Source organism: Paenibacillus sp. FSL W8-0187 (assembly GCF_037969755.1).
Taxonomy (GTDB): domain Bacteria; phylum Bacillota; class Bacilli; order Paenibacillales; family Paenibacillaceae; genus Paenibacillus_AQ.
In genome coordinates, this window is record NZ_CP150206.1 from 6,525,515 (window position 1) to 6,583,185 (window position 57,671).

Sequence of the window (57,671 nt, forward strand, 5' to 3'; positions counted from 1 at the left end):
GAAATAGGTTACAGGAGTAAACATTTTACATTCCCTTTATATCTCTCTTTTCTTCCTCCAAAAATAAAGCCATACCCCCGCTGTCAGCAGCATTACTGCAACTCCCCCCAAGACGGGCTTCAGTAAGAATGGAGATTGCCCTGAATTCTGACCTTCACCTGAAGGCACGCCCTCGGCAAACGTATCGGGCCCTGATCCCCGAGCAGATGCATCTTCCGGAGGGTATCCATCTCCAAGCTTGGTTAACTCTTTGCCTGCGGTGGAGAGGAGCTTCGTACCATCACACATCCCTGTTCTCAGCTGACCCGATTCTACAGATGCGAACACCAGGAATTCGCTCCCTACGGCAAATTGATCATAACCGCAACTGGCTGATGACATAGCTGTTGTAAGCTCCGTCATTCCGGCCAATTCGCCCTTCCATACTTCCGTTACCTCTAACATAACATGAACCGGATCTGCGGATGACATCACCAGCTTCGGCTTCGGGCCAACCAGTTTGGTCACTTTGCCTGCAAATATCGCTGCACTCCGTTCCAAGCTCTCCTCAACCGTAGGCGGTCCTGCACAAGAACAGGCAAATACGTTGGCTGGTTTGACCGTGTACAGACTCACGAGCAACAGCAAGCAGCTAAGCAGGATCATAACCATGGATTTTCTCATCAATGAATCACCTCAAACCTTAGACGGCCCCCTCCCCCAAAATGTTCCAGATGTATCAATATATGCACCGATCTGAGATCCGACCTCCACAAAACGTGGTGAGGCGGCGCTAGACGGCGGTCGATTTAAAGGGGAGAGTCCATCCAGCAAGAGGCTTCATCGACATTCGCTATTTACTGGCGATGATCAGATAATGACGCTCTGTAGGATACTTGATGCCTTCCACATGCAGCCCAGCTTGCTCCAACAAAACCTTCATCACATGCGGATCAACCCGGTTCGGACGGGGAACCCGCTTCTCGGCTGGGTCCTCCTGCCACTCCAGACACAAGCATCGTCCTCCTGGTCGCAGCACTCTTGCCATCTGGCGGATGGACTCCTCCAGTTGATCGGTGATATGAAGGATCAGGGAAGCGATGACTCGATCCACAGCTTCATCCTGGAGGGGAAGCTTTTCCAACATGCCTTCCAACACCTTAAAATTCGTGAGTCCCTGTTCCTGTGCACGCCCCCGCATCATGTCCAGCATGGCTGGCTCGGTATCCAGCGCGTAAACCGTGCCTGTCGTTAACTCGGCTGCCGGTATGGAAAAATAGCCGGTACCTGCCCCGATGTCAAGGACATCCACACCCCCGCTCACTTGGAGCTTCTCTAGCAGCGAAGATGCCGGTAACTCCTTCTTCCTTTCAGGACTTTCCAATCGGTCTATGAGTGACGGATCAAAGCTCTCTTTCATGGTATCGCTCTCCTCCTCGCATGATTGCATTTTTGCTTATACGTACTAATGTGAACCCAGTGAGGGAGAACTCCCCTCATCGGTCTACCATACCTTTGATAGGAAACGATGTAAACCGGTTCGTTGCCTTATATCACTATATCGATCCTTATATCATAGTACTGATAAGATTAATGCAGGTTCGGAACCATTATATATACTAAATGGCCGCAACAGACACCCTGAATTATGATAATCAGGCTAAAAAGGGCATCCCCACGATCATAATGACCATGAAGTTGCCCCAATTTGTACAATTAGTCACGCTTATCCTCAATCAGCACCTGCTCAGCCAGAAAATCCACGAGATGAACGGCCTCTACGCCATTTTGTTTACCGGCACGCTCGATCCCCCACTTCATCTGCAGCAGGCATCCCGGGTTCGAAGTCACGATGACCTTGGCTCCGGTAGCCTCCACATGTTCCATCTTGTGATCCAGAAGCGTAGTCGACATTTCCGTCTGGGTCAAATTATAAATGCCGGCGGAACCGCAGCATACCTCGGCCCCCTGAAGCTCGCACATCTGTACAGCCGGAAGCAGCTCCATCAGCTGTCGCGGCTCGCCTTGCACCCTCATCACATTGCGCAAGTGGCAAGAGTCCTGATAGGTGACGGTTATGGCCTCGTTCTGCGGGTTTTCCGCCTGAATCGGCGTAAGCGGCCGACCGAGGCTGTGCAGCAGCTCGGAGATGTCCTTCACCTGATCTGCAAAACGAATCGCCGCTTGCTGAAGCCGCTCATCCGGTTCTGCATGCATCAGATGATCGTATTCCTTCAGTAGTGCGCCACAGCCTCCTGCATTGCTTGCAATGTAATCCACGTCCGCTTCCCCGAAAGCCCATATGTTCTGACCGGCCAACTGCTTGGCATCGCCCATCTCACCAGCATGCGCATGCAGCGCTCCGCAGCATACCTGCTCCTCCGGAATGACAATCTCGAACCCGGCCTGCCGCAGCAGCCGTACGGTGTTCATGTTCGTGGATGCAAACATGACATCCATAATGCAGCCACGGAACATCCCGACCCGGCCAACCTTAGCCCCAGCCGCAGGGATAACCATTAGCCTTGAACCGCTGTCTGTCGTCTCGCGGCGGTAGGGCAAGCCAGCCTTGCTCCACAGCTCTTCCAGGCCGTCGCCCGTTACGGGAGGCAGCGCCTTCTCCAGCTGTTGGAGATGGTCGGGAAACAGCTTCATGGCTCCGGAACTGCGCGCAAACTTTTGAAGGCCGGATTTCTGGTAGAACGAAAGCGTCTTGCCGATCAGCTTCAGTCTTCCGCGATGCGGGAATATCCCTTGCAGGAACGTCTTACGGACGACTCGTACCGGCAGCGAATAAGGCTTCTCGGCCGCAATCGCCGCCCGGGTCTGCTCGATCAGCTGGCCATATTTCACATCGGAAGGACAAGCAGGCTCACAGGCTCTGCAGCCCAGACATAGATCCATCTGGCTCCGAAAGCTCTCATCCGGCTCCATCAAACCATCCACAACCGCTTTCATAAGCGCGATCCGCCCGCGGGGGGAGGCAGCTTCGAGCCCTGTCTCGAGGAAGGTCGGACAGGCGGTCTGGCAAAACCCGCAGCGCATACAATTCGTCAATTGATCCTCATCCAGCGTCAGCTTTAGCGATTGTGCAAGCTTCTCATGGGTTGAACTCATGCGCGTTCGCCTCCTCTCACGATGTTTCGATCTTCTGATCCTGATCCGAAGCTGAGTCCCGCTCTGCCTGCTCTGTCCGCTCCTGGAAGACAATTCGCTTCCGGGTTTCCGCAAACAACTTGCCGGGATTCATGATCTGGTGCGGATCAATCGCATCCTTAATGGATTTCATCATCTTGATGCCGGCTTGGCCCACCTTCCATTCCAGGTAAGGAGCCTTCACGATACCTACTCCATGCTCACCGGTAATGGTGCCCCCCATGGCAATCGCCACCTCAAAGATTTCGGCGAATGCCTGCTCCACGCGGTGAATCTCTTCCGGGTCACGGGCATCCGTCATCGCGGTCGGATGCAGATTGCCATCCCCGGCATGGCCGAATGTGCAAATCTGCACGTCGTATTTCTGGGCGATACGCTGAACTTCAAGCACCATGTCCGCAATTTTCGAACGCGGAACCGTCGCGTCCTCCAAGATCGTGGTCGGCCGCAATCGGGATAGCGCGGCAAGCGCGCTCCGTCTCGCCTCCATTACCTTCGCTCCTTCCTCTGGTGTCTTGGCGATGTTGAGCTGAACCGCGCCGGAAGCGAGACATATCTCCTCCAGCTTCTTTAGATCCCGCTCCACATCATCGACATTGCCGTCCTGCTCGATCGCCAGCATCGCTTTGGCGTGAACCGGCAGTCCGATTTTGGCAAATTCCTCAACCACCTGGAGGGTCGGCTGATCCATGAATTCCAAGGTACACGGGAAAATATGATTCGCTATAATATTCGAAACCGTTCGGGCCGCCGCGTTAAGATCGTCGTAGACGGCAACCATCGCCTTCCTGTATGAAGGCTTAGGAATCAACTTAACCGTGGCCTCGGTCAGAATGGCTAGCGTACCGCCTGATCCTACCAACAGTCGGGTCAAATCATACCCTGCCGCATCCTTCACCAGCTTGCCGCCCGTGCGCAGGATGCTGCCATCCGGCAATACGGCTTCCAGGCCAAGGACATAATCCTTGGTCGTTCCATACTTCAAGCCGCGCAGCCCGCCAGCTCCCAGAGCGATATTACCGCCCATCGTGCAGATGATCATGCTGCTTGGATCCGGAGGATAGAACAGCCCTGTCTGTTCAACCGCCAGATGAAACTGCTTTGTATTCAAACCGGTCTGGAAGGTCGCGGTCAGGTTATCGGCATCGATCTCCAGCAGCTTATTCATTCGGGTCATGACCACAATCAGCCCGCCCTGAAGCGGAATGGTCCCTCCGCACAGATTGCTGCCAGCTCCCCGCGTAATAACGGGTATGCGGTGTTTTGAGCAAATTTTAACGATGTCGGATACTTCCTGCGTGCTTCCAGGAAAGATAACCCCGTCCGGCATCGCTTGATATAGCGGCGTAGCATCATAACTGTAAGAGACGAGACTTTCCGGATCGTCCTTGAACCACTTCCCGCCAACCACGGCGGCCAACTGCTCGCGAATAACAGATTCCAGCACGTTGTTTCCCCCTCCCCTATACGGGTTTGACTACAACAAAAAATAATCACTTTACTTATCTAATCGCTGTTTAACATTATCTATCCACCATCGCTTGGCATTACCGTCCCGCGGTCTTTAATGAACGGTTATGCTCGGGTTTATGTTCGGACTAAGCACAGGTTTATGAACGGTTTATGCTTCCTCCGCTATGGCAGGGCCAGCTTCCCCATAACGGTTGGGCGATCGGCTCCCGTCGCCGCAGGCAAATTGTTAGGAACACCGAGCATGAAGTCATTGCCTAAGAGTGCAAAAATGACGGCTTCTTTGGCATCGTCATCAAAGCCCAACGCCTTGGAGGTCATGACTTTCTGTTCCGGCAGCAGCTTGCTTAACATGGAGAGCAGCGTCTTGTTGTGGGCTCCTCCGCCAGTCACGATCACTTCATCGATCTTGTAACGAGGAAACACGTATCTCACATAGCTGTCCGCAATAGTATGGGCGGTAAACGCCGTAGCCGTTGCCATCACGTCCTCATCCGAAAGCTTCCTGAGCCTGGCTTGTTCCAGAAATGAAACCGCATAATTATGACCAAACCATTCTCTTCCCGTTGATTTGGGCGGCTCGGCGTGAAAATAAGGATGCTCCATCATCTCGCTTAACAAGGCCTGATCCGGGTTGCCTCGGGCAGCCCATGTTCCGCTGTCGTCATACGAAAGCTGCCCTCCGGACAGCATATGGACTACAGCATCCATGATCATATTGCCGGGCCCGGTATCAAAGGCCAGCACATCCGCAGGATCCGCCCCTGCGGGCAGCGCCGAGCAATTGCCGATCCCGCCGATGTTCTGCAGCAGCCTTCCCCGCTGCGGGTGCCGAAACAGGATCAAATCTCCGTAAGGAGCAAACGGAGCCCCTTGCCCCCCAACCGCCATATCTGCGGGACGGAAGTCTCCTACCGTAAGTTTGCCGGTGTGCTTGGCGATAACGGATATATCACCGATCTGTAGAGTCGAAGCGACAGCATAGAGATCACCTTGTTCAGGTACAGGCTGGTGCCAGATCGTCTGTCCATGTGAGCTTACCAAATCCACCTCATCGATTCGCATGCCGGCATCGGCGACCACTTCCAGGACTGCCGCCCCAAACTGATACCCCAGGTATGCATTCATGCTGCATACAGCAGCGCTATTGGAATTCTCTTCACTGCACAGATCGCGCAGCCGTTGACGGAGCTCCGGTTCGTAAGGCTTGCTATAGTAATGCAGCAGTTCAACCGATGCCTCAAGGCCGCTTCCGTGTATGCGGACGATGGCCGCATCGATGCCGTCAAGCGAAGTACCTGACATCAGGCCGACCACAACGGTCGGCCCTCCATCCTTCCATGGTGAGAACATCCTTTACGCCTCCCCATACAGGAGATAAGGAGCCCGCATCGTTCTCCACTGCTCCGCATCCTTGCCCCACTCGGCAGCAATGCGCCGAAGTCCGGCTTCTTCGTGGATGTGCCGGCGGACATCCTCGCTGCCCGTAAGCAAATCAATAAAATACCGGTTACGTCCCTCCGGTGGGGTAAGCCACTGGAACTGATCCGGGTACATCCGGCTGACCAGGTGCAGCAGCACAAGTCCTGTGCGCACAGCTTCCACTTCTGCCGGATTCGTTACAAACAGCATCACCCCGCCACAGCCTTCGCCCTGGTGCTTCGAGAAGGTAGGCGTCATGTACATGGCATGGGCAAACACACCCGGCAGTCCGTACGCGTTGAATGCCTTCGCCAGCTCTTCGCCATTGACCCATGGGGCCCCGATCCATTCGAACGGCCGGGTCGTACCCCTGCCTTCCGAAAGATTGGTCCCTTCGAAGAAACAGGTCCCGCTGTACAGCCGAACCGTATCCATCGTGGGAATGTTCGGCGAAGGCAGCACCCACGGAAGACCCGTGTCAGTATAAACCATGTCGCGCGTCCAGCCTTCGAGCTGAATCACATCCAGATCACAGCCCGTTCCCCGCAAGTCGTTGGCCATGCGCGCGAATTCGCCGATGGTCATGCCGGTGCAAATCGGAATGTGCCATCCGCCCACCATAGATTCAAATCCCGGCTGTAGCAAGCCGCCTGCGCAGCGCTCGCCTCCCAGCGGATTCGGCCGGTCCAGGACAAGCAGGCTCTTACCATGCTCGGCGCATGCCTCCATGACATACAGCAGCGTTGTCATATACGTGTAGAAACGGACACCGAGGTCTTGAATATCGAAGATGACCGTGTCCACGTTCTTCAGCATGTCGGCATCCGGTTTACGCCGCGAACCATACAGGCTGTACACCGGCACGCCGAATACCGGGTCCACTTCATCATCGACGTGCTTGCCTGCCTGCAGTTGACCGCGCAGCCCATGCTCGCAAGCAAACAAAGCCGTCAATTCGGACTCGGGTAAGCCTGCAATCACCTCGATAGATGAACGAAAATCCGACGTAAGCCCCGTCGGATTCGTGATGACGCCAAGGCGACGACCCGTGATTTTCTCATGCTTGATGTTCGGCAGCATATCAATTCCGCTCCACACGTTGCTTCTCATCATATGCTTACACCTCTCGCTTCCGAGGCTACCACACCGTCTTCCACCGGTTTGGCCTCTTCCGGATTCAGTACATTATACGTAACCTTGTGCTGGTATATAGCCCACATACCGTTAAACAAAAATCCAAAGCCAACGACCGTAACCATCAGCGGAACTGCAACGCAGAAGGCTTGAAAGCATGCGCCCAGTGTATAGGCCGGAAACTTCAGGAACAGCTTGACACTGTGGGCCATGGCCTTGAAGATGCCCATCCCTTCCTGAATGACAAGCTGAAAGGTGTAGAATTGGGAGATGAGCGCCATGACAACAAAATAAGTTTGGAACACGCCAATCGCAAGATAGCCGATCCCCTCTTTGCCTCCGTAATACCACCAGGTGGACCATAGAATCAATGTCATCACCACGAAGAAGAAGCCCATGACGACGGCGGGTCCAAGCCCTTTAAGCGCACCTTGAAACACGTCTTTCAGCCTGGACTTGCCCCGCTCCGTTTTGCGGTGATAGGCATAACAAACACCATAGAACAGCGGCATATACAGAACCGGCAGCAGCACCAGCGCTACCCACAGCGGCACAAACATAACCACCGTTACGAGCACCAGCGAGGTAATCATGCTGTATAAGGCCACCGCCGTAATCTCACGGTAAATCTCAACCCCGGTCTTCTTCAACACATCATTCAGCTTGCGCATAGCTTTCCTCTCCTCTTCGTCGTTGTTTACCAATCGATACGCTGTTCCGTCTCAGGATCGAAGAAATGCACCTTATCGAAATTGAAAATGAAGGTTTTGTCCATGCCCGGATAACCCGTCGTTTCCGGGTGAACCTTCGCGGTAACGGTCCGGTTTCCTATGCGGAAGTACACCAGGTTCTCAGAACCGAGGTGTTCAACGACCTGAACCTTGGTGGAATATTTGTAATCCAGATTGGTTGTGCCTGGCATATCCTCGCCGGTGATATGCTCGGGGCGAACCCCTAGAATAAGATGCTCATTGTCGTATTTACTCAGCGCACCCGCCATCGCGTCCGGAATGGTGAATACCCCGCCTTCCATCCGGAGGACATTTCCTTCCTTCTGCACATCGATAAAGTTCATCGGCGGGGAGCCGATAAAACCGGCTACGAACATGTTCTGCGGTTTCGCATACAGCTCAGTTGGTGATGCGATCTGCTGGATAATGCCGTTGTTCATCACGACGATCCGCTCACCGAGCGTCATCGCTTCAACCTGATCATGCGTTACATATACAATGGTGGCTTCCAGTCGCTTGTGCAGCTCGGACAGCTCTACCCGCATCTGCACGCGAAGCTTCGCATCCAGGTTCGACAGCGGCTCGTCAAAGAGGAACACCTGCGGGTCGCGCACGATGGCCCGCCCAACCGCCACACGTTGACGCTGTCCACCGGACAGCTCGCGCGGCTTCCTGTCAATCATCGACTCCAGGCCGAGAATGGATGCTGCCTGCGCTACCTTTTGCTCAATATAAGCCTTGGGCTTCTTCAAGTTCTTCAAGCCGAAGGAAAGATTCTCGCGAATCGTCATATGCGGATACAGCGCATAATCCTGAAACACCATGGCGATATCCCGGTCTTTCGGATGAAGGTTGTTCACCACCCGGTCGCCGATGACGATATCGCCGGACGTCTGACGCTCAAGGCCTGCAATCATGCGCAGCGAGGTGGTTTTGCCGCAGCCGGAAGGACCGACAAATACCACGAACTCTTTATCATTGATCACAAAGTCCGACCCCGCTACAGCGGTAAAGGTCCCTTTGTTGTCGTCTACAAATTCTTTTCGTATATTACGGAATTCTACGCGTGCCATAACTTTGCCTCCTTCTAGCCTTTAACGGCTCCAATGGTGATGCCTTGCAGGAAATAGCGCTGAAGCGAGAAGAACAGGATCATCATCGGCAGTGCCGCGACGGTTGCTCCAGCCATAAGTGCGCCGAAATCGGTCGTGTCCGCATAAACGAAGGAAGCCAGACCGACTTGAATGGTCCTCATTTCCGTCGAATTTGTCACGAGGAAGGGCCAGAAGAAATCGTTCCAGGATGCAACGAACGTGAAAATCGCCAGCACGGCAAGACCCGGTTTAGCCATCGGAAGAATGACTTTCCAGAAGATGCCGAATTCCCCGCAAGCGTCGATACGCGCTGCATGAATCAGAGAGGTAGGCAGCGATGACATGTACTGCTTCATCAAGAAAATATTGCCCACGCTTACAATGCCGGGAAGAAGTATAGCTGTGTATGTATTCCCGAGATCAAATACGTCAATCATCAAAATATAGAGCGGAATCAGTGTCACTTGCGCCGGGATCATCATCGTGCTGAGCAAAACCCAAAATACCGCTTTGTTCCCTGGGAACTTCAGCTTCGCAAAGGCATACCCTGCGAGTGAGGCCAAGAATACGTTGGTCACCGTCAGGATGGACGAGATCAATAAGGAGTTAAAGAGCCATCTCATGACGTTGGTTTTGCCAAAAAAACGCTCGTACGGGGCCACGGAAAATACGTCCGGAATCATTTTCGGGATAAACGAAGCCGCTGATTTGGTGTCCTGCACAGAGCCAATCAACATCCAGTACATCGGAATGATCGTCAGAACGCTCCATACCACCAAGATGACCGAAGCCACAATCAGCATGATCAATTTTGATCTTGATTTCATAGGTGCACCCCCTTTTAGCTTCAGAAATATGCATTAATACTCCACGTCGGACGAGAAGTATTTGAACTGAATGATGGAAATGACAATAATCAATGCGGCTAATACAAAAGATTGCGCTGCTGCGAGTCCAAATTCATAGAAGTTGAAGGCGGTGCTGTAAATCAGGTAGGCGATGGTTGTCGTCGCGAAGTTCGGACCGCCCTGCGTCATCAGATACACCGAGATAAACACCTGGAAGGACGTAATGACACCCGTCACCAGCAGATACAACGTGGTTGGTTTCATCAGCGGCCACGTAATGCGCCAGAATTTGGACCAACCGCTTGCATGGTCAATATCCGCAGCTTCATAGAGCGATTTGGGAATTCCGCCCATGGCAGCCAAATACAGAATAATGCCCGCACCATGAGAACCGAGCCAGTTCATCAAGATGAGCGAAAAGAGTGCGGTGTTCGATTTGCCGAGCCATATGACCGGGTCAAATCCGAACAATCCAATGAAGCGATTCAGCAGCCCCGCATGGGTCGGATCGTAAATCGCGAGCCATACGACCGAGATGGTGACGCCGGAAGCAACGGCCGGCAAATACATCGTAGCCTTGAAGAACGTCTGCCATTTATTCTTCATCTGAAAAATAAAAAAGGATAACGCATACGTGATGACAATGTTAACCGGAACGGTACCGATCGTGAATAAAACCGTATTCCTCATGGATTTCCAGAACACTTCATCCTGTACCATCCGTGTGTAATTGTCCGTTCCGATCCATTCGGAGCCCATCACGCTATATTCCTGAAAGCTCATCAGAAAGGCGGAGGCGACCGGGTAAAGCGTAAATATCAAGAACAACAGTACGGGAGCCAAAATGAATAAATACGCCCATCCATATTCGCGTAGATAACCCTTCATTGGGGGACGCGAGGGCCGGGTTTGCGCCGGGGCAGTCTGCATTTGATTTCCTCCTTTGCGCACAGGTGAAGTATTTTCATGAAGCCTTTTGAAGCCTGGAGTGGTTGGTTTAAAAAGGGAGTGACCCGTTTTGTTCCTGCTAAGGACAACGGGACACCCCCTTATAACTTCAATTACTGTCCTAAAATTTGTTTGCCTTTATCCTTGAAGTCCTGTGCGATCTGCTCCGGTGTCTTCTCTCCCGAAAACAGCGCCTGAATGTTCGGCTTCACCACTTGCTCCTTGAACTTCTTCTGGTTGCCTGAGGCATCTGCATCGAGGTTCAGGGTCACCGGAATTTCTTTGAAGTTTGCGAAAATTTCCGCTGCTTTGATTGTGGATTCCGTACCGAGTCCTTTGCCTTCATAAAACTCCGCTTGGGATTTGCGAACGAAAGGCAACACCAGTTCATTCGCGGAATTGCCGGCTTTCGCGCCGCTCAGTCCTTCCATAATCAGGAACGTGTTCTTCGCATGCTCTTCGCCTTTATCCTTCTTCTGTTTGAAAGCGACATAGCCTTCACCAAACATGGATGTCTTGCGCTCCGCCCCGTCATTATGCGGAACCGGCAGCAGGACGAACTCGATTTTCGCGCCTTGGACCGTACCGCTGTCAATATCCTTCGCGCGGTTCTGAAGCATCACATCGTAGTAAGGAATCGCTTTGGACACAACCGCGGCTTCCTCTGCATAGAACAGATCCATCCGTTTCGCCGGCGTAACCGCGGCAGTCTCGGCAGGCAAATGTCCGGCTTTCATCAGATCGGACACGAATGTCATCGTGTCCAGAATCCGCTCGTCGTTCCATTGGAACTCGCCTTTATCGTTCAGAACGTCCGGCATGCCGTTGCTGCGTGTCAGCATTTCCATGAAGTCCAGGGAAGTACCGTCCGTCACCAGCGCATACTGCGTATTTCCGTTCGGGAGCTTCTTGGTCAGCTTCTCGGCAGCTGCCTTAAATTCGGTCCAAGTCCAGCCGTTCTCTTGAATAGCCTTCCAGTCGATGCCTGCTTCTTCAAGAATCTTCTTGTTGCCGCCCCAAGCCCAGAGGGATTGGTACAGCGGAAGTCCATATTGTTTGCCCTGGATTTGGCCCAGCTCAAGCGTTCCCGGCAGGTAGTCGTTTTTGATCTCGTCTGTAATATAAGGGGAAAGCTCCAGTGCAAGGCCCGTATCCACATAAGCTCCATCCACCGCGTGGAAATAGAGGTCAGGCGGGTTACCAGCATTCAAGGCCACGTCGAACTTCTTCGGACCTTCAGCCCAGGAGAGCACTTCGGTTTGGACCGTAATGTGCGGATATTTTTCTTTCAGATCCGCCACATGCTCTTTCAACTCATCTTCGTATTTACCATGAACCGGATAAGTCCAGACGACAACCGTATCCTGCTTCGGTGCGGCCTCACCGTTTCCTTCCGATGTGGTCCCGGATCCGCCTTCCGGAGTCTTCGCCCCACCGGATCCGCCGCAAGCTGCGGTAAACACGAGCATCAAAGAAGCCAACAATGTAAGCCAACCTTTTTTCTTCATGTACTACTCCCCTTATCATTTATATATTTGTGGTTTTCGCTATCAACTACAACCGCTTGATCGCTTGCCGACTCTCATCCAGGTATTTCACTGAATTCTCGTAATTCCGGCTGGCGACGCCAAGATATAAAATATCGATAAGATTAAGCTGCGTAATACGAGAGGACATCGCGCCACTGCGAATCTCGTTCTCCGTGGAAGAGGTGTACAAGGGAATGTCTACCGATCGGCTCAAGGTAGAATCACCGTATTTGGTAATGCCAATCGTCTTGCACCCCTTCTCCCTCGCAATGGCTGCTGCGCGGATCACTTCATCCGTTTCACCGGAGTAGGAAATGCATACGGCCGTATCATCTGGCGTCAGCAGTACCGCCGAGGTGAGCTGAACATGTGGATCCGGAAAAGATATGCATACCTTATTAATCCGCAAAAATTTCTGTTGAGCATCCATCCCGATCAGATTGGAAGCCCCTACCCCGAACATGAAAATGCGCTTCGATTGATCGAGGGCCAGAACGGCCTCTTCTACCTTCCCTTCCTCCATAATCTTCATCGTATCCCGAATCGATTGAATGTTGTTGTTCGAGACGTTCTGTATAATTGCAGAAATGCTGTCATTGGGCCGGATATCCTGATACCCGGTGGCTAATGGCTCCTGCAAGTCTCCAGCTACCTTCAGCTTCAGATCCTGATAGCCTTTGAAACCCATCGTTTTGCACAGGCGTACTATGGCAGCCTGACTGGAACCGCTTCGGACTGCAAGATCCGCGACCGACATCTGTATCATCTCTGCCGGTTCCTGCAAAATGAAGGCTGCAACTTTGCGCTCGGACGGATTTAATGAATCATACACCTCACGCAATCGAACCAATCCGCCGTTCATTTCTTGCCCCCCCTTTACAAATAATCCTCTGATGATCACCCATATGTAACATTACTTTACACAACTTGAATGAAAGCATGACTGGTATCGCTTTCAATATCAGTGGATTGAGTTTATTATAAATTGTATGAAATTATATTTCAATACATAATTCATGATTTAAAATTTTATTTTACAACACTTCTGTTTTCTCCTATACTGGTTATAGAAAGCGAAGTGGTTCAATATGGAAATTTTTATCGGTGTGGATGGTGGCGGTACCAAGACCGAAGCAACCGCTATCAACAGCGCTGGAGAAGTGTTGTCCCGGTTTACCGGAGGTTCCACCAATCCCTACATTGTAACCTTTGATAAAGCGATGGAGGAACTCCGAACGGTGTTGGATGGGCTTCTGGCACCTCTTTTTAATAAGTCATTAATATTTACATCAATATGTCTTGGAATGTCAGGTATAAGCTCTGCAGAAGAACGACGTCGTGTTCAGTCCTTCCTTCATTCCTATTTCCAGCAGCGGCAGCTCTCGATGCGTATTTACATGCGCTCGGAAGCCGAAATTTCATTAATGGCCGTACTGGAACGTCAGTATGGAATACTTGCGATCTCGGGAACCGGATCCAATACCTATGCTATAACCAAATCGGGAGACATCCACCGCGTCGGTGGCTGGGGACATCTTCTCGGAGACGAAGGCAGCGGCTATCAGATCGGACTTCAGGCTCTAAAATCTGTCATTAAGAGCCACGAGGGCATTTTGCCACCCACCATCATGAGCAGCCTGATTGTTGCAGCCTATCCTCTCCAGCATATTACCGATCTCAAATCTTACATTTACCAGCCCGCTATAACGAAACAGGATATCGCTTCCTTCGCCCGCTGCTGCATAGAAGCAGCCGAAGCCGGTGATGAAGCGGCAAACCGTATCATCCGGCAGCAGGCAGAAGAACTGGCCGATACAACAAGCGCTCTCATCAGGCGGCAAGCTGAATTCGCAGAGAGTGAACTCGTGCGGATCGGCTCGATCTTCAAACATTCGCAATCGTTTCGGGAAACGTACACTAGCATTCTGCTAACGCGTTATCCCCGCCTCCGGTTCCCCGAAGGAAATCGTGAACGTACACCCGCCCATGGCGCGGCCCTGTTAGCCTGCAAGCTATTTACAGACGGCGTCTCTGACTTGCTGTAGCTTTACATCAGTGCCCGTCCATATTCCAAGGCAAAAAAGGAGACCTGTCTCATGACGAATATTCTAAGTCAATTGACAACCGAACAGCCTCATGAAAATACGCAGAACATTGATCAGTTGAGCTCAGAACAAATTATGATCCTCATCAATAGCGAGGATAGCCTGATCACCGATGCGATCCGCGAGCTTATTCCTCTTATAGCCAGAGCGGCAGATCTCGTAGTAGAAGCTTTCCAGAAGGGCGGCAGATTGTTCTATATAGGTGCCGGAACCAGCGGTCGAATCGGGATTCTGGATGCATCCGAGTGTCCGCCTACCTACGGGACAGACCCTTCTATGGTGCAGGGATTGATCGCCGGTGGTTTCAGAGCCGTTAAGGAAGCTATCGAAGGTGCCGAGGATAGCGAGGAGTTAGGTGAACAGGATATCCAAGAAAACGGGATCAACGAGAAGGATGTTGTCATCGGCATCGCTGCAAGCGGCCGCACGCCCTATGTTCTTGGTGCAATGAGACGCGCCAAGGAGTGTGGAGCCGTTGTCATCGGACTCTGTAATAACTACGAATCGCCGATGCATCAGTACGCGGATTTTGTGATCGAAGCTGTTGTCGGACCGGAAGTGATCATGGGCTCCACGCGGATGAAGGCCGGTACTTCGCAAAAGCTGATTCTGAACATGCTGACAACGACCGCCATGATTCGAATCGGCAAAGTGTACAAAAACCTAATGGTCGACCTCAACCCGTCCAATAACAAGCTTGTGCATCGCGCCAAACGCATCATCACCCTGGCAACGGGAGCATCTGAGGATGCTGTTGAGAAGGCATACCATGAATCCGGCGCCCATGTCAAAACCGCCATCGTGATGCTTCTGGCTAATGTCAATGCCGCAGAAGCGTCCAAACTCCTTGACGGTACCAGCGGATTTGTTCGCAGCGCGATCGATATGAAAACAACGAAGTAGCATATTTCGTGCTTCTATGGCCGATCATGAACATCGATCGTAAAATGAAACGGGATATCCCAAGATCATGTTGATCTGGAGATATCCCGTTTATTTGTTCGCCAGCATGGACCTTCATTTACTGTTAGTCGTCACCATACTAATGGGCCGATTGGTCTCGTCGTTCCTTGTAGTCCGATCATGCCCTTATCGGATCAATCAGACTTAGCCTCACTCATAGAACCGAGCCTTCTTGAAATGCATAAGTTCATCGACCCTTGTCCGACTTCCAACCTACCTGTTGTTCACTCCATGCCCACAGGCGAGCGGCAAGTTTCGGATCCCTTGCCTTCTCGGTGGTCTTGGCTGGTTTGCATTTAACGTAATATTCCCCTGTCACATGCTCTACTTCAGGGCTTGAAGCCAAGTAAATCGCTGTCCGCGCACCTTCCTGCGCGGTTAGAAAGAACGGACCAAGCAGCTTATGGACCGCTTTGCCAAAGCCTGTATCCCGGTTCACGCCAATGCTGGTACTCACTGCACCGGGATGGAGCGCATTGACCGTTACCTTTGTCGGCTGCAGCCGACGAGCCAGCTCTTTCGTAAATAAAATATTCGCCAATTTGGACTGCGCATAACCTTTGACCACATTGAATCCTTTACCGAGATTAGGGTCATCCAAGTGGATGCTGCCCACTTTGTGTGCGCCAGAGGATACGTTCACAACCCTCCCCTGGCGGGCACGCTGAAGAGGCTCCAGGAGCTCGTTCGTCAGTAAAAAATGCCCCAGATGATTGACCCCCATCATGGCTTCATATCCGTCCTGCGTCAATTCCCGCTTGAGGGTGACCACACCCGCGTTGTTTACCAATACATCGAGCCTATCGTATTTGGCCTTAAAGTCGGAAGCAAAAACTCTGATGCTATCAAAAGAGCCCAAATCCAATGTCATCAGCTCAATTTTCGAGCTGCCGCTCTCTTGTAACGCTTGCCGAAGAGCCGCTTCTCCTCTGGCTTGGCTCCGACAAGCCATGACGACATGCCCTCCCCCTTTAGCCAGCTCCACGGTTGTCGTCAGGCCCATTCCGGAGTTCGCTCCTGTCACGATGATGATTTTCCCTGTCATGTCATTCATCCACAGACCTCCTGCTTCGTATACCTTCTACCATTGTAATAAAAAAAACGTCTATCGACGCACTTTCTCAGAAGACAGACCGCATTTAGCGGAAGTTTGTCTTGCGAGATAAGGATGGTAAGCCTCTGAAGTTTATACTTTCTTATCTCTAAAAAAAAGTCCCGCCACCAACATCCATTTGGAGACGAGACTTTAATAACGCACTGGATAAAGCTTATGGCAGGCTTAAACGCCTCAAGCGCCGCCATTCATCGCAAGTATGATGGCAGCCAGACCGAAACAGAGATTCAGCAAGCACAGAAATACTAGTGTCTGCTTCTGATTGAGTCCCGTTGCCAGTAAACGATAATGCGCCTGGGATGCATCGGCCTGATAGATCGGCTTCGACTGAAGCATTCTGCGGATGACCACGATGATATTATCGAAGATCGGCACGCCCAGTGCGAAGATTGGAACGAATAAGGACGCCAGGGTTGCCCCTTTAAACGCACCATCCAGAGCAATAATCCCGAGTATGAACCCAAGGAAAGTGGCTCCGGCATCCCCCATAAACACTCTGGCCGGCGGCTTGTTGTACTTTAGATATCCTAGCGCGGCACCTACAAGAATGACAGCGAGGAGCGCGGACTCGCCTCTGCCCAGCGTAATCGCCACAACAAACAGCGTACCTCCGGATATGGCGGAGAGTCCTCCGGCAAGACCGTCGATGCCATCCGAGAAATTAATGACTGTCGTTACACCGAAAATCCACAGAATCGTTAAGATGAGCTGCAGCCATTCCGGCAGGTTAATATACTGACCCGTAAACGGATTGTTGAATCCTTCAAACGCGATGCCATAGCTGTATACAACGACGGCTGCGCTGACCTGTACAATGAGCTTCGGCAGCGATGCCAGCTCCTTTCCCTGGGACTTATACCAATCGTCCACGAGGCCAATCCCGAGAATCAAGGCGCTACCGATAAAGATACCTACCGCTTCCCTTGAAATGACGCCGGTAAGTGCAAAATAAGTGATGAAAAATCCGATAAATATGGCGATTCCCGCCGTCAGCGGTATCGGCTCGCGGTGTATTTTCCGCTCGCTGTCCGGCCTTGGCTTGTCCACAAAATCAAGCTTGATCGCAAGCTTGCGAAATGGCGGAATCAGGACCAATACCAGCACCATAGATATGACAAACGCTGCAAAATATAGCATAGTTTCCTCCCAATAAATGATGAATAATGGAGAACATTGCAATCTAAGTATATGACTTATATCGAACTCTATCAACCTATTAGAAAGAAAAAGACTGCTGCATCAGTAGAATTTCTACTTAGCAGCAGCCCTCCAGCCCTCCCGGACTTTACAGGTTAAGACTCCTTCTTCACCGCAAGTCCGATGATCATAACGATAAGTGCCAGCAAAGCAATCAACTGATCGATGGTCATGGCCAAAAGCCTCCTTCAAGCAGGATGACTCTTGCCCGGGCTACACATCTCCCTCTCCCGTTAAATGCCTTACGTTTTCCCCACTACCATCTTATGAGGGCTTCCACCCGTTTTATGACGGGGACCGCCAAAAAAACCTGCCCCCGTTTATAAAAAACGGGAGGCAGGTTTCCAGCTTTAGCTTTGAAAATGAGGCACTAATATAGGGATGAGCGATTCGCACGAGCAGTGGGTGCTCACCCTGTTGTCCTCAGTGTTCCGTTTATGACATCGCTTCGGATTAAGGCTTCACCTTACTCCGTCACAATGTCATAAATCAATACTGGCGCATCCGCATGATCTGCAATCCGAATGCTCTCATACAGCTTCTGCTTCACGTCATCTACGTTCTCGCGGTTAGCATGAATGGTTACAAGGGAATCGCCCTTCTTCACGGCATCGCCGACCTTCTTGTTCAGCATCAGGCCTACAGCCAAGTCAATCTCGGATTCCTTCGTTGCACGACCGGCTCCAAGCAGCATCGCTGCGGTACCGATCTCATCCGCTACTAGCTCCGCGACAACACCGTCCTGCTGTGCAGGAAGCTCAATCAGATACTGCGCCTTCGGCAGTCGGTCGGGGTGATCCACCACGGACGGATCTCCGCCCTGGTTCTGGATGAATTCCTTGAATTTCTCCAATGCCTTGCCGTTGCGGATAACCTCTCTTAACATCTCTTCGGCATCTTCAAGCGAATCTGCCTTTTGAGCAAGGAAAACCATCTGCCGGCCTAGAGCCAGGCACAGCTCCTCCAGATCCTTCGGACCCTCGCCGCGAAGCGCATCGATTGCTTCCTGTACTTCCAGTGAATTGCCGATCGCAACCCCAAGCGGCTGACTCATATCGGAAATGACGGCCATCGTTTTGCGGCCGACATTGTTGCCAATGCTAACCATGGCGTGTGCCAATTCCCTGGCATCCTCCACGGTTTTCATGAACGCGCCTGCTCCGGTTTTAACATCCAGTACAATCGCATCCGAGCCTGCAGCAATCTTCTTGCTCATAATGGAGCTGGCAATCAGCGGAATGGAATTAACGGTAGCCGTCACATCCCGAAGCGCATACAGTTTTTTGTCCGCCGGGGTGAGGTTTCCGGTTTGGCCGATGACGGCGATTTTATGTTGATTCACAAGGTTCACAAATTCGTCTTTGCTGATCTCCACATGAAATCCTTCAATGGACTCCAGCTTGTCAATCGTTCCTCCGGTATGGCCGAGGCCGCGTCCGGACATCTTCGCTACGGGAATATCCAGTGCCGCTACAAGCGGAGCCAGAACGAGTGTCGTGGTGTCGCCTACGCCCCCGGTGGAGTGTTTATCAACCTTGATTCCCTCAATTGCGGACAGATCAATCGTTTCTCCGGAGTTTACCATTGCCATCGTCAGGTCCGCCCGCTCCCGATCGGTCATGTCCTGGAAATAAATCGCCATGTTCATGGCGCTCACCTGATAGTCGGGAATATCTCCCTCGGTATATCCGTCGATGAAGAAATTGATCTCTTCGGTTGTCAGTTCCTTGCCGTCTCGTTTCTTCGCAATTAAATCAACCATTCTCATCGTACATTCTCCTCACTGTTTGCGATGATTGTGTTCCTTCCACGGGCATCACTACAAATGCGGATTGTTCTTCCAATCGCTGTTGCCCCGCTTCACTTCTCCAAAACAATTCCGCCTGCTTCGCTCGGGACAGTTTCCTTACAACGAAATCGCCGTATCCAACGCGACTTCCATCATCTCGTTAAACGTCGTTTGGCGCTCCTCGGACGAAGTCTCTTCCCCTGTCAGCAAGTGGTCACTTACAGTCAGGATCGTCAGAGCATTTACGCCGAAGCGTGCGGCAATCGTGTAGAGGGCCGTTGTTTCCATCTCTACGCCCAACACGCCGTGCTGCATCAGCTTCTCAACCACTGATTTGTCCTCACGGTAGAACACATCGGACGTGAACACGTTACCGACATGCATCTTAAGGCCTTTCTCCTTGCCGCGCTCATACGCGCCGAGCAACAGCGGGAAGCTGGCGATCGGGGAGAAATCATAACCGTTAAAGTGGTGACGGTTCATGCCGGAATCCGAGCAAGCCGCCTGGGCCAGGATAACGTCGCGCACACGAACGTGCTCTTGCATCGCACCGCATGTTCCGACACGGAACAAATTTTTGACGCCATAATCCCGGATGAGTTCATTGACATAAATCCCGATGGAAGGCACGCCCATGCCCGAACCTTGCACGGAGATGCGTTTTCCTTTGTAGGTTCCCGTAAATCCGAGCATGCCCCGCACTTCGTTGTAGCAGGTCACATCCTCCAGATACGTCTCGGCAATAAATTTAGCTCGCAACGGGTCGCCTGGCAGCAGAATCGACTCCGCAATATCTCCTGGTTTCGCTCCAATATGTGTACTCATGTCCCATTCCTCCACGTTTTCGATTATTTCAAATCATTCAAAAAGCTTGTTCCGTGCTCTGGCAGCTTCACGCCAAAGTTGTCGGCAACCGTGGCGCCAAGGTCAGCAAAGGTCTTGCGAAGCGGAAGTTCCTTACCCTCCGCAAAACGTGGAGAATAAACAAGCAGCGGTACGTATTCACGCGTATGGTCCGTTCCTTTGTAAGTCGGATCATTCCCGTGGTCGGCCGTGATGATCAGTAGATCCTTTTCCGTCATTTTCTCAAATACCTCGGGCAGGCGCTGATCGTAATCCTCCAACGCTTGGCCATATCCTTTTGGATCGCGTCGGTGTCCGTATACCGCATCGAAATCCACGAGGTTCAGGAAGCTCAGTCCCTTGAAGGATTCACCCAGGGTTTGCACCATTTTGTCCATGCCGTCCATATTCGATACGGTTCTGACTGCCTTCGTAATGCCTTCGCCATCAAAAATATCGGAGATTTTACCAAGAGCAATGACGTCTAGACCAGCATCTTTCATTTCGTTCATCGTGGTACGTCCGAAAGGCTTCAAGGCATAGTCATGCCGATTCGCCGTACGCTTGAAGCTCCCCACCTCGCCAATGAACGGACGCGCGATGATCCGGCCGAGCATATAAGGATCTTCCAGCGTGATTTCGCGGCAGAATTCGCAGATTTCGTACAGCTCTTTCAGTGGAACGATATCCTCATGCGCAGCGATTTGAAGCACGGAGTCCGCCGAGGTATAGATGATCAAAGCCCCAGTTTTTACGTGCTCTTCGCCAAGCTCTTCGATAATCTCCGTTCCGCTGGCCGGCTTGTTGCCGATGACCTTGCGTCCGGTCTTCTCTTCAATGCGCTGGATCAGCTCATCCGGGAATCCGTCCGGGAACACGCGGAATGGCGTATCGATATACAAGCCCATGATCTCCCAGTGACCCGTCATGGTATCTTTGCCATTCGAAGCTTCCTGCATCTTCGTATAGTAAGCCCGAGGTTTGTCCGCGACAGGGACTCCCTCGATCTCCCGAATGTTGGACAGCCCGAGCGCTGCCATATTCGGCATGTTGAGCCCGCCGCATTCGCGGGCGATATGACCCAGCGTGTCGGATCCGACATCGTCAAAATCAGCCGCATCCGGTGCTTCACCGATACCTACAGAGTCCAATACGATCAAGTGAATTCGGTCAAAATGTTCCATATCCATTGCTCCCCCTCATATATGAGTTTTTAATCAAACTATCCATAAGGCTCGCTTGTAGTAGTCCTTCAAACCTGGCTTACAGGAACAGTCCGGTAATCGTGGCCGACAGCACGCTCACCAGCGTTGCGCCGTACAACAGCTTGAGACCGAAACGCGCAACCACGTTCCCCTGCTTCTCGTTCAGGCCTTTGACCGCGCCGGCAATGATGCCGATCGAGGAGAAGTTCGCAAAGGACACCAGGAATACCGATACGATGCCCACGGTGCGTTCGGACATATGCGTGAAGTTGGCCAGATCGAGCATCGCAACGAACTCATTCGATACCAGCTTCGTAGCCATGATGCTGCCTGCATCCACTGCTTCTTTCCAAGGCACGCCCATGACAAAAGCAAATGGAGCAAAAATATATCCTAACAGCTCCTGGAAGGTGATTCCGAAAATAATATCAAAAATGCCGTTGATCATCGCGATTAAAGCAACGAAACCAAGGAGCATCGCTGCAACGGTAATCGCTACCTTGAAACCGTCCATGATGTACTCGCCCAGCATCTCGAAGAAGGATTGCTTCTCCTCTTCTTGCACCTCCAGGATATCCTCTTCCTTATCCACCTTGTAAGGATTGACGATGGAAGCAATGATAAATCCGCCAAACAGGTTCAGTACAAGCGCGGTCACCACGTACCGTGGCTCGATCATGCTCATGTAAGCACCGACGATCGACATCGATACCGTGGACATCGCGGAAGCACAGAGCGTATACATACGGTGCTTCGGAATTAAGGCGATCTGTTTTTTTACCGAAATAAACACCTCGGATTGCCCCAGAATCGCGGAAGCTACCGCATTGTAAGACTCCAGCTTACCCATGCCGTTGACTTTACTCAAGACGAGACCGATATATCTTACGATAAACGGCAGTACCTTAATATATTGAAGTATACCAATCAAAGCGGAAATAAACACGATTGGCAGCAGAACGTTCAAGAAGAACGGGCCTGCACCTTCATTGGCAATGCCGCCAAACACAAACTCAATCCCGGCTCCGGCGTAGTCAAGCAGCGCTTTAAACGTATTCGCTATCCCTTTAACAAGATACTCGCCGACATTGGTGTTCAGCAGTATAAATCCAAGGATCAGCTGCAGCCCAATCATGACAGCCAGCGGACGGTAACGGATGTGGCGCTTATCATTGCTGACAAGGAACGCAAGACCGAATACGACCAGCAAACCTAGTATGGCGATTAAATATTTCATCGTCGTTGTTCCCCCAAAGGTGAATTTTTTGATATTACTCGGCTACCGAATCATCGACAATCGAAAATGGCCAAGACATTAGTAGGATGAGCTGGATTGGCCGCCCTCCATGATTTTCACGCCGCAGCTCGCACCGATACGCGTTGCACCCGCTTCAATCATGCGGTCCATGTCTTCCTTGCTGCGTACGCCGCCGGAAGCCTTCACACCGGTGTTCTCGCCAACGGTCTTGCGCATCAGGGCAACGTCTTCCGGCGTCGCTCCGCCCGTGGAGAACCCTGTTGACGTCTTCACGAAATCGGCTCCCGCTTGTACAGACAGCTTGCTTGCACGCACCTTTTCTTCCTCCGTCAGAAGGCTTGTCTCAATGATGACTTTAACCAGAGCTTTGCCTTTCGCCGCGTCCACTACAGCCTGAATATCGTTCAGTACAAACTCATCGTTACGATCTTTAAGCGCTCCAATGTTGATTACCATATCAACCTCTTTGGCTCCGTTAGCGATAGCGTCCTTCGCTTCAAAAGCTTTTACCGCGGATGTCGCAGCTCCCAGCGGGAAACCGATGACCGTGCATACTTTAACGTTGGTGTCCGCTAGCTGCTCAGCACAGTAGGATACCCAAGTCGGGTTCACACAAACCGAAGCAAATCCGTACTTTTTGGCCTCATCCGTAATTTTCGTAATCTCGGCTTGGGTTGCATCCGCCTTCAAGAGCGTGTGGTCGATCATTCCTGCTATATTCATCTGGTTAAAACACTCCTTAATCTGTTTTTTTTGCAATCTTGTAAAAGCGCTATCATAACGCTTAATCCTTTAGACGGGACCATCATATCACAGACCTGAACATATGTAAAATGCATATTGAAAATATGTTCATTCCCATTTATTGCAATGATATATATCATTGTTCGCTGATCGACAATTCATCATTCAGGAATAATCTAACAATTCATTCCTTTTACTATGCTCTATACCCGATCAAGGTAAACATAAACAGAAAAGAAGCCCCTCTTCCTGTATAGAGAGCTAATTTCAACGCATTAAAAAACACCTCATCCAGGCGAGCGCGAAGCTGTACCGGCTTCAAATCTCCCTAAAACGAGGTGTCTATTTCATTATCCACATCAAGTTGAGCATTTCATGATAACAAGGCTTGCGCCGTGAACTGGTCCGTCACCAGAATGTTTGCATATTTACCGACCAGCGCCGCTCGAATGGCATCTACCTTTCGCTGCCCGCCTGCGACGAGAATGGATTTTTCCTTGTGCCGAAGATCATCCAAATCGATACCCACCGTACGATTGTTAATATTCTCGCTGCACACCCTGCCCTCCGCATCAAAAAACCGAGAGCAAATATCGCCCGCACCGATCTTCTGCAGCAGCTTCTGTTCTTCCTTGCTAAGATAGCCGAGCCTAAACAGAAGTGCGTCCTCATGAACAGTGCCGACCGTGAACATGGCGATGTTGGCTTGTTTGCCTAATTGGATAATCCGCTGGATATGCCGGTCTCGCTCCACCATTTCTTTCAGCTCAGTGGTATCAAAGATGACGGGCAGCGGCAAATATCTCGCCATCGTGTGGTACGCCTCAGCAAACAGATTGACAATCTCGGCGGCGTACGTGTTCACATGCGAGTGGCTGACACCGCCCTTCAACTGCACGACCTCTACGCCCCGAACGGGCTTCTGCTGCAGCTGAAGTGCCACGGCATGCATGGTCGTTCCCCAGGTCACGCCGATAATATCAGCATCCTGAACCGTTTCATGAAGGTAATCGGCTGCCCTTTTGCTGATATGCTTCTGAATTTCGCGGTATTCATTGATGGGGGAATAACTCACCAGCACCTGTTCCAGTTCGTACTTCTTCTTCACTCCTTCGCCCAAAGCGTCCAGGTCCTCGAGAGGGTCCACAATGCTGATCTGCACATAGCCCTGCTCCTTGGCGTGCTGAAGCAGCCTGGAGACCGTAGGACGTGAAACGCCGAGTCTTGTCGCGATATCCTGCTGGCTGTAATCCGACATATAGTACAATCTTGCCGCCTCAATGCTAAGGCGCTGTTTATCCTGATCCATGATCCAACCCACTTTTATTTATGTCGTAACCGAATTGGGTACATTATAACGTGATCTGACACAAAATTCGATAGCGAGTTGGAGCTGGCATATATCTTGAACTAAGGTTACCCCAGTCTGATCAAAACCGCAGATTTATCGTCAGACAATTTAAATCGTGGATAGGTAATACATTCCGGATCGCTATGTTCCAACGCCACCAGCCAATCGGCATACTCTTTCAGTCCCCGCGACTTAATATTGCGGAACAAAATTTCCTCGGAGGTCCATCTGCCCCCATTCACCAATTTTTCAGGATAATAGAGTCCGTCGGTATGCAGCAGCAGCTCCTCAAGCTGAATCCGGTTAATCTTGCCGTACTCAATAAAATCCTCCGCGTCCGAGCGTCCATTCAGAACGGAGTAGCCTCTGGCCGTATTCATTTTTTCTTTATTCTTGAGAATGCGGGGCTTCACCAACTCCCATAACTGATCCTTCGACTGGACTCCGGCCAGGACGGCCTGTTCCCAGATTAGCTTGGATTCATAATCAATATGCGCCACATGGTCCCGTGTCACCATGCGCACAGACCCGTCAGCATAGGCACCCATAATCATGCAGTCGCCTGATTGAGCATATTCGATATAATGGTCAGTAATCCGGATCACTGCAATTCCCGCCGTCCATAACTGATCCTTGGAATCGGTCGGTATGTCGTGCGCCTGCATTTCCACTCCCAATATGCGATTGGCCTCACGGGTCAACTGCTCCAGATTACGCTTTTCTTCCGGTGAAATCTGCTCAAAGTATCGCTTTAACAACTGCGAGGCAATCCGTCCGCCAGTCTCCCCCTCTGAGCCTCGAAACGGCACCAACGAAGTGGCACCGTCTATAACGCCGTATATCTGCAGCTGATCGTTGATAATAAGCGCATCCTCGTTCCAGATACCGCTCCCCTGTATCGACAAATTTTGCACTTTCATCATGTTTTCATATCCCTCCCACGGAGCTCCCCCGCATATGATCTCGTTCTCCAATCTCTGTATGACAGATCAGGGAAGAAGGGGCAGCAGATCGGCCGCCTTCTGCTCCAGATCCGGTCTACGCTCTATCTCCAAGGCTTTCAGTGTTTCATCGATTCGGTTCCAACGTCTGTAATCGTCAGACATTGGTGCAATCCCGTCATCATTCCCGACCAGCCGTAACAACATGTTATAACGGGTCCCCTCCGCTGTTTGCCGCGCCAGCGAGTCCAGGCTGTCTTGACGGACCGGCATATAGCCTGTCGCATCCAGCAAAGTGTCCTGTATATACGGGGAAGCGATGTGGTTAACAAGCTCCTGCGCCAGTTCTCTGTTGCCTCCCCCGGCAAGCAAAGCGAAAGCGCTAAAGCCCGGCGAGACCCCTTGGTCCACTGCTCCCGGCAGAGGAACTACGCCATAATTGAACTTGCCTGCAATATACTTATCCATCCACTGCATATGTTGCGAGCTTGATACCAGAAGCAGAATCTGTCCGTCCATGAATTCACTCAGAGCCAGTCGGTGCTCCAGAGGAAACATCACACCGGAATCAAACACGAGCCTGTTCCATGCCCCGAGAAGTTCAAGCAGCCGCTCTCCCCTCTCCTCTTCTGCCGGATGGCCCCACATATTCAAAAAAACAAAGGCCAAATTCTCATCCACCGCCATTACCTGCTTCCACTTGATGGACGCATTGCGATGGTTCAGACCTCTCACCCAGCCTGAAATCTCTTCATTTAATTGCTCAAGATCCGCAAATTCCAGTTCTCTCTGAAAACTTGCGTTCCGAAGCTTGTCTTGATTATAGTAAAGTACCGGAATCGATGCACCGGCAGGCATCGCCCACAGCTTACCTTGAAACGTGAACGCATTGCGGGCTGAAGCCGTTAGGTCCATTGTCTCACCTGGCAGTTTGATGGGCACGAGCGCCCCGTCTTCTGCCCATTCCGCCAGACCGTAGGCATTGTTCAATTCAGCAATTTGCGGAGCACGTCCTGCAGAGATGGCAGCTGACAATTCCGAATGCAGCGCCTCATACGATTGGAAGGTGCGCACATTCATCTCCACTTCATGATAACGAGCCTGCAAGGACTTAAGTATCGGTTCCCATTCACTGCTGTAAATCCAGCATTCCATTCGCTCGATTTCCTTGATCCTCTGCTCCGGCGGATGCCCGAGCCGCCGGAAATAAGTCGAGTAAACGACCAGACTTCCGGCAATAATCAGTACAAAGACAATCCAGATCAGCCCATTCTTGCTCCAAATCCGATTTTTCCGCTCCAGCATGCACCCCTCCTTTTTTTACATTATAAAAGGAAGCAATATTGAAGGAGAACTACCAAATCGAGCATCGCAAGCATAAGTTACAAGGACAACCCCTTGCTGCCCGACAACTTGTTCGCAATCAGCAGCGATATAAGCGTAGTCACCGTAAGAATAGAGGCAAGTGCGGCGCCGGTGCCGTAATTGGAGGTAAAAACCTCACTGTAGATCGTGACGGATATGGTCGCCGTTGCTCCATAATACAGAACAAGCGTGGAGCTTAATTCATTAATCGTTGTAATCCAGCTGAGGATGGCTCCGGATATAACGCCTGGCGCCATCAGCCGGCCCGTCGTTTTGAAGAAAGTTTTCATCGGCGGCACGCCAAGGCTGATCGAAGCCTCTTCCACGCTTCGGTCCAGCTGGTGAAGAACCGCCGTACTCGACCTGATCGTGTACGGAATTTTTCGTATCACGTAGGCAATGACAAGGATGATCCATGTTCCGGTCAGCACTATCGGCGGCTTGTTAAAGGCAATGATCAGACTTATACCAAGCACGGTGCCCGGCATGATATAGGGAATCATAATGATGCCGTCGATAAAAGCCGTGAATTTGGACCTTCGCCGCACGAGAATATAAGCGATGAGCATGCCCGCAATAACCATGACGATGATGGACAACACAGAGTAAGAGTACGTATTCATGATCGCTTTGGGCACACGGAAGAACACTTCTTTATAGCTGTCTAGACTGAATCCGCTATGGAACACCGGTCCCTTTTTCGCAAGGAAGGAGGTCACAAGCACGGTCAGCTGGGGCATAATGGATATACAGGCTGGAATAAATGCCAGCACGGTCAACAGAACCTTCGGCATCCGCTTCAGCTTCTTCACCGTCGGCGTTCGCATGCCGGTCATGGAATAATTTTTGCGGGATACAAAATACCGCTGACCAAACAAAACGGCCGTTGAGAAAAAGATCATGACCACACTCAGCGTGCTGGCCATTGCGGGATTGCCGCCCATCTCACTGATAAATTGCTCGTAGGCCAGAATCGGCAGCACTTTATAGCCCTGCCCAAGCAGCATTGGCGTGCCGAAATCGGCAAATGAAGCCATAAATACCATCAGTGCCCCTGCCGACAGCGTAGGAAATATGAGCGGCAGCGTCACGGTTCGCAAACGATTCCATGCTGTCATTCCCAGACTCTCGGATGCTTCTTCCAACGAAGTATCGATCGTCTTGAGTGCACCGGATACATACAGGAAAATATGAGGGTAGAATTGCAGGGCAAATACGATGACAATCCCGTGCCAGCCGTAGATGGAAGGAATATCAATCCCCAACTCCCGGATGAACCTCGTAACAAAGCCGTTATTGCCCATCAATAAAATCCATGAATACGCTCCGATAAATGGCGGAGATAGCAGAGACATAATAACCATCATCTGCATCAAGCCTTTGCATTTGATGTCGTATCTTGTTGCGATGTAGGCTAGCGGGGTGCCGATCAGAATCGCCAGCCCGGTTGCCAACGCGGATACAAGAAAGCTGTTCAGCAGAGCCTGATGGTAATACTTGAGCTGAAAGAAATCCAGGTAGTTCTGCAGGGTTATGCTCCCGTCCTTGCCGATAAAGCTGTTTAACAGCAGGGACACCAGCGGGTAAATAATGAACACCAGCATGAAGATATACACACATACGGTTACAAACGTCCAGAAATCCCATCTTCTGAGCAGCAGACGCTGTCCAACGGTCGGAGACCCGACGGGCTTAAGCTTCGCCTGCACGATAGATCACCTCCAGGCCAACGCTGTCATACATAACGGACCGTTGAAGCTGAAAATCCAGAAACAACCGTTGCTTCTCCTGAAACAGACTTAGGGTTTTGCCCGGATAATCATGTACATCGATAAAGGTCCCGTCCTCAAGCTTCATTAAGTAACTCACCTTATCGCCCAAGAAGCTGACAGCTTGAACGATTCCTTCAAAGGCAAAAGTGGGACTTGGTTCCGCGCTGATCTGCACCCGCTCGGGACGAATTGAAAAAATCACTTTGCCTGAATAAGATTGTTTGATTGGCAGCTGCGTCTCTTTGCCGAGCAATCGTATTGTTCCGATCCCGTCGTCACCGCCCGATTCAGACGTGCAGGTTCCTTCCAGAAAGTTGGAAGTACCGATAAAATTGGCCACGAACTGATTCCGGGGGTATTGATAGATGTCCCTCGGGGAAGCGATCTGCTGGATGACTCCCTCGCTCAGTACTGCGATCCGGTCCGAAACGGCGAGCGCCTCTTCCTGGTCATGCGTCACATAAATAGTGGTGATATTAAGCTCCTTTTGCAATTGACGGATATCGGTCCGCATTTTCACCCGGAGCTTGGCATCCAAATTGGACAGCGGCTCGTCCATTAGCAGCAGAGCGGGACGGATGACAATTGCTCTTGCCAGAGCAATCCGCTGCTGCTGTCCCCCGCTCATGTTACCGGGTATCCTGTCTCGGAGATCGGCCAGCTCCACCATCTCCAGCGCTTCCATCACCCGGCTCTCGATGTCCCGTTTCGAAATTTTCCGGGCGCGAAGCCCGTAGGCCACATTGTCAAACACACTCAAATGGGGGAAGATCGCGTAATTCTGAAACACCATCCCGATATTGCGCTCATGGGTAGGCACGTCATTAATGACTCGGCTGCCAAAGTAGATATCCCCTTCCTCTTGTTTATAGAAGCCGGCAATCGTTCGGAGAAGAGTGGTTTTCCCACAGCCGCTCGGTCCCAGCAGGGTAAAAAACTCCCCTTCGTTTATTGAAAAATGCGCATCATTAACCGCCTTGTTCTCTCCAAAGTATTTTGTAACATGATCGAATACCACTTGACTCATGAATGCCTCCATATCCGAGAGGACGACTGCCCATGGATCAACCAGCCATCCCCCCACCTTTGTGCTCTATTCCTTGCCCATCATAATATCGTTGAATCTACTGATAACGGCTTCTTTGTTATCTGAAGCCCAGCTAAAGTCGTAATCAACCAGTTCGATGTCCGCAGTCTGAGGCAAGCCTTCCACCGGTTCTACATCATCTCGAACCGAGCGGCGCTTAAATTCCTTTTGCACCAGTTCCTGCACATCCTTGCTGACAATAAAATCAATAAACTGCTTCGCTTCATCCGGATTTTTGGTTCCTTTGATGATTGCAGCCCCATCAGGTACAGCCGAAGTGCCTTCGCTCGGATAAATAATGCCGATCTGCGAGCCGCCTTCCATGTACCGCAGCGCAGCATCTTCCAGTGTGATGCCGAGAGCAAACTCACCGTCAGGTACGGCGCGTTGGACCAGACTGGAACCCGACAAAATTTTGCCGTCCATATTGGCCACAAGTTTCTTGACATACTCCCACCCCTGCTCGTCGTCCTTACCAAAAGCCGTCAGCATGGTCACCAATTGCGTATAGGAGGAGCCCGACTTGCCTGGATCGGCAAATGCAATCTGCCCCTTCCACTTGGGATCCAGCAGATCCTCCCAAGATGCAGGCAGCTCATCCTCGGATACCAGCTCTTTGTTGTAAGTGATTACCATCGGGAGAGCGTTAAACGGTGTCCAATAGTTGGACGGGTCCAGATAGCCCGGGAAAATATCCCCCTTCTCGTTTGTTTGATACGGCTCGAAATATTCGCTAAATGATGCCAAGGAATCGGCTCCTCCTGCCCAAAAAATATCCCCGAGCGGATTGCTTGCCTCAGCCTGCACACGCTTCAGCAATTCCCCTGTACCGCCGGAGATCAGATCGACGGATATACCTGTCCGATCCTGAAACTCTTTGATAATCGGGTTGTTGATTTCGGCTGCATTCGGCGAATAAATGGTCAGCTTTCCCGTACCCGCGCTGGAATTCGAATTGGAATTCGAGGAATCGGACTCCCCCTTGCCTTCGGTCGCAGGAGCACCACAAGCTGTAATAACACCTAACAAAATGATCACACTAGCGATTGCGGTAAGCCATCTTTTCACCATTTTTTTGTATCCCCCTTATTTTTGTGTTATTTTCCCTTCCACGAATTTACTATACCTGTCAGGCTTCCACCTCTCAACGAGACAAAATTGCATAAATGTTTAATTTTTTGCTTAATTGCGTGAATGTAAGCGTTTAAAAAAGAAGGCCTTTAGCTTTCAAAGGCCTTCTTCATCCAATTTTCTTACACAAATATTACATTCCATGTGATTCCAGCATTCTTTTACGATATTCCGTCGGCGTTTCTCCAGTATATTTACGAAAAATTTGACTGAAATAACGGGAATCCTGATACCCCACGGCAAGCGAAACCTCATAAATCCTCACATTCTCGTCCCCCAGCAATCTCTTTGCCTGCTCCATTCTTAACCGGGTTAAATATTCTATAAAGCTTACACCAAGCCGTTTGCGGAACAGACGGCTGAAATGCGCCTCGCTCAAGTGAAACCGGGCAGCCAGCTGTTGCAGGCTGATATCTTCGTTAAAATTATGCTGGACATACGCCTCTACTTGCCGGAACCCTTCGGCAAAATGCACGGCAGCATTATCCAGATGTTCGATGTCACCGTATACGGACACCCCGCTCTGTTTACTTGCTGCTCTATGCCTGACAACCTCTAACGCTTCCTGATATGCTCGGTCCAGCTGCTCATGCCCCCCATATGAGAGACTTACCCCGACATAGACCAGCGCTTTGCCAAATCCGGTGACGGTTTCCTTCAACATGCCCACTGCCCCTTCGTCATCGGGAATAATGCACGCTCTTTGCAGTTCATCTATCATAATCAAGGGACCGTAAATGCGGGCATACAACCGTTCCTTTATATGCAGCCACCGCTCATGCCGCCGCTCCTCGCCTTCTTCCTCCATCTGTACCACGGCAACCCGTATCTTCTGTAAGCCGGCAGTCTCCTCCAGCCATTCCTTCAGCATCTCCAAGGAGGCCGTATCCGTGATTCCGAGCATGCTGTCATGAATCAGCTTCTGAACAACGAGTGATTCCCTATCCCTTTTCCAACTCTGCAGCTGCTCCATCACGCTGGCATGCTGCCTCGTCCGGACAAGCTCCTTACATACCTTGTCAATTGCCTTTACCAACGTATCGGGATCTGTCGGCTTTAACACAAAATCGGAGGCTTTGAGTTTGATCGCCTGCTGGGCATAAACAAAGTCATCAAATCCGGTAAGAAAAATCACCTTCAGCTCTGGACAGAACTCCTGGGCGGACCATGCCAACTCAAGACCGTCCATGCCGGGCATTCGAATGTCAGAGATGAGAATATCCGGTTGAAACGCCTGAATTTGCTGCACAGCCTGTTCTCCGTCCGCCGCTTCACCGACCAGAACACAATTCAGTGCCTCCCAATTGATCGTCTGCTTCAATCCTTCGCGGATCATCCATTCATCATCGGCAATCAGAATTTTAAACATCGCTTACCGCCTCCCGTATAATCGGTATACTTAGACTGACCTTCGTCCCTTGACCCGGCAAGCTATCAATATGCAGAACGTAGGCATGTCCAAAATGCAGTTCCAGCCTCCGCAAGAGATTATGAAGTCCGATTCCGGTCGTGCTGGTTTCCTCACCGGAAACGTACTCTCCCCGCAGGATGCGCTGCAGTTTATCCGGAGCTATCCCGAGTCCGTTATCCTCCACCACGAACAGCACCCGCTCTCCCGCCAATCGGCCGGAGATAAGCAGACTACCCTGACCGGCTTTCATCTCGAGTCCATGGTTGATCGCATTCTCCACCAGCGGCTGAATTAGCAATTTGGGGATGCATAAATCCAGAATGCCTTCATCGATCTCCACCGAAATCGTAATTTTATCCCGATAACGAATTTCTTGGATTGTCAGATAATTGCGAATTTGCTGCATATCCTCACGAATGGGGATAACGGTATTTCCTCGCCGGATGCTGAAGTGCAGCAGGCTGCCCAGCGAAACCGCGATGCTGCTGATCACCTCGATCCTGTGAATCCGCGCCATCCAATTAATGGAATCCAGCGCATTGTACAAAAAATGGGGGGTGAACTGGGCATGAATCGCTTTGATCTCCGCCTCCTGCACCTTTAGCTGCTTCTCGTACACCTGGTTAATCAATTCCTTGATCCTCTGAAGCATCCGGTTAAAGCTTCCGCCCAGATGACCAACCTCATCCCGGTACTTCGAATCGAAGGTGACCTCAAGGTCTCCCTTCTCAACCTGCCTCATTAGTCGACGCAGCTTGTGGAGCGGTCGGGTAATGTAATCGGACAGCAAGAAGGCCGTGCAGTAAGAGATCAACACTCCGAATATGACAATGAATATCGTGAAATTGCGAATGCTGGCGCTCTCACCGGTTAAAGCGCTTACAGGAACCACATTGATCAATTTAAAACCATGGGTATCGGATGTATCATAAATCACCATATGTTCAATATCCTGTTCCATTATTCGGAAGAATCCCTTTCTTTCTTGCAGAATGGTGGAAAGGTAAGGTTTCTCGAGGCGCGTGCCGACCTCCAGTTTGGAGAGATGGCTGGAAATGATATATCCTTTGTCATCCAAAAGATACACTTCTCCCCCGTCATACCGGTAAGCCCTTTCATATTTATCCGCGAGGGCAGGCTCCATAATGTCCACGATGAAATACCCCAGCGGTTTGCCGGTATCAATCTGCTTAAGTAATCGGCCAGAGCTGAGGACCGTCCCGTAATCCTCGAATTTTTTCAAGGAATAATGGCTATCCCAGACAACATCGCCACCTGCCAGCCTTGCTTTACGAAAAAGCCCCCAATCCGCGTTATAACGTAGATAGGAGCTTGGTATAAATTTTCCCGTAAAGTAACGGTCTCCGTTCTCTCCGAGCACATACAGCTGGATATCCCATGATTTAAAACCGAGGAAGCTGTTCAAAATGGCAGCGACCGTCTGCTGGTCGCGGTATTTCTCTTCCACGCTTCGAGCAGCCGGCTTGGACAGAATATCCTGAATGTCTTTGTTGCTGTACAGATACATGGACAGCTGTTCAATATCTTCGACGAAGTAATTAAGGCTGTAGTTGATTTGAGATAGGTTTTCCAGAATGATTTCATTGGCTTTGGTCTGGATTTCACTAGAGGCTTTACGAATGGAGAAAATACCTAACACTGCGAGAGGGATGACCGCAATCAGAAGAAACAGCAGCATCAGCTTAGTCTTTAGTTCCATGGCATGCAAACGATCCATCCAATAGTTCATGACTGGCTCACCCATTTTCACTCGAATTTCAGATTAATATAGCATAAAATGTCGGATGCACCAATCCTCTGGCACCTATATACTGATTTCTCTCAGAGATGATCCCTGATTCTGCAGCTTTACCGTTTACGAATGACATGCCCGTTAAATCGGATAAGCTCTGTGCCTTCAGCCAATAAAAATACACCCCTAAGAATTTAAATCGGTTAAACCCAAGGTTTAATCCAATCTCCATTCCAAGGGGTGTACTTCAACCCTCATACGGATGTCGTCTAGCGAGGCAAAACTTTAGATGAATGCTTTGTATTCCAGCGGAGATACCCGGCCATAAGAAGCTTTCGCACCTTGGATCGGTGCCGCCCAGGCCACGGCATTCGTAATTACCTGCTGAATTTCAGGTTGATGATAGGTCGGAAATGCTTCATGTCCCGGTCTAAAATAGAACAGCTTGCCGCGTCCGCGCTTGTAACAGCAGCCACTGCGGAATACCTCGCCACCTTCGAACCAGGAGACAAACACCAGTTCATCCGGTGCCGGGATCTCAAAGCGCTCACCGTACATTTCTTCCTGCGGAACCTCGATATATTCTCCAAGTCCGCTAACGATCGGATGGCTGGGATCGATGACCCATAACCGCTCCTTCTCACCGTCGTCGCGCCATTTCAGTGCGCCTGTATTCGTGCCGAGAAGGCGCTGGAAGATCTTCGAGCCGTGACCGGAATGCAGCACGATGATCCCCATGCCGTCCAGTACGCGCTGGCGCACTTTTTCCACGATATCATCCCGCACTTCGCCGTGAGCCACATGCCCCCACCAGATCAGAACATCCGTTGAAGCGAGCACCTCATCCGTCAAGCCGTGTTCCGGATCATCTAGTACGGCGGTGCGTACAACGAACTGTGCATCCTTTACGAGAAAATCAGCAATCGTACGGTGGATGCCTTCAGGGTAAATCTTAGCGATCTGTTCATTATGTCTCTCGTGCCGGTATTCATTCCATACCGTTACATTGATATTAGCCAAGGGTAGTGGCCTCCTTTAATATTGAAATAAAGCGACCTCTTATACATTCATCCCAAGTATAGGCTGTGTTACAATGAACGGGAATGTGTGAAAGTTACTCTTTTTGTACAAAAACGACTTCGCGTTTTTTTGGGAGAGAGGGTGGAATTCGTGCTATCGATGAACGCTGACTATGTGCCAAGGATCAAACTGATGGGGTTTGTCTCCTACAAGAACCCCTGGATTCATTTCAAGCGGAACACACACGAGTATATTCTGTATTTCGTGAAGAGCGGCGAGCTTCATATGCGGGAGAACGGCGTTTCCCATGTGCTCAAGAAAGGCGACTTACTGGTCCTTGAACCGCATCTGGACCACGAGGGAACACAGAAACGTCCCTGTGACTACTACTATATTCATTTTGAACACCCCGATATTCATCAAGCCCCCGAGCGGCCCTTGTCCTTGCTAGCCAAGCAATGGATCATGGGGGAGAACCAAACGGCAGGCAAAGATGACAGCAGGCAGCTATATTTCCCCAAGACCTGCACGCTAACCCAGAAAAAAAGCCTTCATCACATGTACCATGCCCTCGGCGAAATGCTGCAGCTATACAGACGGAAGCACTTTAACCGCAGTTTGACCGCGCTCAAATTCATGGAAATGCTGATCGAGCTGTCCCGTGAGAGCCTGTTCGATGAGCTGGAGAAGAACAGCCCGCACACCAAGTCTTATATGAAGGTGCATGCACTGCTCGACTACATCCATGAACATTACGCCGAGAAAATCATCAGCTCGGAGATCGAGCAGCGATTCGAATGCAACTATGATTACATCAATCGAGTGTTCGTCAAGCTTACCGGCCATACGATCATGCGCTATGTGAATCAGGTTCGAATCAATCATGCCAAGGAGTTAATCGAGGCCACCCACCTCAGCTTTGGGGAGATTGGTTATCTGACCGGCCTGGAGGATCCGTTCTATTTCAGCAAGGTGTTCAAAAAATATGTCGGTATGTCCCCCAATCAATACTATAAGCAGGTCCGCGAGAAGGAATAAGGTGAAGTGTACTCGTGGCTAAGCTCACGGTATAACAGTCGCCCTATTGTGGATAGATCCACTGCAAGCGTAACGGCTACCTCCGGTTTTGGGGATAACCGGTCTCCTCCCACCAGTTAATGGGGAGTTATGCTTGCACTTCTCCACATTTGTTCACAAACGCTGGATAACTACCATGAAATATATGATCGAAATTCGATTTGTGCAGAATGAACGGGGATAATGTTTATAACTCTGTGTATAACGAAGCCATTCATAATGTTATACACAGTCCTTCCGGTGTGAAGTAAGCGTCCTTAGTTTGCATTATCCACATGCGTTGATTTGGATTTTTTTGCACTTGAATCCTAGGGTCAATGGCATATCAAAAAAGCGAAGACAAGGAAGCCTCCTCCCTGTCTTCGCTTATTGTAAGGTGCCGCCCAGACGCGATAAATACGTTGCTATAAAACTACGGCTTTTTATAAAACTTCGGACGTTTCTCTTCTGTAATCCCTCTTTATTTGCGCCCGTAATCGGCCTTAATCTCTCCCCAGCTCTTCGTTTGCCATTTCAGCACCTTGTTCTCATATGTATTGGTTCGAAGCCAGTGCTCGGCCCGGTCCACCAGATCCCAGATCTCTTGGGTTGACGCGTCGCGCGGAAGCGTGGTGGCCACCTTCTTCTGCTTCAGCCATTTGAGTGCATTCATGGAATCACTGTACACCGTTTTGGTGCTGCCCATTTTCTTCAGGTAAGCCAGCGCGTGGACGATGGCCAGAAACTCTCCGAGATTGTTCGTTCCCTTCGAAATCGGTCCGCACGAGAACAGAATATCTCCCGTCTGCGTATCCACGCCTTTATACTCGACAGGTCCAGGGTTTCCTCGCGTCCCCACATCTACGGAGATGCTGTCATAATCGATCTCGCCCGGTTCTTCAGCGGCTGATGCGCTGATGCGCTTGTAGCTCTTGGAGCCTGAGCTGCCGGGCTTGCTTCCGGACTGCTGCCCCCAGTAATTTTTATAACCTGCCGCATAAGCCTGTTCCGCTTCGCTTCGGGATTCGAACGCCTTGAACTTCGCACCTGTAAACTGATTGACCTGCTGTTGGCATTCGCCCCAGCTTGTATAAATTCCGGGCACTTTACCTACCCAGACTACATAATATTTTTGCTTCGCCATCATAAACCTCCATTCCGAACTAACCTCTCTAGCGTACTATATCACATCCTCCGAAACCAACAAAAAAAGCGCCATCGTCTCCGATCCGCTTTCTGTGCTTAATCTTATTCAATTGTTCCTGTTTCGTCGGCTTCACTCTCACATGCTGTGACAGCGAACTGTAATCTTCGTTGGTCTTTCTCATCGAGACGGCTGACCATGTTCCGGCACGTTCCGCTTTGCGGAGCGATTTTTGCGTTTTGGTACGGGCCATGAGGCTCACTCTCCTTGTATTATGGGATTTCCTATATTGTACGGCAAAATGGGTGGGAATGGAACAACTGCCGGTCAGGTTCCGGCCACTCCGCATGAACGAACTATCGCCTGCAGTATATTCATAAAACCTATGATATAATACGGAATCATTGGAGAATAGATCCCAAACAGACAGGAGGAGTTGAACCGATATGAAACTGGAGCGGCTCATATCCATGATTTACATGCTGCTGAACAACGAGATCCTGTCCGCGTCTGCCCTGGCAGAGAAATATAACGTGTCCCAAAGAACCATATACCGCGACATCGATGCGATCTGCGCAGCCGGCATTCCGGTTGTATCGTATCAAGGGGTGAACGGCGGGTATGGCATTATGGAGCAATACAAGATGGACAAAAGCTTGCTCGGCTCTTACGATGTCAGCGCCCTGATCACCATCCTGCACAGCATGTCAACGGTGTTTGAGGATGAACGGGCCATGGATACCATTCAGCGTCTGCAAACCATAGACCGTTCCGGCAATTCCGCATCGCAGGGATTGTCCATGGATATCGGGAGCTGGCGCTCTTACAACGAAAGCCTCCGTCTCCTTCGCCGCGCCATTACCGACAAGCATGTGATCTCCTTTCAATACATAAGCGCCAAGAATGAACGCATTCGCCGTAAAGTCGAACCTCTGCGACTCATGTATAAATTCGGATCCTGGTATTTGTACGGCTTCTGCAGAACCAGAGCCGATTACCGCGAATTCCGGATTTCGAGAATGTCGGAGCTGTCCCCATCCGCCGAGCCCTTTCAACACCAGCATTCAGAGGAGCACACGCACGGGCCCCATCTTCAAGAGCAGAATCCGTTCCACCGAGGGGAGCAGCACAGCTGGAAACCTTCATCCGATGCGATAGAAGTTATCCTTCACGTATCCCCCCGGGCCTTGGCCAAAGCAATGGATCAATTCTATGATGTGCAGCGGGAATTTCATGATGACGGCTCGCTCCGTCTCACGTTCAAGGTCGAACATCCGGATTCCTGGTGGTTCTGGTCTACCCTGCTGAGCTTTGGCGAGGATATCGAGATCATTGAGCCCGCTGACTTAAGGACTCGCATGCAATCCAAATTAGAAAAAATGCTGAAGGTTTACGCAAAAGTATGACAGTCCGCTGTCATACTTTTTTATTTACAATGTTCCCAAGAAAGCAAAAACGAAGAAGCCAAAGGGGACGATCACGATGAACTATCCTGTCAAAATGTATGAGTACCATGTATGGGCCAACCAAGCGATATTCATCCGCCTGCTGGAGCTGCCAGGCGAATTGTACAATCGGAAAATAACGAGCATTTTCCCAACCGTATCCGAAGCGTTGATTCACATCTACACGGCGGATCTCGGATGGATGAACATTTTATCCGGAATGGACATGAACCATGCTTTAACGGAGGCCTTCCAGCTCCGAGACGAGCTTGAGTCCATTTCACTGGAGGACCTAAACCTCCGGTTTATCGAGCTGTCAGAGCGATTCACGGCTTTTCTCAGCCATAATCCTGACCTGGAACGGATCATCCGATTGGATAATCCTTATGCCGGGATCCGGGATACCCGCCTGTCCGAGATTATGCTTCATGTCGTGAACCACGGCACGTACCATCGTGGAAATATTGCCGCCATGATGCGCCAGCTCGGAAGCTCCTCCGCGATGACCGACTACGCTTTTTTTTGGTACCAGAGTGAGCAGGAGTTGGTTCTTACCTGAATGACTCGAAGCATAGCGGCAATCGCCCCTCGCCCCTGATCCGGAAATCCCATATCGGGTATCAGGCCGGCAAATACTGCACCCAAAAAGCCTGCTTCAGAATCGGGTTCCAAGGCAGGCTTTCCTATTACATGTGTTCTACAATTTCAATTTGCGTCCTTCCGTCAATCGTACCCAGAAGCCGCCTTTGAAACTTTTCGGTTCATGGGAGATAATGAACGCCTGCGGCGACATTTTGGATAGTGACTCCATCAACCGCCGCTCGTTCTTCCGTTTCACGAGCACTTGAAGCACGAGCCGTTTGCCATCCTTGCCGTCCGCTTCCCAGGCGGTCACGCCATATCCTTTCTCCCGCAGGTTCATCGCCAGGTTCGTCTCAACGGAATTAACGATAACCTGTACCACGATGTATCCGAGTGCCAAATATTCCTCGATCCGACTGCCGGCATATACGCCAAGGCCGAAGCCCAGGCAATAGGCCGCCATATTAAAAGGATTGTCCAGATTTTGCAGGACGAGATTGAGGCCGAGCAGGTAGACGAATACCTCCAGCATGGCCAGAAGGGAGGCGATCCCCCTTCTGCCTTTGATCATCAGAATCAGCCGCAGCGAAAAGATCGAGACATAGACTACGTTGATGCCGATGATGGAACCGATAAGTGTCAGCGAGATCATTGAGAATCACGAGTGGCGATATACTCCGGTCTTGGCTTCTGGCCCGAATACGGCTGCTTGACCTTGTTCTCCACGCTGTTATAAACCATGAAAATATTGCTGCGCGGCATCGGCGTAATGTTACTGTTCGAACCGTGCATAATGTTGCAGTCAAAAATCACGATTGAGCCCGCTTTGCCAACCGGCGTGTCGATACCGCCTTTCTTCACCATGCTTGTCAGGCTGTCATGATCCGGAACACCGTACTCCTGCTTACGCAGGGAATCCTTGAAGTGATCCTCCGGCGTTTGGCCGATGCAGGCCACGAATTCCTTATGCGACCCCGGCACAACCATAAGCGGTCCGTTATAAGGGTAGTTATCCTCCAGGGCAATGGAGCAGCTCAACGCTCTCATGCGTGGCATGCCATCCTCGACATGCCACGTTTCGAAATCGGAGTGCCAATAGAACTCCTTGCCCGTAAAGCCCGGCTTGTAATTAATTCGGGATTGATGGATATACGTCTCGCCTCCCAAGAGGTATTCCATAATCGCCAGGAGTCTCGGATGCTGGGATAGCTTCTTGAACACTTCATGGCTCTCATGCACCGCGAATACCGACCGCACTTCATTCCCGCCCGGCTCCCGGATCACTTCATCCTTGTCCGATTCTCTTGCCGTTACCTGCAAACTGCGGGCTTCCGCCTGATATTTCGACAGCTCCTCTCGACCAAAAAAGTCTTCCAGGAATAAATATCCGTTGCGCTCATAGAAGTCGGATTGCTCCTGCGTTAACGCTGCATCCGGACTCCATTCGGAATGAACGACAGGATCCTGTCTCTTTAGGATTCGGGGCTCCGCATGCACTCTTGAAGGATAAACGTCCAGTTCTTTTTCCTGAAGGGCCGACACATGATTATTACTCATCGCATATCATCTCCTTAATCTGAAATTGGGGCGAGCAGCGGGTAGGTTCCTTCCTCATCGTGAACTTCAGCACCGGTAAGCGGCGGATTGAATACGCAGACCATCCGCATCTGCGAACGGGCTCTCAAATAATGCTTCTCATGACCGTCCAGCGCGTACATCATCCCTGGGGATATCGGGTAGGTTTCACCCCCGATAACCTCGATCTCCCCCTCCCCTTCGATGCAATACACGGCTTCGACGTGGTTTTTGTACCAGATCAGCGTCTCCGTTCCGGCCTTGATGAGGGTATCATTGAGAGAGAAACCCATGCCGTCCTTGGTGAGCAGCAGCCTTCTCGAATTCCATGTCTTGGTATCGATATCGTCCTTGGTATCCACGATCTCTTCCAAATGTTTAACAATCATGACAACCTCTCCTCTGCAGCTAATTGTTTCATACTGTTCTCAAATATCCCCAATCCCTGTGTCAATGTGTTCATTTCAATCGTCAGCGGCGGCATCAGCTTTGCCACTTCGCTGTGCGGACCCGACGTTTCCATAATCAATCCTTGCTCGAAAGCGATCTCGGACAGTCTGCTTGCAAGTTCCGGCTTATCAAAAGCAACCCCCTGAATCATGCCTCTGCCGCGAATATCGCCGACGAGCTTAGGGTAATCCTTCACAACGCCTTCCAATGATTGGCGAATCCGATTCTCCCTAATGCCGATATCGAGCTGAAAATCTTTCGTTTTCCAATAATTCAGCGCTTCGGCCGCGGCCACGAATCCGAGATTATTGCCCCGGAAGGTACCGTTGTGCTCCCCCGGCTCCCATATATCGATCTCCGGCTTGATCAGCGTAATCGCCATCGGCAAGCCAAAGCCGCCAATCGATTTCGAGAGACATACGATATCCGGCTCAATGTCGGCATCATCAAAACTAAAGAACGGCCCGGTTCTGCCGCAGCCCATCTGGATATCATCCAAAATAAGCAGCATCCCCTTATCCTTACAGATGCGTGTCAGCTTTTGCAGCCATTCCCGGCTGGCGGCGTTTAATCCGCCTTCCCCCTGCACCGCCTCGACGATCACCGCAGCCGGAAGCGGAATGCCGCTTCCCGGATCATCCAGAAGCTTCTCCATATATGCCATCGTATCCACGTCATCGCCAAAGTAACCGTCATAAGGCATAAATACCGAATGGCTCAGATCCACGCCTGCGCCTTGGCGTTTGAAGGAATTGCCGGTAACCGCCAGCGATCCCAGCGACATGCCATGAAAGGCATTCGTGAAGCATAGAACGGTGCTGCGCCCCGTCACTTTGCGGGCGATTTTGAGCGCTGCCTCTACGGCATTCGTTCCGGTCGGACCGGGAAACATCACTTTGTGATCCCACCCGCGCGGCTTCAGGATGACTTCCTGAAATCGGGTCAGAAACGTTTCCTTTGCATCCGTAGCCATATCCAGACTATGCGTGACGCCGTCCCTCAGAATGTAGTCGACCAGTTTCTCGCGAATCTTCTCATTGTTATGTCCGTAATTTAAAGCACCGGCTCCCGCAAAAAAATCAATGTATTCATTGCCCTGCGTATCCCACAGCTTCGCATTCCGTGCCTTGTCGAAAACGGTCTGAAAGCTCCGGCAATAACTTCTTACTTCCGATTCCAGCTTGTTAAACACAGTAAGCTTCGGTTTCTCCATGACTTGGTTGTCCATAGTTCCCTCCATTTGTTTAAATGTCATTGAAAAAGGGGCCAATCACGAATAACGGCTCATCTTCATGAGATGTCCCATCAGGGAACATCTCTGCTCCATAACCTACGGTTACGGTGCTGGGAATGGATTTCTCCTCGGCATAACCGAGAAACAAACGACGGGACGCCATGTTGCTCGGCGATACCGTAGCTTCAATATAACGGACACCATGGCATGCCTTCTGATTCATGAGACCTGTCAGCATCGCCTTGGCAATGCCTTGCCTCCGATGCGAATTAGCAACGGCCACTTGCCATACGAACAGCGTCTCCGGATTACGAGGAGAACGGAAGGCGGAAATAAAACCGATGATATCTCCTTCATGCTCGGCGATCATGCAGGTATCATGGAAGTAATCTCCAAGCAGCATGTAACAATAAGGGGAGTTCAGATCAAGCGATCCGGTGTCGCGTATGAGCTCCCACACCCGGGTGCCATCCCGTGCTTCCGGTCTTCGGTAAACAATTTCGGTTTCGGTATCCACAGCCATTCTATACATCACCTCTTTCCAGAACTAATTTCCGTTGGAACGGAATCGCTGCAGGAAGCTCTGCAGTCGCTCGCTCTGGGGATTATCGAATATCTCCTCCGGCGTGCCCTGCTCAACGATCCTTCCATCGGCTCCGAATATGACCCGATCCGCGATTTCCTTCGCAAAATCCATCTCATGCGTAATCAGCATCATGGCCATTTCGCCTTCATCCGCGATTTCCCGAATGACCTCCAGCACCTCGCCGACCAGCTCCGGATCAAGAGCCGAGGTGACCTCGTCAAACACCATTACCTTCGGCCGCATGACCAGCGCTCTGGCGATGGCAACCCGCTGCTTCTGCCCCCCGGACAGATTGGACGGATACATCTTCAGCTTGTCGGCCAAACCGACCTTGCTTAGCATGGAGACGGCCCGCTCCTCCGCCTCTTCCTTGGATAAACCCAGCACCTTACGCGGGGCCTCCGTCACATTGCGAAGTACATTCATGTGCGGGAACAGATTAAAATGCTGGAAGATCATGCCGACGTTGCATCGCATCCGGTGCAAATGCTTTTCGCTGGCCCGAACCAGCTTCCCTTTCTCTTCCATATGCCAGAGCAGCTCGCCATCAACCTCGATGGTTCCTTCGGTGGGTTCTTCCAGCGTCATCAGCATCCGGCCCATTGTCGTTTTGCCCGATCCGCTTGGACCGATCACAGCCACCTTTTCTCCAGGCTGCATCTCCAGATCGATGCCTTTAAGCACCTGGAGATCACCAAACGACTTGGTCACGCCCGTATATTTCACAATCGGCTTGGTACCCGTAGCGGGATTGTTCCCCTGCTGCGGTACCTTCGAAGCTTCCGCTTGCTCATCGATCACAACGGCATTCAATAGACTCCCTCCTTTATTTTCCACGCTGCAGATTCAAACGTTTTTCCAGCCTTTGCACAAGCAAAGATGCGATATAACTGATGATCAGGAACAGAATCCCGACCAGCGTATACGGCTCAAATGCACGGAACGACTGCGACACGATATTTTTGGCCGTCAGCATCATCTCCACCAGCGTGATGGCGCATAGAATCGGCGTTTCTTTAAACATGACAATTAAATAATTGCCCAGTACCGGAATGATTGGCGGCACCGCTTGCGGCAGGATAATACTTCGCCAGGTTTTAGCTTTCGTGTAATTCAGTGCTGTGGCAGCCTCCCATTGCCCCTTCGGCACTCCCTCGATTCCGGAACGGTACACCTCGGACAGATAGGTGCTGTAATGCAGCCCGAGACCGATGACCCCGGCATAGAAGGCCGGAATGGAAATTCCCGTTAGGAGCGGCAGACTGTAATACAGGAAGAAGACCTGAACCAGCAGCGGTGTATTGCGAATAAATTCAATGATTCCTTTGGTTATAAGCGACAACAGCTTAAATCGGCTCCGCGTCGCAAAGGCAAGCAGCAATCCGATGATTAATGCCACCACGAAAGCGCAGATCGTCACCCATACCGTCATCTTTAACGCACTCAAGAGCTGCGGCAGGATATCCCACACATAGTTCCAGTCCCACATGTCTATAACCTCCCCGCTGTCCATTTACGCTCCAGCAGTCGAACTGCCAGCGATACGAGCGTAGCAATGACAAAATACATGAGGAGCAGCAGTACCAGAATCTCGGTCGTCCAGGAGATGTAATTGTTGCGGAGCACCATCGCCTGATACGTCAAATCCGCCATGGTGATGAAATAAACCAATGAGGTGGATTTGATGAGTTCCACAAGCTGATTCCCGAAAGGGGGAAGCATTCGCAAGGAAGCTTGAGGCAATATCACATTCAACAGCCTTTGCCAAGGCTTCAGATTAAGCGCTAAAGCGGCCTCCCACTGTCCTTTCGGAACGGCCAGCACAGCGCTTCGGACGATCTCCGAGCCGTATGCGCCGAAGTTTAGCCCGATCGCAAGGATGGCCGCCAACATTTTCGGCAGCTCGATGCCGATGAACGGAAGAGCGAAATACAACCAAAACAGCTGCACCAGCAAGGAGGTTCCCCGAAAGACTTCCACGTACACGGCTGTCAATGTGCGAATGATCCACAGCTTCGACAGTCGGCATAACCCGGCTGCAAAGGACATCACGACCGCAAGGATGGCTGAAAAGAAAGCTACCACAATCGTGATCTCCGCCCCTTTTAGCAGCGTAGGGAGAAAATCAATCCACGAATTCGGCATACTATTCCCCGCAAAGCGCAGCAGCCGTCATTTCACCCGGAAGCTCTTCTTCTGTGAATCCGAACTTCTGCAGAATTTCCAGCAGCTCGCCCGATTCCTTCATTTTTTGCAGCTCCGCATTATAAGCCTCCTGGAACTCGGTATCCGCTTGGCGGAACGCCGTAGCTCCATAACCCCGAACGCTTTCTCCATCGATGACCGGCTGCTCGAAATCAGTTACACGTTCGATGTTGTCATCACTAGCCGAATCCAGCATCGCCTGCAGAGAGGGTCCCGTCATGGTAATCGCCTGTACCCGGTCTGCCTGAAGGGCGCTAATAGCCGAGGCCTGGTCGGGGACCTGTATGATCCGGTCTGAAGGAATACCGGACTTCTCCATATAGCCGATTTCAACCGCGCCTGTCATGACGGCGACCTTAGCCTGGTCATGATTAGCAATATCCTCATAACTTCCGAGTTCCATCGGATTCCCTTGCTTCACCGCAATGGCTTCCCCGATGCTGTACTCCGGATTGGCAAACAATACGGCGGAGCAGCGGTCCGGATTAATGAACATGCCTGCGGTGATTAGATCAAACCGCTCGGCCTGCAGTCCGGCAACCAGTGAACCGAATTCCGTCAGCTCTCCCCTCATTTCCTTGATGCCAAGCCGCTCCAGAATAACCCGAGCAATCTCAACGGCTTCTCCCGTCAGCTCCCCGTTGGCCTCTTTATAGGCATAAGGCTTCTCATTCGCAAAACCTACGGTGATATACCCTTGCTCCATGGCGCGATCCAGTGTACTCCCTTTGTCACCGCAAGCCGCAAGCAATACCACCATAGTCACTGATAACATCAGCACAAGCACTCTCTTCAAAACCTTCCACAACCTTTCGTTATGACTTTGCAATCCTTACAAAATGGCATGTTGAAATTACCCTTGTTAACGCATATGTTAACTTGGATATAAGGACATTCAGACACCTTGCACGGGTCGGGGCTTCAGGGAAGATGATTCATCCATCTCCTTGCACGCTTAAACCCAATGCCATCCGACTGATTCAATTGGTTAAACATTTGCAGGCCTTGCCCCTCCTCTTTAGCAGAATACAAAAAGACCACCAAACAGGGGATTTAGACATAGCTCCGCCAGCAGGGGGTCAAAAAATAGAGAAAAGGCCCCTAAGAGAATCAAGGGCCTTTGTTATGAACATCCATTATGTATGCAAGACCCATCCACTGCTGACGAGGTTAGCTGACGGACTCGGGTAAGATGGTACCCTACACTCATGATTCCAAGTGACTCGCCCCTGGTGAAACTGGTTCCCCCGCTTTCCGGAAAATGTATGCCGGAAACTAAGCGTGTGTCCATGATAAAGGGAAGTTTAGGAAAAGTCAAACCCCTTAAACCGCTTTTTCTGGAAATTCACACGCAGAAATGCCATTCTTCCGGGGTGTATGACAAGCTAGAAAAATGCCTCATTCAAGCTTGTCCACCTACAACATAGGAATTTTATCCCAGACCAATTTTTCGCTATATAGCAGGCGTTTGCCATGCCTCCCTTACTCGTTCATGTGATGGATAGTTTATGCCATGAATTAGACCAAAACAGTGGAAAGCTTCTACAACTCCATCTGAACCAAAAAAAATTTTTGATTATCCATTAAAAACCCATTATGACTCATTTACTTCTAGTTACGGGAGCGCTGGTGCCAGCATCATATATTAACCGCCGATAAGTGTCGGGATTTTTGGTCCATGGATTATACGGCTGTATATCCGCCATCCACCAGTAAGCTTGTGCCTGTAATGAAGGACGCATCTTCACTGGCAAGGAACAACACGGCTTTGGCTACTTCTTCCGGCTGTCCCAAGCGGCCCATCGGATGAAGGCCGACCAGGTGCTCGGTGATCGCTTCCGTTCTTCCCTTAATAAGCGGAGTATCGATGTATCCCGGGCATACGGCATTGACCCGGATCCCTTTTGGAGCATAATCCGCGCCCATCGACTGGGTTAACAGCTTAACGCCTCCCTTAGCGGAAGCATAAGCGGTAACACCCGCTTTTCCGACATGGCTATGGATCGAGCCGCAGTTTACGATCGCCCCTCCGGTTCCTTGGGATAACATCTGTTGGATTACATATTTATCACACAGGAACACCCCTGTAAGATTAATATCAATCGTCTTTTGCCAGTTGTCCATCGACAACTGATCAGCAGGGGCATCATGAGCAATGCCTGCATTGGCGAACAATACATCGACACGGCCAAAATGCTCAACCGTCTGCTTCACCATATTTGCAACTTCCTGTTCTTGGGTCACATCCGTCTTAACGAACAGCGTTTCAAAGCCTGCGCCTCTTAATTCATCCGAAACAGCCTGTCCCCGGTCCGAATAATCTGCAATAACAACCTTGGCTCCCTCTTCTACAAAAAGCCTTACTGCTGCTTCGCCGATCCCGCTGGCGCCTCCCGTCACAATGACAACCTTGGATTCAAATTTCATTTGTCGACCACTCCTATATTGTGAATTCATCATATCGATTCCATATTCATGTAGAGTTAACATATTCCAGGCATGATATTCCACAAGCCCCTGTTTCTTTCATGAACAACATCCTATCGAATAACGGCATATGGACGCTCACAACTTAATATTCGCCGCATCCTAACCTTATCCAGCCTGTCCATTGTTATACAGGCCGCTCGATTGTAAACATCTCTCCCAGTGAAGCATAGATATTACCAGCCATACGGCTCACAGGCTTCAACTTGGCAGCGTCAATCCGGCCTTGCTCGTAAAGTTCCTCCGCAACATGGAAGCGGACTACGCGGGCAATCAGCAGATCGGCACCAGGCAGCTGATCCGCTGCATTCAAAGTGACGACCTGCTCCAGCACGCATTCCATGCGAATCTTGCTCTCCAGAACGCCGGGAACTTTAACGACCTCGCTAACGACCGGGGTTAAATGCGCTCTGTCAAGTTCACTCTCATGCGGGGGCAGGTTCGCCGCCGTTTCGTTCACGGCTTCAACATTGTCTTCGTCCACGATGTGGATGACAAGCTCACCGCTTTGCATGGCATTTCTCGCTGTATCCTTAGCCGTACCGTTCTTCCGCTGAACGGAAACGGACAGCAGGGGCGGATTGCTGGACAGAATGGAGAAATAACTGAATGGTGCCGCATTCAGCACACCGTCCTCCGATAATGTCGTAACAAAAGCGATCGGTCGCGGAACAACGCTCCCGATGAGCAGCTTGTAAGTGTCCCGTTCGCTTTGGGTATTCGGGTCAATGGATATCACTTTAGTTACCCCTCTCTTGTGTTTTGACTTGAATAGGCTCCAGACCTTCCTCAATACGGGCTCGCTCCGGTTCAAACCAGGCAGGTAGTTTCAATTGTTCCCCCAGTGAGTCCAGATCTTCATCCACCGTAAATCCGGGTAGATCGGTTGCGATCTCAAACAAGATCCCCCCTCGTTCCCTGAAATATAACGATTTGAAATAGTTGCGGTTCTTAATATCCGTTGGCAAAAAGCCATGCTGTTTCACCCACTCTTGCCATGTAACATGCTCAACATCATCTTGAGCCCGCCATGCGATATGATGGGTCGTTCCGGCCCCCCCGGCGCCCCACGGGATATCCCGCATCGGTAAATCAATCACGTTGCCGAAGGGCCCTGCTGACTGAAACCGCGCATAGTTAACGTCCTCTCCCATGAAGGTCAGTCCCATTACCTGCTCCAGCGCTATCTTCGTTTCCTTCCACTTGCTGCTGAACAGGACCGCACCACCAAACCCCTTAATCGCTGTGTCCGGCGTTACATCGTCTACAGACCAACTGCTCTTCGGTCCGTCTTCCCGCTCGACCAGCTCCAGAGAAAGTCCATCGCGATCGGAGAACTGAAGATAGTGTTCGTTAAACCGAAAGGCTTTCATGACAGGAACGCCGAAGCTCCGTAAACGCTGTTCCCAATAAGGCAGGGCACCCGCAGGGACAACAAATGTTGTATACCCAACCTGCCCTCCTCCACGTCTCCCTCTTCGCGAAGCAGGAGACGGAAAGAAGGTGATAATAGTCCCCGGGTGTCCCTCTTCATCCCCGAAATACAAATGGTACACCTCAGGCGCATCGAAATTCACCGTCTTCTTCACCAATCTGAGCCCCAGCACACCCGTATAAAAATCAACATTCTTCTGCGGGTCCTGTGCATAAGCGGTAATATGATGAATGCCTGCTGTTTGTAATGCCATATTCATCGCCTCCTCATTGTTTCCGTGTCCAACCCGATGTTTCCATACATGATTTCTGGTTCATATAATTAAAATATACAATCTTTAAATTTAATATCTTTAATTTAAGATTATATATTTTTCATATCATTGTCAAGCGCGCCTTCAAACCTCGGGCATATAAAAAGCCGCCAAGAACGCTTCCACGCTCTTAGGCGGCTTCAGTATGCAGCTACGACCGCATGCCTATCACCCATCTATGCTTTTTGCCACTTTTCCTTAAAGAATAGCTGATAAACTCTCGTTACGATAATCTTAATGATCATGTAAATCGGTACCACCAGCAGAACCCCTATAATTCCGCCGAGATCCTGTCCCACCAAAACCAGGATAATGATCGTAATGGGATGGATAGCCAGCTGTTTGCCAAAGATATATGGTCCAATCAGGTTATCCTGAATCTGCTGAGCTGCCAGAATGACAACAAGCGACCAGATCGCCGTTCCAGGGGATTGAATGAAGCCGATGATCACGATCGGGATCGAGGATAGAATAGCTCCGATAAATGGTATGAAATTCGCGATAACCGCCACGGTCGTCAGCAGTAATGCATAAGGAAGACCAATAATCAGGAAGCCGATGTACATCAAAACACCCAGCGCCAGATTGACGAGCACTCGTCCAACGATGAACCCTTTGAGGGCATTGTTGATTTCATCCAGTACCGAAGCTCCCACTTCCTTGAAGCGGTTAGGCAAAAAGCTGACAATCATCTCTCCGAACTTCCCGCCTTCCTTCAGCATGTAATACAGCAGGATCGGGAACGTAAATAAAACGATGGCAAAGTTCGACACGAACGAGAAGAGGTTCATAATATAATTCGTCAGGAACGTGAAGCCTTGATTCAAATAATCGGTTAATTGGGTAAGTGGATTAGAATTCTCCGGAAATATCTCCTTAAAGAGCCCGTTATTTTCCCACTCCTGCAGCTGTTCACCTAAGGCAGCAAATAATGCGGGCGCATTCTCCACAAGAGCAATGATCTGATCCCGCAGAGATGGCCATACCCCAATAATAAAACCTGTAAGTATGCCTGCAAACACGACATATAGGAGCAGGATGGCCAGTGAGCGATTTAGCTTGCGCTTTTCGAGAAGATCAACCAGCGGCCTGAGCAGGTAATAGAAGAATCCTGACAGCATCAGCGGCACGAGGATGATCGAGAAGAACGAAAGTACCGGTCTGAATATAAAATCCACCAGCGATCCCAAATAAATAATAATGAGGACCAGAATCACGGCGAGACATAATTTGAAAAACTTGTTCATTTTCAGCAAAAAGCATGCCCCTTCTCCTATTTTTTTCACCATCGTATCATGACAATGTGTGCATATACAAATCGCTTGCGTCTACACTGGTATAGGATGTCGGATTGTAGCGCCATCGCTTATATAACCATTCCGTTCACTTCATCCTGCCGATATATACTTCTCCTAACGCCTCACGTATAATATGAAGGATTGCAAGGGCAAGGATATAGTTTAGGAGGATATTATGAACATGCATGTTACATCCATCACTCTTGGTCTGATCATCGTACTGAATATCGTGTTCTCCATGTTCGTGGTTTTTAGGGAACGGCGGGATGCCGGCTCCACCTGGGCATGGCTGCTGGTGCTGTCTTTTATCCCGATTTTGGGCTTTGCGCTCTACCTGTTGTTCGCCCAAAATTTAAGAAGAATCCGTCTCTTTCATTGGGGTGATCTGCAGAAAACAGGCATCGAGAAGGTATTGCTGTCTCAAATGGAAGGGATGACTAACGGGGAATACCCGTTCAGCAATCAAGCCGCGGCGGATAGCAGCGATTTGATCCATATGCATATCAATGAGAATCAGGCGATCCTTACGGACGACAACAACGTTGAAATTTTCACGGATGGACGCAAGAAATTTGAACGGTTGTTTCAGGATATTGAGGAAGCCAAAGTCTATATACATATTCAATACTACATCATTCGTCGGGACGAGCTGGGCAAGAAGCTGATGTCCCTGTTGACCAAAAAAGCAAAGGAAGGCGTGAAAGTCCGGGTTCTGTACGACGAGCTGGGCTCGCGTCAATTAACCAAGGGCTTCTTCAAAGCATTTCGCGAAGCCGGCGGAGAAGCCGAGGCCTTCTTCCCGTCCAAGCTGCGCTTCATTAATCTGCGCTTGAATTACCGGAATCACCGAAAGCTCGCTATCATTGATGGCGACATCGGATATGTGGGCGGTTTTAACGTTGGGGATGAGTACCTGGGTCTCAACTCCAGGTTCGGCTATTGGCGAGACACTCATCTGCGCATTCAAGGTGAAGCTGTTTATGCGATGCAGGTTCGCTTCATTCTCGACTGGAATCAGGCTTCACACCATCACGATATTTCTTATGAATCGAATCTGTTTCCCAAGATCGATTCGCCTGGCAATGTCGGGATTCAGATTGTGACCAGCGGTCCGGATTCCAGATATGAACACATCAAGAACGGTTATATCAAAATGATTTCGTCCGCCAAGAAATCGATTCATATTCAGACGCCGTATTTTATCCCCGATGCCAGCCTCCTGGATGCGCTCCGCATTGCGGCGCTGTCCGGCGTTGAGGTTAACCTGATGATTCCCGATAAACCGGACCATCCCTTTGTCTATTGGGCGACCTTATCCTATATCGGGGAAATGCTGAGAACCGGGGCTAACGTGTATCTCTACAATAATGGCTTCATTCATGCCAAGACCATCATCATTGACGAGAAGATTTCTTCCGTCGGCACGGCGAATATCGATGTTCGAAGCTTCAAGCTGAATTTTGAAGTGAACGCGTTCCTGTACGATGAGGATTTATCAAAACAATTGACTCACATCTTTCATCAGGATCTGCAGGTATCCAGCCAGCTTACGATGAAGCAGTATCTGGAGCGATCAAGGTGGATCAAGTTTAAGGAATCCATCTCACGCTTGCTGTCGCCTATTCTGTAAAAAAAGCCTTTAGCGCTGCCGCAACATTTAGCAATCCAGAAGAAATGCGGGAGACTCAGAACGTTTATACTAAAGCCAAGGAAAACGAATCCATCATTTTATTTTAAAACTGGGAAGGATGTTGTACGTGGCTAAACTGACACCGTATATTTTCTCTGAGGATGCAAAAGCGCAGGCTGAGTTTTATACCCAAGCATTAGGCGGGGAGATCTTGTCCGTGCAAACCCATGGCGAGATTCCTGGAACCAAGGAAGAGCTTAAAGATAAGGTCATGCATCTTAGTCTGGTAGCAGGAGGAATTCCAATCTTTATGTCGGACTCCATATTCCAAACCCTGGAGCGAGGGAACGGAATTCATCTGAGCCTGTCGTTTGAAAGCGATGCTGAAGCACATGAAGCTTTTGACCGCTTGGCAGAAGGTGGTAAGGTGCTCGATCCGCTGAAGACTCAATTCTGGGGAGCGCTGTTCGGGTTGCTGGAAGACAAGTTCGGCGTATTGTGGCAGGTAACGACCGAAGTCCAAGTCAATTAATGGTAGATGGCCCTTCAAGTTTCACTTGGAGGGCTTTTTTTTGCGTGATTTATTTGGAGCTCCAACGTTCCACGACTTCCGCTGCGGCCAATCGGCTTGTGTCCAAAAAGACCTCAGTCCTTATTCTCCAATTGATCACTCACCTCGTATAGATGCAGCGATAATTCATCACCTTCGGCATGACCTAAAATAGCGCCGTAACGACTGCGCAAATTCATCCAGCACTCGTGAATCACTTTCTCCAAAGCCTTCCCTTTATCGGTTGTATAGATCAATGACATCCTTCCTTCCACCCGATTATAAACCAGCCCTTTAACGGCCAGCTTCTCAACCAGTCGTGTTACGGTAGAAGGCTGAAGATGTAGAATTTCGCCTAATTCCTTCTGCGAGATTCCTTCCTTCTCATATACAGCCATAAGCAAATAAGCATAGGTGGGTGACAATCCGCTTGCGGCAAATTCATCTTCGGCCATCTTGGTAATGACCCGGCTAAGTCGATTGGCTGTGAAGTAAAGGCATTCCTTGATATACGTATTTAACATGACGGCTACCTCTTTCGCTGAGTTCATCCTGTTGAATCACCATTTATTGTTTGCACATACAAATATAATGGATTCCCAAATAAAAGTAAAGCGGCAGATTCCCCCAATAACCCTGGGAGACCTCTGCCGTCATTTTATTAGGTGTTTGCTTCTTCATGTTGTGATCCTGCAACTGCTTGCTTTAATGCTTCTATTCGACGTGGCTCTGATCCATGTACATGACTTCCCACAGATGGCCATCCGGATCCTGGAAGCTCCAGCCATACATAAAGCCATGATCCACCGGATCATTGGAAGGCGACCCTCCTGCGGAAAGCGCGGCATTAACGATTTCGTCCACCTGCTCCCGGCTTTCGGCGGATAGTGCCAAAATCACTTCCGTAGTGTTGGCAGCATTCGATAGATCTTTCTTAGTGAACGTCTTGAAATAATCCTCGGTGAGCAGCATGGCAAAGATGTTATCGCCGATGACCAGGCAAGCCGCATTTTTGTCCGTAAATTGTGCGTTAAATTCAAAACCGATTTTTGAGAAAAAGTCCTTCGTTTTCTCCAAGTTCTTAACAGGTAGGTTCACAAAAATATTGTCGCTTTTCAAAGCCATTCCGAATCACCTCTTCGATTTGATAGATTCATCTTAGCATGAGCTGCAGCACGACATTTCTCTTCATTTGCTATGTTCAATCCAAGCTACGGGAATCCAGCTGGCGAAGCATATTCAGAATCCAGTTGCTTAACAAAACGCAGCAGCGATTCAGTCGACTGTAGCTTATAAACTCTTACCCGAAAAAAGGATGCCTCCAGGCCGTGTTAAAACTCGCCTGAGAGACATCCCACTTTATTACGAATCCATGTTAGTTAGATAAACCCACTGCACGCAGCAATCTCATGACGGTTACCACCGTCTGAGCTTTGGTTACATGAGATTGTGGATCCAGCTTGGAGGCGGATACGCCTTGCATAATCTTCTGCTCCACGACGAAAGCGACAGACGACTTCGCATAAGACGAAACCTTGGCGTGGTCTTTAAATTTGTTTAACAATCCTTGGTTAGCTTCGTTCTTCTTGCCGGCATAATTCAGCACATTACTCAGCATGACGGCCAATTCCTCACGCGTAATCAAGCTGTTTGGATCAAAGATATCGCCTGAGCGTCCCTTCACTAATCCTGCCGCTTTCGCAGCTGCAATCTCTCTGGCATACCGGGATTTCGGATCTACATCCTTGAAGTTGGCAAAACTGTCGTCAGGCAGAATACCCAGCGCCTTCACCACAATGGATATAATCTCGGCACGGGTAATCTGTTTATTACCGCCGAAAGATCCGTTACTTTCTCCAGATACGATCAACTTGGCAGCAGCCTGCGCCACGTCTTCCCGTGCCCAAGAAGGGATCGCGTCACTAAACCGGATATCTTGCTGAACCAGAGCATAAATACCGCTGCCGGTTTTCTTGATTTCAACAGTTACCGTGCCATCCGCGTTAACTTTAAACAAGGTCGGAACGGATCGAAGCTCCTGGGTACCTGGTGTATAAACCATTCCGGTAGCACGTTTTACATTTATCTTTTTCGCATCGACGGTCATAAATTCGCTGACCTGGGTTTTGCCGAAATGCTTCAGTTCGGTCGTTGTCTTATCCGCGTTTATTTGCTCAAGCTTGAACGATAGCGGATTGGCTAGTACCTCTCCTCCCTTAAGCAGTGTCTCCATGCTTGCTGCATCGGCAGCCCCCGGAGAAACAATCGAGACTTTCACAGGACCGGAAACCGTAATCAGCGAAGCCGGAATCCGATATTCTGTCCCGTTCACGATAATGGAAAGACTGGCCTTGGCTCCTTTTTTCGCAACGGCTGCGATGATTTCTTGCGGAATCTCAACCTCAGCCTGCTTCGCACCCGCACCCGCATGGATCTGGAAGTTGGAGGAATCCGAAAGGTTAATGCTGTTAACAGCTGTAGCCGTAGGTATGATCACAACAGCTTTATCGCCATGAAGCGTGACGTTTGCCTCTAGCTGATCTTTGGCTTTAGGCGGTTGTGGCGTCGAAGGCGTTGGTGAACCAGAGCCTCCCGATCCTCCCGATCCTCCTGATCCGCCGGAGCCGTCAGATCCACCCGAACCGCTGTTTGAAGTCGTTACGCTAAGCGGATTCGAAGCGCTGGAGACGCGGTTAATCTCATCCCCCGTTTGATCTACCGCAAGCACATGAATCTTGTAGTTCGTCAGAGAGCTAAGGCCATTCACGGTATAACTATTATCTGTAACCGAGCCTGACAAAGCATTATTTACATATACTTCATATCCCGTTGCGCCTGCCACAGCATCCCATTTCACCTGAATGGAGCTTGAGCCGGCACTTACCCTTGAGAGATTCGCCGGAGCTTGGAGTGCTGAAGCATTGACTTTGCCGTCGATCGGCAAGTCGTGAATGAGCTGAGTCGTCAGCGTTTTGTTGCGGTCGCCGCTGATATCCCAGCTCATAACGCCTGCTATATCCAGCGACTTCACGATAGAAGCGGTGTACTTCATAGTGTTCTTATCGTTATAGGTGATAAATACTTTATTTTGATCGTTGTACAGGTAAGGCACCTTGGCTGATTCGTTCCAATATCTCTTATAGCCGTTCTTGTTGATGTACTTATTCTCGAGATCGCTAAAGTCGAAAATGCCCTGTTCCCACGATTTCAAAACAGTCCCGCCCTTATTGCAAGTCTGATACTGACCAAGCTGACCACAGCCATCCCAGCCCTTACCGTAGTAAGGAACGCCTACAATCAACTTATGTGTCGGCACTCCTCCGTTCAAATGACCTAACAAACCGCCAAGCACATGATTTCTTGGAGCGGAGGACCTCAAGAGAGCTTTATCATAAAATAATGGTGAATTATGATGACCGAACGGGTCATCTTTGCCACTGTAGTCATAAGTCATAATATTAATGAAATCCAGATACTGGACGGAATTCGCAAAGTCTGCGTTAACGGTAAAGTTATCTCCCTGACCGGAAGCAATCGTCAGCAGATAATATGTTCCATCCTCAGACCCTGCAGCATCCAATGCCTCGCGTACGGTTTTCATTAATAATGTGAAGTTTTCTTTGTCCTCCGGTGCTCTGGAGTTTTCCTCCGCCCCGTCTTCGACCGGGTACTCCCAATCGATATCCAAGCCATCAAACTTGTACTCCCGGAGGAATTTCACAGCAGAATTAGCAAAAGTACGGCGTGTTTCTTCCGTCATGGCTATATTGGAGAAATTTTTAGACCAGGTCCAGCCACCTACTGAGACCATAAGTTTCAAATGAGGGTTCGTTGCCTTGATGGATTCAAAAGCTGCGAAATTCTGAAAATCAAATGTCGGATCTCCAATCACAATTTCTCCGTCATGGACGTATCGATCCTGTGCAGGAATATTAGGATCTTCGCAGGCTCTCGGCCCGCTTCCGTATTTTTTCCAACAAATATCGGCGAAGGCATAATTAATGTGAGTGATCTGTGATACATCCAAGTCACCAGGATGAAAATTACGCTCTTCGCTACTAGCTGACCAAGAAGTGTAGTACGTAATATTGTTATAATTGCTGCCAGGAACTACCGACACTGCTTCGCTTTCAGGCGAAGTCCATAGGCCGTTATGGCCCACTACCTTATACGAATAGGTCTTTCCTTCTTCCAGTCCAGCAGCTACATACCGACTCCCGCTACTCGAACCAACCTTTACTCCATCCTGATAAATATCATAGCTTGTGACCCCAGGCACCGGTGCCCAGCCCAGTGAAACCGTAGATCGTGTAGCCGTCAC

The 57,671-nt window shown here is 50.3% G+C and carries 53 protein-coding genes and 1 riboswitch (1 of these 54 cut by a window edge); of the genes, 7 read left to right on the plus strand and 46 right to left on the minus strand.

Annotated elements, in window-relative coordinates:
- Positions 1-36: 36 nt before the first annotated feature.
- The 12 genes from MKY48_RS29605 to MKY48_RS29660 form a co-directional block, all read right to left on the minus strand.
- On the minus strand, positions 37-663 hold the full coding sequence (locus tag MKY48_RS29605; protein WP_339291780.1) for a hypothetical protein: 627 nt from the start codon (positions 661-663) through the stop codon (positions 37-39).
- A gap of 169 nt (positions 664-832) precedes the next feature.
- Positions 833-1,399 carry a class I SAM-dependent methyltransferase gene (locus tag MKY48_RS29610; protein WP_339291781.1) on the minus strand — a complete coding sequence of 189 codons (567 nt, stop codon included), beginning with the start codon at positions 1,397-1,399 and terminating at the stop codon, positions 833-835.
- 296 nt (positions 1,400-1,695) lie between these two features.
- Positions 1,696-3,096, minus strand: coding sequence for a (Fe-S)-binding protein (locus tag MKY48_RS29615; protein ID WP_339291782.1), 1,401 nt, complete (start codon positions 3,094-3,096; stop codon positions 1,696-1,698).
- Between the two features lie 16 nt (positions 3,097-3,112).
- Entirely contained in the window at positions 3,113-4,582 is a 1,470-nt protein-coding gene (locus tag MKY48_RS29620) for an FAD-linked oxidase C-terminal domain-containing protein (protein ID WP_339291783.1), read from the minus strand.
- 188 nt (positions 4,583-4,770) lie between these two features.
- Positions 4,771-5,958 carry an anhydro-N-acetylmuramic acid kinase gene (locus MKY48_RS29625; RefSeq protein WP_339291784.1) on the minus strand — a complete coding sequence of 396 codons (1,188 nt, stop codon included), beginning with the start codon at positions 5,956-5,958 and terminating at the stop codon, positions 4,771-4,773.
- 3 nt (positions 5,959-5,961) lie between these two features.
- Positions 5,962-7,140, minus strand: coding sequence for a DUF1343 domain-containing protein (locus MKY48_RS29630; protein WP_339291785.1), 1,179 nt, complete (start codon positions 7,138-7,140; stop codon positions 5,962-5,964).
- A complete protein-coding gene (locus MKY48_RS29635) occupies positions 7,137-7,832 on the minus strand; it encodes a hypothetical protein (RefSeq protein ID WP_339291786.1) in 696 nt (231 codons plus the stop codon). Before MKY48_RS29635 ends, MKY48_RS29630 begins: the two co-directional genes overlap by 4 nt.
- Positions 7,833-7,858: 26 nt before the next feature.
- A complete protein-coding gene (gene ugpC / locus MKY48_RS29640; protein ID WP_076325336.1) occupies positions 7,859-8,965 on the minus strand; it encodes a sn-glycerol-3-phosphate ABC transporter ATP-binding protein UgpC in 1,107 nt (368 codons plus the stop codon).
- Positions 8,966-8,979: 14 nt separating this feature from the next.
- The gene (locus tag MKY48_RS29645; RefSeq protein WP_076325335.1) at positions 8,980-9,813 is read right to left on the minus strand and encodes a carbohydrate ABC transporter permease; all 834 of its coding nucleotides are present in this window, start codon (positions 9,811-9,813) and stop codon (positions 8,980-8,982) included.
- A 33-nt stretch (positions 9,814-9,846) separates the two neighbouring features.
- Entirely contained in the window at positions 9,847-10,764 is a 918-nt protein-coding gene (locus MKY48_RS29650; protein ID WP_098749028.1) for a sugar ABC transporter permease, read from the minus strand.
- Between the two features lie 131 nt (positions 10,765-10,895).
- On the minus strand, positions 10,896-12,290 hold the full coding sequence (locus MKY48_RS29655) for an extracellular solute-binding protein (RefSeq protein ID WP_339291787.1): 1,395 nt from the start codon (positions 12,288-12,290) through the stop codon (positions 10,896-10,898).
- Positions 12,291-12,336: 46 nt separating this feature from the next.
- Positions 12,337-13,173, minus strand: a complete 837-nt coding sequence (locus MKY48_RS29660) for a MurR/RpiR family transcriptional regulator (protein WP_076325332.1) — start codon at positions 13,171-13,173, stop codon at positions 12,337-12,339.
- Positions 13,174-13,399: 226 nt separating this feature from the next.
- Here MKY48_RS29660 and MKY48_RS29665 point away from each other — a divergent pair, with 226 nt between their 5' ends.
- Positions 13,400-14,356, plus strand: coding sequence for a BadF/BadG/BcrA/BcrD ATPase family protein (locus MKY48_RS29665; protein WP_076325331.1), 957 nt, complete (start codon positions 13,400-13,402; stop codon positions 14,354-14,356).
- Positions 14,357-14,407: 51 nt separating this feature from the next.
- Entirely contained in the window at positions 14,408-15,319 is a 912-nt protein-coding gene (gene murQ, locus MKY48_RS29670; RefSeq protein WP_339291788.1) for an N-acetylmuramic acid 6-phosphate etherase, read from the plus strand.
- Between the two features lie 247 nt (positions 15,320-15,566).
- Here murQ and MKY48_RS29675 read toward each other — a convergent pair whose 3' ends face one another.
- The 16 genes from MKY48_RS29675 to MKY48_RS29750 all read right to left on the minus strand — a co-directional run bounded on the left by MKY48_RS29675 (position 15,567) and on the right by MKY48_RS29750 (position 35,360).
- A complete protein-coding gene (locus MKY48_RS29675; RefSeq protein ID WP_339291789.1) occupies positions 15,567-16,433 on the minus strand; it encodes an SDR family oxidoreductase in 867 nt (288 codons plus the stop codon).
- 234 nt (positions 16,434-16,667) lie between these two features.
- Entirely contained in the window at positions 16,668-17,630 is a 963-nt protein-coding gene (locus MKY48_RS29680; protein ID WP_076325329.1) for an MraY family glycosyltransferase, read from the minus strand.
- A gap of 526 nt (positions 17,631-18,156) precedes the next feature.
- Positions 18,157-19,458, minus strand: coding sequence for a pyrimidine-nucleoside phosphorylase (locus MKY48_RS29685; RefSeq protein ID WP_339291790.1), 1,302 nt, complete (start codon positions 19,456-19,458; stop codon positions 18,157-18,159).
- 138 nt (positions 19,459-19,596) lie between these two features.
- Positions 19,597-20,304: a purine-nucleoside phosphorylase gene (deoD, locus tag MKY48_RS29690; protein ID WP_076325327.1), complete on the minus strand. Its 708-nt coding sequence runs from the start codon at positions 20,302-20,304 to the stop codon at positions 19,597-19,599.
- A 23-nt stretch (positions 20,305-20,327) separates the two neighbouring features.
- Complete coding sequence (deoB, locus tag MKY48_RS29695) at positions 20,328-21,506, minus strand: phosphopentomutase (protein ID WP_339291791.1); 1,179 nt, start codon at positions 21,504-21,506, stop codon at positions 20,328-20,330.
- A 79-nt stretch (positions 21,507-21,585) separates the two neighbouring features.
- Entirely contained in the window at positions 21,586-22,764 is a 1,179-nt protein-coding gene (locus tag MKY48_RS29700; protein ID WP_339291792.1) for a NupC/NupG family nucleoside CNT transporter, read from the minus strand.
- Positions 22,765-22,842: 78 nt separating this feature from the next.
- Complete coding sequence (gene deoC / locus MKY48_RS29705) at positions 22,843-23,508, minus strand: deoxyribose-phosphate aldolase (RefSeq protein WP_076325324.1); 666 nt, start codon at positions 23,506-23,508, stop codon at positions 22,843-22,845.
- Positions 23,509-23,902: 394 nt separating this feature from the next.
- The gene (locus tag MKY48_RS29710; RefSeq protein WP_076325323.1) at positions 23,903-24,838 is read right to left on the minus strand and encodes a sugar-binding transcriptional regulator; all 936 of its coding nucleotides are present in this window, start codon (positions 24,836-24,838) and stop codon (positions 23,903-23,905) included.
- A gap of 107 nt (positions 24,839-24,945) precedes the next feature.
- Positions 24,946-25,803, minus strand: a complete 858-nt coding sequence (locus MKY48_RS29715; RefSeq protein WP_339268222.1) for a protein phosphatase 2C domain-containing protein — start codon at positions 25,801-25,803, stop codon at positions 24,946-24,948.
- A gap of 66 nt (positions 25,804-25,869) precedes the next feature.
- Positions 25,870-27,126: an extracellular solute-binding protein gene (locus tag MKY48_RS29720; RefSeq protein WP_339291793.1), complete on the minus strand. Its 1,257-nt coding sequence runs from the start codon at positions 27,124-27,126 to the stop codon at positions 25,870-25,872.
- A 77-nt stretch (positions 27,127-27,203) separates the two neighbouring features.
- Positions 27,204-28,895: an iron ABC transporter permease gene (locus tag MKY48_RS29725; protein WP_339291794.1), complete on the minus strand. Its 1,692-nt coding sequence runs from the start codon at positions 28,893-28,895 to the stop codon at positions 27,204-27,206.
- Positions 28,879-29,985, minus strand: coding sequence for an ABC transporter ATP-binding protein (locus MKY48_RS29730; RefSeq protein WP_215161894.1), 1,107 nt, complete (start codon positions 29,983-29,985; stop codon positions 28,879-28,881). The genes MKY48_RS29725 and MKY48_RS29730 overlap by 17 nt, the downstream gene beginning before the upstream one ends.
- Positions 29,986-30,051: 66 nt before the next feature.
- Positions 30,052-31,116, minus strand: a complete 1,065-nt coding sequence (locus tag MKY48_RS29735; RefSeq protein WP_076325320.1) for an ABC transporter substrate-binding protein — start codon at positions 31,114-31,116, stop codon at positions 30,052-30,054.
- Between the two features lie 193 nt (positions 31,117-31,309).
- A complete protein-coding gene (locus MKY48_RS29740) occupies positions 31,310-32,545 on the minus strand; it encodes a response regulator (RefSeq protein ID WP_339291795.1) in 1,236 nt (411 codons plus the stop codon).
- Complete coding sequence (locus MKY48_RS29745) at positions 32,538-34,337, minus strand: sensor histidine kinase (protein ID WP_339291796.1); 1,800 nt, start codon at positions 34,335-34,337, stop codon at positions 32,538-32,540. Before MKY48_RS29745 ends, MKY48_RS29740 begins: the two co-directional genes overlap by 8 nt.
- Before the next feature lie 288 nt (positions 34,338-34,625).
- Entirely contained in the window at positions 34,626-35,360 is a 735-nt protein-coding gene (locus tag MKY48_RS29750; RefSeq protein ID WP_339291797.1) for a ThuA domain-containing protein, read from the minus strand.
- 159 nt (positions 35,361-35,519) lie between these two features.
- On the opposite strand from MKY48_RS29750, the gene MKY48_RS29755 reads away from it, so the two are divergent.
- Positions 35,520-36,398 (plus strand): AraC family transcriptional regulator, encoded by an 879-nt coding sequence (locus MKY48_RS29755; protein WP_339273697.1) that lies wholly within the window; start codon positions 35,520-35,522, stop codon positions 36,396-36,398.
- Positions 36,399-36,897: 499 nt separating this feature from the next.
- Here the strand turns inward: MKY48_RS29755 and MKY48_RS29760 are convergent, their stop codons facing one another.
- Both MKY48_RS29760 and MKY48_RS29765 read right to left on the minus strand, forming a co-directional pair.
- Complete coding sequence (locus tag MKY48_RS29760) at positions 36,898-37,560, minus strand: ribonuclease H family protein (protein ID WP_339268236.1); 663 nt, start codon at positions 37,558-37,560, stop codon at positions 36,898-36,900.
- 28 nt (positions 37,561-37,588) lie between these two features.
- Positions 37,589-37,813: a hypothetical protein gene (locus MKY48_RS29765; protein ID WP_076325315.1), complete on the minus strand. Its 225-nt coding sequence runs from the start codon at positions 37,811-37,813 to the stop codon at positions 37,589-37,591.
- Between the two features lie 193 nt (positions 37,814-38,006).
- Here MKY48_RS29765 and MKY48_RS29770 point away from each other — a divergent pair, with 193 nt between their 5' ends.
- Both MKY48_RS29770 and MKY48_RS29775 read left to right on the plus strand, forming a co-directional pair.
- Positions 38,007-38,966: a YafY family protein gene (locus tag MKY48_RS29770; RefSeq protein ID WP_339291798.1), complete on the plus strand. Its 960-nt coding sequence runs from the start codon at positions 38,007-38,009 to the stop codon at positions 38,964-38,966.
- A gap of 76 nt (positions 38,967-39,042) precedes the next feature.
- Positions 39,043-39,564, plus strand: a complete 522-nt coding sequence (locus tag MKY48_RS29775; protein ID WP_339291799.1) for a DinB family protein — start codon at positions 39,043-39,045, stop codon at positions 39,562-39,564.
- Between the two features lie 138 nt (positions 39,565-39,702).
- Here MKY48_RS29775 and MKY48_RS29780 read toward each other — a convergent pair whose 3' ends face one another.
- From MKY48_RS29780 to MKY48_RS29840, 13 genes are all read right to left on the minus strand, one after another.
- Entirely contained in the window at positions 39,703-40,239 is a 537-nt protein-coding gene (locus tag MKY48_RS29780) for a DUF2179 domain-containing protein (RefSeq protein WP_076325312.1), read from the minus strand.
- Positions 40,236-41,144, minus strand: coding sequence for an ectoine hydroxylase (gene thpD, locus MKY48_RS29785; protein WP_339268243.1), 909 nt, complete (start codon positions 41,142-41,144; stop codon positions 40,236-40,238). Before thpD ends, MKY48_RS29780 begins: the two co-directional genes overlap by 4 nt.
- Positions 41,145-41,158: 14 nt before the next feature.
- Entirely contained in the window at positions 41,159-41,551 is a 393-nt protein-coding gene (locus MKY48_RS29790; protein ID WP_076325310.1) for an ectoine synthase, read from the minus strand.
- On the minus strand, positions 41,548-42,840 hold the full coding sequence (gene ectB / locus MKY48_RS29795) for a diaminobutyrate--2-oxoglutarate transaminase (protein ID WP_339268245.1): 1,293 nt from the start codon (positions 42,838-42,840) through the stop codon (positions 41,548-41,550). Before ectB ends, MKY48_RS29790 begins: the two co-directional genes overlap by 4 nt.
- A gap of 16 nt (positions 42,841-42,856) precedes the next feature.
- A complete protein-coding gene (gene ectA, locus MKY48_RS29800) occupies positions 42,857-43,369 on the minus strand; it encodes a diaminobutyrate acetyltransferase (RefSeq protein WP_215161873.1) in 513 nt (170 codons plus the stop codon).
- Positions 43,370-43,393: 24 nt separating this feature from the next.
- Positions 43,394-44,245 carry an ectoine/hydroxyectoine ABC transporter ATP-binding protein EhuA gene (gene ehuA / locus MKY48_RS29805; RefSeq protein ID WP_339268248.1) on the minus strand — a complete coding sequence of 284 codons (852 nt, stop codon included), beginning with the start codon at positions 44,243-44,245 and terminating at the stop codon, positions 43,394-43,396.
- 13 nt (positions 44,246-44,258) lie between these two features.
- On the minus strand, positions 44,259-44,921 hold the full coding sequence (gene ehuD / locus MKY48_RS29810) for an ectoine/hydroxyectoine ABC transporter permease subunit EhuD (protein ID WP_339268250.1): 663 nt from the start codon (positions 44,919-44,921) through the stop codon (positions 44,259-44,261).
- 2 nt (positions 44,922-44,923) lie between these two features.
- Positions 44,924-45,577, minus strand: a complete 654-nt coding sequence (gene ehuC / locus MKY48_RS29815; protein ID WP_339268252.1) for an ectoine/hydroxyectoine ABC transporter permease subunit EhuC — start codon at positions 45,575-45,577, stop codon at positions 44,924-44,926.
- 1 nt (position 45,578) lies between these two features.
- Positions 45,579-46,412 (minus strand): ectoine/hydroxyectoine ABC transporter substrate-binding protein EhuB, encoded by an 834-nt coding sequence (gene ehuB, locus MKY48_RS29820; RefSeq protein WP_339273699.1) that lies wholly within the window; start codon positions 46,410-46,412, stop codon positions 45,579-45,581.
- A gap of 371 nt (positions 46,413-46,783) precedes the next feature.
- Positions 46,784-46,929, minus strand: a riboswitch (cyclic di-AMP (ydaO/yuaA leader).
- A 391-nt stretch (positions 46,930-47,320) separates the two neighbouring features.
- Entirely contained in the window at positions 47,321-48,064 is a 744-nt protein-coding gene (locus MKY48_RS29825; RefSeq protein ID WP_076325305.1) for an SDR family NAD(P)-dependent oxidoreductase, read from the minus strand.
- 187 nt (positions 48,065-48,251) lie between these two features.
- Positions 48,252-48,863 (minus strand): flavin reductase family protein, encoded by a 612-nt coding sequence (locus MKY48_RS29830; protein ID WP_339268254.1) that lies wholly within the window; start codon positions 48,861-48,863, stop codon positions 48,252-48,254.
- A 1-nt stretch (position 48,864) separates the two neighbouring features.
- Complete coding sequence (locus MKY48_RS29835; RefSeq protein ID WP_339268256.1) at positions 48,865-49,812, minus strand: ring-cleaving dioxygenase; 948 nt, start codon at positions 49,810-49,812, stop codon at positions 48,865-48,867.
- A gap of 236 nt (positions 49,813-50,048) precedes the next feature.
- The gene (locus MKY48_RS29840) at positions 50,049-51,128 is read right to left on the minus strand and encodes an AI-2E family transporter (RefSeq protein WP_339268258.1); all 1,080 of its coding nucleotides are present in this window, start codon (positions 51,126-51,128) and stop codon (positions 50,049-50,051) included.
- A gap of 223 nt (positions 51,129-51,351) precedes the next feature.
- On the opposite strand from MKY48_RS29840, the gene cls reads away from it, so the two are divergent.
- Together cls and MKY48_RS29850 are read left to right on the plus strand one after the other, a co-directional pair.
- On the plus strand, positions 51,352-52,800 hold the full coding sequence (gene cls, locus MKY48_RS29845) for a cardiolipin synthase (protein WP_339293564.1): 1,449 nt from the start codon (positions 51,352-51,354) through the stop codon (positions 52,798-52,800).
- Positions 52,801-52,927: 127 nt separating this feature from the next.
- Positions 52,928-53,332 carry a VOC family protein gene (locus tag MKY48_RS29850; RefSeq protein WP_076325301.1) on the plus strand — a complete coding sequence of 135 codons (405 nt, stop codon included), beginning with the start codon at positions 52,928-52,930 and terminating at the stop codon, positions 53,330-53,332.
- Positions 53,333-53,445: 113 nt separating this feature from the next.
- On the opposite strand, the gene MKY48_RS29855 is transcribed toward MKY48_RS29850, so the two are convergent.
- The 3 genes from MKY48_RS29855 to MKY48_RS29865 form a co-directional block, all read right to left on the minus strand.
- Entirely contained in the window at positions 53,446-53,874 is a 429-nt protein-coding gene (locus MKY48_RS29855; RefSeq protein WP_194544956.1) for a MarR family transcriptional regulator, read from the minus strand.
- Positions 53,875-54,064: 190 nt separating this feature from the next.
- Positions 54,065-54,475, minus strand: coding sequence for a VOC family protein (locus tag MKY48_RS29860; RefSeq protein ID WP_339268260.1), 411 nt, complete (start codon positions 54,473-54,475; stop codon positions 54,065-54,067).
- Between the two features lie 250 nt (positions 54,476-54,725).
- Positions 54,726-57,671, minus strand: partial view of a glycosyl hydrolase family 18 protein gene (locus MKY48_RS29865; RefSeq protein ID WP_339291800.1) — the 3' portion only. 756 nt of this gene lie beyond the right edge of the window; the window shows 2,946 of its 3,702 coding nt (coding positions 757-3,702); its start codon lies beyond the right edge, outside the window; its stop codon occupies positions 54,726-54,728.

Excerpts from the sequence above, each read along its gene's own strand:
- MKY48_RS29630 (WP_339291785.1), bottom strand. The coding sequence starts at position 7,140 with ATGATGAGAAGCAACGTGTGGAGCGGAATTGATATGCTGCCGAACATC.
- MKY48_RS29825 (WP_076325305.1), bottom strand. The coding sequence starts at position 48,064 with ATGAAATTTGAATCCAAGGTTGTCATTGTGACGGGAGGCGCCAGCGGG.
- deoC (WP_076325324.1), bottom strand. The coding sequence starts at position 23,508 with ATGAATATAGCAGGAATGATCGACCACACGCTCTTGAAGGCGGATGCA.
- ectA (WP_215161873.1), bottom strand. The coding sequence starts at position 43,369 with ATGGCTGTGGATACCGAAACCGAAATTGTTTACCGAAGACCGGAAGCA.
- MKY48_RS29745 (WP_339291796.1), bottom strand. The coding sequence starts at position 34,337 with ATGAACTATTGGATGGATCGTTTGCATGCCATGGAACTAAAGACTAAG.
- ugpC (WP_076325336.1), bottom strand. The coding sequence starts at position 8,965 with ATGGCACGCGTAGAATTCCGTAATATACGAAAAGAATTTGTAGACGAC.
- deoD (WP_076325327.1), bottom strand. The coding sequence starts at position 20,304 with ATGAGTACACATATTGGAGCGAAACCAGGAGATATTGCGGAGTCGATT.
- MKY48_RS29730 (WP_215161894.1), bottom strand. The coding sequence starts at position 29,985 with ATGAGTCAAGTGGTATTCGATCATGTTACAAAATACTTTGGAGAGAAC.
- MKY48_RS29790 (WP_076325310.1), bottom strand. The coding sequence starts at position 41,551 with ATGATTGTTAAACATTTGGAAGAGATCGTGGATACCAAGGACGATATC.
- MKY48_RS29715 (WP_339268222.1), bottom strand. The coding sequence starts at position 25,803 with ATGATGAAAGTGCAAAATTTGTCGATACAGGGGAGCGGTATCTGGAAC.
- MKY48_RS29760 (WP_339268236.1), bottom strand. The coding sequence starts at position 37,560 with ATGGCGAAGCAAAAATATTATGTAGTCTGGGTAGGTAAAGTGCCCGGA.
- MKY48_RS29610 (WP_339291781.1), bottom strand. The coding sequence starts at position 1,399 with ATGAAAGAGAGCTTTGATCCGTCACTCATAGACCGATTGGAAAGTCCT.
- thpD (WP_339268243.1), bottom strand. The coding sequence starts at position 41,144 with ATGAGTAATAATCATGTGTCGGCCCTTCAGGAAAAAGAACTGGACGTT.
- MKY48_RS29775 (WP_339291799.1), top strand. The coding sequence starts at position 39,043 with ATGAACTATCCTGTCAAAATGTATGAGTACCATGTATGGGCCAACCAA.
- MKY48_RS29710 (WP_076325323.1), bottom strand. The coding sequence starts at position 24,838 with ATGGATCAGGATAAACAGCGCCTTAGCATTGAGGCGGCAAGATTGTAC.
- murQ (WP_339291788.1), top strand. The coding sequence starts at position 14,408 with ATGACGAATATTCTAAGTCAATTGACAACCGAACAGCCTCATGAAAAT.
- MKY48_RS29755 (WP_339273697.1), top strand. The coding sequence starts at position 35,520 with ATGAACGCTGACTATGTGCCAAGGATCAAACTGATGGGGTTTGTCTCC.
- MKY48_RS29735 (WP_076325320.1), bottom strand. The coding sequence starts at position 31,116 with ATGGTGAAAAGATGGCTTACCGCAATCGCTAGTGTGATCATTTTGTTA.
- MKY48_RS29765 (WP_076325315.1), bottom strand. The coding sequence starts at position 37,813 with ATGGCCCGTACCAAAACGCAAAAATCGCTCCGCAAAGCGGAACGTGCC.
- MKY48_RS29675 (WP_339291789.1), bottom strand. The coding sequence starts at position 16,433 with ATGAATGACATGACAGGGAAAATCATCATCGTGACAGGAGCGAACTCC.
- MKY48_RS29860 (WP_339268260.1), bottom strand. The coding sequence starts at position 54,475 with ATGGCTTTGAAAAGCGACAATATTTTTGTGAACCTACCTGTTAAGAAC.
- deoB (WP_339291791.1), bottom strand. The coding sequence starts at position 21,506 with ATGGAACATTTTGACCGAATTCACTTGATCGTATTGGACTCTGTAGGT.
- MKY48_RS29835 (WP_339268256.1), bottom strand. The coding sequence starts at position 49,812 with ATGGCATTACAAACAGCAGGCATTCATCATATTACCGCTTATGCACAG.
- MKY48_RS29680 (WP_076325329.1), bottom strand. The coding sequence starts at position 17,630 with ATGCTATATTTTGCAGCGTTTGTCATATCTATGGTGCTGGTATTGGTC.
- MKY48_RS29660 (WP_076325332.1), bottom strand. The coding sequence starts at position 13,173 with ATGAACGGCGGATTGGTTCGATTGCGTGAGGTGTATGATTCATTAAAT.
- MKY48_RS29700 (WP_339291792.1), bottom strand. The coding sequence starts at position 22,764 with ATGAAATATTTAATCGCCATACTAGGTTTGCTGGTCGTATTCGGTCTT.
- MKY48_RS29625 (WP_339291784.1), bottom strand. The coding sequence starts at position 5,958 with ATGTTCTCACCATGGAAGGATGGAGGGCCGACCGTTGTGGTCGGCCTG.
- MKY48_RS29740 (WP_339291795.1), bottom strand. The coding sequence starts at position 32,545 with ATGTTTAAAATTCTGATTGCCGATGATGAATGGATGATCCGCGAAGGA.
- MKY48_RS29770 (WP_339291798.1), top strand. The coding sequence starts at position 38,007 with ATGAAACTGGAGCGGCTCATATCCATGATTTACATGCTGCTGAACAAC.
- cls (WP_339293564.1), top strand. The coding sequence starts at position 51,352 with ATGCATGTTACATCCATCACTCTTGGTCTGATCATCGTACTGAATATC.
- MKY48_RS29685 (WP_339291790.1), bottom strand. The coding sequence starts at position 19,458 with ATGAGAATGGTTGATTTAATTGCGAAGAAACGAGACGGCAAGGAACTG.
- MKY48_RS29605 (WP_339291780.1), bottom strand. The coding sequence starts at position 663 with ATGAGAAAATCCATGGTTATGATCCTGCTTAGCTGCTTGCTGTTGCTC.
- MKY48_RS29720 (WP_339291793.1), bottom strand. The coding sequence starts at position 27,126 with ATGCTGGAGCGGAAAAATCGGATTTGGAGCAAGAATGGGCTGATCTGG.
- MKY48_RS29780 (WP_076325312.1), bottom strand. The coding sequence starts at position 40,239 with ATGATCTCGCTGACACTTATCGGTTCCATCATCGGCATCAACGTAGTC.
- MKY48_RS29855 (WP_194544956.1), bottom strand. The coding sequence starts at position 53,874 with ATGTTAAATACGTATATCAAGGAATGCCTTTACTTCACAGCCAATCGA.
- MKY48_RS29645 (WP_076325335.1), bottom strand. The coding sequence starts at position 9,813 with ATGAAATCAAGATCAAAATTGATCATGCTGATTGTGGCTTCGGTCATC.
- ectB (WP_339268245.1), bottom strand. The coding sequence starts at position 42,840 with ATGGACAACCAAGTCATGGAGAAACCGAAGCTTACTGTGTTTAACAAG.
- MKY48_RS29615 (WP_339291782.1), bottom strand. The coding sequence starts at position 3,096 with ATGAGTTCAACCCATGAGAAGCTTGCACAATCGCTAAAGCTGACGCTG.
- ehuC (WP_339268252.1), bottom strand. The coding sequence starts at position 45,577 with ATGCCGAATTCGTGGATTGATTTTCTCCCTACGCTGCTAAAAGGGGCG.
- MKY48_RS29665 (WP_076325331.1), top strand. The coding sequence starts at position 13,400 with ATGGAAATTTTTATCGGTGTGGATGGTGGCGGTACCAAGACCGAAGCA.
- ehuB (WP_339273699.1), bottom strand. The coding sequence starts at position 46,412 with ATGTTATCAGTGACTATGGTGGTATTGCTTGCGGCTTGCGGTGACAAA.
- MKY48_RS29635 (WP_339291786.1), bottom strand. The coding sequence starts at position 7,832 with ATGCGCAAGCTGAATGATGTGTTGAAGAAGACCGGGGTTGAGATTTAC.
- MKY48_RS29650 (WP_098749028.1), bottom strand. The coding sequence starts at position 10,764 with ATGCAGACTGCCCCGGCGCAAACCCGGCCCTCGCGTCCCCCAATGAAG.
- MKY48_RS29655 (WP_339291787.1), bottom strand. The coding sequence starts at position 12,290 with ATGAAGAAAAAAGGTTGGCTTACATTGTTGGCTTCTTTGATGCTCGTG.
- ehuD (WP_339268250.1), bottom strand. The coding sequence starts at position 44,921 with ATGTGGGACTGGAACTATGTGTGGGATATCCTGCCGCAGCTCTTGAGT.